The organism is Paenibacillus sp. D51F (assembly GCF_053345695.1).
This window is the reverse complement of record NZ_JBKFAO010000002.1, coordinates 563,819-621,489: the sequence shown is the minus strand read 5'-3', so window position 1 is coordinate 621,489 and position 57,671 is coordinate 563,819. Positions and strand designations below refer to the sequence as shown.

Sequence of the window (57,671 nt, the reverse complement as noted above, 5' to 3'; positions counted from 1 at the left end):
TTCAGTGGCGATTCCGATCGTAGCGTTGAACTTCGTGGCTTTGGCCTTGGCCTCGGCGGACTGGCTGAGAATGCCTTCCTTCGGAAAATAAAGCTTGCGTCCCAGGCCTGACAACATGGCGTACACATGGGCATTGCCTTTTTCCAGCGCGGTATTCAACTGCTGGGCAAGTGGGTTCATGATTCCGATTCCGTCCTTCCGGGGGTCGATGTGTCCGGGCCGCTTGAGGGTCCCGGCGGGCTGATGCATCAACTGCTCGCTGCCTGCATGACCGTCCCCGTTGCCGTCCTGAAGGGCCGCGAGTGGAATGCCGGTCATGCGCATGCTTTCTTCGGGTGCTATTATATCATTATTTGCGCATCGGAGGGAGGGTTCGGACATTTTTTATGAAGCTTGCGCGCCCCCTCCATGCTGGGGTATGATGGCGAAAAACAAGGCTGATTAGGTTGATCTTCGCCATGGCGGCTGTCTGTCCTTCAATCTAATCTCGCCCAAGAGGAGCATCGGAGGCCGAATGCTGCAAGTACCGCCCTCATCGTTCAAGCTGTTGCCGTCATTCGCCAAGATCGTCTGCGAGCCGGGCTGGAAGTGGCCGCGCCGGGAGAAGCCGATGGCTAATTTCGACCTTTTTTATGTCTGGAGCGGAGAAGGGGAGCTTACGCTTAACGGAGAGCCTTATCCCGTCGGACCGGGAAGCTGCTTTCTGTTCCGCCCCGGAGACTATACGAGCGCCGTCCACAATCCGCAGCGTCCGCTTGTGCTGTCTTATATCCATTTTGCCATAGAAGGAGAACCGCTCGATATACCGGAACGCTACCGCGTGCTGGAGGAGACGGTGGAATTCGAGAATATGCTCTCCCGCTATGTCCGCCTCTTCCTGGTGAGGACCTTTGCCGCCGAGGAGGAAGCGCAGCTCATCCTGAAGCAGATGATGATCCACCTGCTTCGTGCGGACAGGCAGCCGGTCCTGGAGCGCAAGGCGAGCAACCAGCTGACGGAAGCGATCCAGGAAATCGCCAACTTCATCCGCCAGAATCCGGGCATCTCCCATCGGGTGGAGGATCTGGCCGGCCGAGCCGGCTTGTCTCCGCGGTATTTTTCGATCAAGTTCAAGGAGATCATCGGAACCCCGGTCCAGACGTACATGATCCGGACGCGCATCGAGCGGGCCCAGCATCTGCTCATGCACGGAGGGCTCAATGTGACGGAGGTCGCAGACGCGCTCGGTTACCGGGACATCTTTTTCTTCAGCAGGCAGTTCAAGCAGTATACGGGCAGGAGCCCGTCCGAGATCCGGTAGCCGCCGGATCTTTTTTTATTGGGCTGCAGCGGCTCGGGAAGAAGGCAGCGCAGGGGAATCGGAGGAGAAGGTCATAAAATACGGACCCTTTGGGAATATTTAGTTGAGGTGGATAAGCGCATAGCGGAGCGTGCTCCGGCGCGGACAGACTAAGCTAAGCGACCCAGGGGGACTCATGACGACTATGGAATCCTATATACAGGCAGCTAGACAGCTCGCCCTGACTCACGATACGGCTAGAGGAAGAAAGGCGTCCCGGCAGAGGAGGGCGCTTGCTGCCCAGCTCAGGCAGCTGCAGGAATTCGCCGAGGAGCTGCGCTCGGACGAATGCGGCTGCTCGCAGCCTGCCGCCGAATGGCTGCTGGACCATTCGGAATTCATCGAGGAGCAGGGCTATCATGCTTCGATGGAGCTGAGGCACGGAGGGCTTGGCGGCCTTCCTTATTTGAGGCGCTCGGGCCATGCCCGGGTGGAAGCCGTCTGCGACGGGTATTTGGATGTCTCGGGCGGAAGCTACGACCGCAATACGTTTGTCGCCTTCATCCAGGCTTACCAGGAGGTTGCCGTGCTTACGATCGCGGAGACGTGGTCGCTGCCGCTCGCTCTGAAGACATGCCTTTTCAGGCGTCTTGCGGAAGTGTTCAGGGAGGTGCGCCAGCGGCATGATGCCTGCATGGCCGCGGAGCGCATCCTGAAGCAGGCGCTGGCCGGCGGCAGAGGGCCGCAAGCGTCGCCTCTGGCGGAGGCGCTCGACAGAGCCGGAAGGGACATCATGCTCTCGGGGGCGGTCGTGGCCCATCTGACATCGCGCCTGCGGGAATGGGCGGACGATTCCGAGGATGTGCGGCGCTGGCTGCTGCTGCGCCTGGACAACGGAACGGAAAGCCTGTCCAGGCTGAACGCTTATGAAGCGAGGCTTCAAGCCCGGTATCAAAGCGAGGCAGGCCGTCTGATCGGCAGCCTGAGGGCTGCCGAGCGGACTTCCTGGGAGAAAGAACTGGAAGATCTCAGCATAGCCGATGTGATGCTCAAGAGCGAAGCGGCAGGAACTTATCCTCTTATGGATGCGCAGAGCAGAGCGACGCTGCGGACAAGCACGGCGCGGCTGGCAGCGAGGCTGGGGCTGCCGGAGAGCCTGGTCGCGTCCTGCGCGGTCCGGCTCGCGAACACGGAGGCCGGGAAAGCCGGATGGCTTGCGGCGGATGGCGATGGACTGCCTGGAAAAGGCGGCCTGGAAGGCAGCTTTGCTCCTTTATCGGGGAAGGATGCTCCGGGTCCCCGCAGTCTTGAGAAACTCCACAAGAAAGCTGAGGAGCATGCACATCAGGAGCTTCCATTGCTCCCCCGGAGCGCGTATGCGGCTTACTATCTGCTCGAGCCTCAAGGAAGGCAGCTGCTGCGCCGGGAGGCGCTGCGGACAGCGAAAGCCCGGAGACTGCCTGAAAGCGGCTTGCTCCGGCATCGGACAAGCACATACCTCTCGCTGCTGGCGGTCCTGTTCGCTGCTGCTGCCGCCGTCCTCACGATCTGGGCGGGGGCGGCCGGCGGACTTCGAGCCGGCGGCTGGGTTCTGGCCGCCTTGCTGCTTGCGATTCCGGCATCGGAATGGGCTGTCGCCCTGCTGCATGGGCTGATCGGGAAAGTCATGCCGACCAGGCCGCTGCTCCGATACGATTTCTCGACTGGAATTCCCCCTGGAGCGGACACGATGATTGTCGTTCCGGTCATCTGGTCGAGCATTGCCGAGGTGAAGGAGCTCGTCCATCGGCTGGAGCTTCATTATCTGGCCAACCGGGATGCGCGCTTTCACTTTGCCTTGCTAGGCGACTATCCCGATGCGGGGACTCAGCATACAGAGCGGGACGAGGAGCTTGCGGAAGCCGGAGCGGAAGGAATCCGAAGGCTCAACCGGCAATATGGCGCGGACGGAAGCACGTTCCACATGCTCCAGCGGAAGCGGACCTGGAACGAGCGGGAAGGCGTCTGGATGGGCTGGGAGCGCAAGCGCGGCAAGGTCGTCGAGTTCGCGAGGCTGCTGGAGGGCGAAGAGCAGACCGGTTTCTCGCTGAGCGAATCCGATGCTTCCGTGTTTCCGCGGATCGCTTATGTCATTACGCTGGATGCCGACACGCAGCTTCCCATCGGAAGCGCGCAGCGGATGGTCGGCACGATGCATCTTCCGTACAATCGGCCGCGCCTCAACGAGAAGGGCACGAGGGTGGCGGAAGGCTACGCGGTGCTGCAGCCGCGAATCGCGGTCAGCAGGGAATCCGCCGCCAGCTCCCGCCTGGCCGCGCTCTGGGCAGGCAACCCAGGCATCGATCCGTATGCGTTCGCGGTGTCGGATCCATACCAGGACGGTGTCGGCCAAGGTATTTTTACGGGAAAAGGGATATTCGATGCGCGTCTGTTCCGCCGGCTGCTGGCGGACCGGATTCCGGACAATGCCGTTCTCAGCCATGATCTGCTGGAGGGAGGATTCCTGCGGAGCGGCCTGCTTTCCGACATCGAGCTTGTCGACGGGCATCCGAAGACGTTCCGCTCCTGGCAGCTGCGGCTGCACCGCTGGGTCCGGGGAGACTGGCAGCTGCTGTGCTGGCTGAAGCCCAAGGTGCGCGACTGCTCCGGCACGCCGCGGCCAGTCGATCTCAGCGCGATCACCCGCTGGCAGATCGTCGACAACCTCAGGCGGAGCCTGCTTCCCCCTGTGCTCTACCTGCTGCTCGTCATCGGGCTGCTGCTGCCTCCCGGAGCCAGATGGACGCTGCTGGCAGTAGCTTTTCTAACGGCCTGCCTGCCGCTGCTTCAAGCTCTCGCAGCTCCACGCTACCTGGCGCGCCATCCTGGACAGCTGAAAGCCGCCGTCCTGCAAGCCTGCCTGTCGGTGCTGCTGCTGCCCTATCAGGCCGCCATGATGGCCGATGCCGTCTTGCGGACTCTTTATCGGCTGAACGTATCCCGCAAGAGGCTTCTGGAATGGACCAGCGCGGCAGAGACGGACAGGAACAGCGGCGGGAAGCTGATCGCGTTCCGGGTTGCGGGAACGGTGCTGGCCTTGCTGTTGCCCGTTGCCGGCTGGCTGTCCGGCGTTGCGGCCGGGTGGCAGGCTGCCGCCATTCTAGCCGCAGCGGCCTGGCTGGCTGCTCCGCTGCTCGTCATCTGGCTGAACGGCGCTCCGACGGTACGGGGGGAGAGGCTGTCGAATGCGGACCGAGGCAAGCTGCGCAATCTGGCCGCGAACATCTGGGCTTACTACGCGGATCATGTCAAGGCGGAAGACAACTGGCTGCCGCCCGACAACGTTCAGCTCGATCCGGACAAAGGAGCGGCAAGGCGGACCTCGCCGACGAACATCGGCCTGCTGCTCGCCTGCACCGTCACAGCCCGGGATTTCGGATTCATTTCCTTCGATCAGATGGTGGAGCGAATCTCGCTTACGGTCGACACGCTGGAGAAGATGGACCGGTGGCATGGGCATCTCTTCAACTGGTACGACACCGGCACGCTGCAGCCGCTCTATCCCCGGTATGTATCGACGGTCGATTCCGGCAATCTCGTCGCCTACCTGATCGCTGTCAGGCAAGGAGTGCTGGAATGGGCGCAGAGGGAGAGCGGAGCTTGGCCGGACGAACGGGCTCGGTTCAATGCGAATATTCCGGCTGCGTCCGAGACTGATCCTCCCTCTGACTCGACCACTAAGTCTATGCTGGAGCTGGAGTCTGAGTCGGGGACTGGATCGGAATCGGGAGCCGAGCCCGAATCGGGGTCCGAGTCCGGAACATCCTCCTCGCTCGAGAAGGCTGTCCGGCTGGCTGAACGGCTCGAGAAAATGGCTGCCGAGACCGATTTCCGGCCGCTCTACGACAGCGAGGCCCAACTGCTGTCGCTCGGCTACAACGCCGACCAGGACAGACGGGACGACATCCTCTACGATCTGCTGGCATCGGAAGCGAGACAGGCCAGCTTCCTCGCGATCGCGAGCGGCCAGCTTCCCGTATCGCATTGGTTCAGGCTGGGCCGCGGGCTGACCCGGATCGGACGGAATCCGGCTCTGCTGAGCTGGTCCGGCACGATGTTCGAATATTTGATGCCGGCCTTGCTGATGAAAACCTATCGCGGGTCGATATGGGACAGCACGTTCAGGGCTGTAGTCGCCAGGCAGAAGGAATATGCGCGGGAGCGCGGAGTGCCTTACGGCATTTCGGAATCGGGCTACTACGCCTTCGATTACGACATGAACTATCAATACAAAGCATTCGGAGTGCCGGGGCTCGGATTCCAGAGAGGACTTGAAAAGGAACTCGTTCTTGCGCCGTATGCGGCTGTGATGGCGCTGCCTTGGGACATCAAGGACGGAATGGACAATCTTCGGCATTATGAGGAGATCGGAGCTGTCGGTCCATACGGATTCTGCGAAGCGGTGGACATGACTCCGTCCCGATTGCCGGAAGGCGACAAGTACCGCGTCGTCCGCAGCTTCATGGCCCATCATCAGGGGATGAGCCTGCTCACGCTCGGCAATCTGCTGCTGGAGCGTCCCATGACCGAACGATTCCATGCCGATCCGCGCGTAGAGGCGGCTGAGCTTATCCTGCAGGAACGCATCCCGGAAAAGGCGGCTGTCATCGCGCCTCAGGCGCTCAGGCCGGGATCGGCGCGCAGCGCGCCGGCTGAAGACGGCCGTTACATCCGCGAATTCCGCCATCCGGTCACGGACGTGCCGGAAGTGAACGTGCTGTCCAACGGCTCCTTCACGACGATCGTGACGGCGGCAGGCAGCGGCGTCATCCGCAGCGGCGGCGTGAACATGACCCGATGGCGGGAAGATGCCCTCACGGAATCGTACGGACCGGCCGTGTATATCCGGGATCTTACAGGCGGTCTGTTCTGGTCGCCCAGTTTCTATCCCGTCGGTTCGGAAGGGGAGGGAGCCTCCGCCAGCTTCGGCTTGGAGAAGGCGGAGTTTTCCCGCAAGGAAGGCGGTGTCGCCGCCGTCATGGAGGTGTTCGCCGCTCCCGAGCACCCGGCTGAGATCCGGCTGCTGCGGCTGGTGAATGAAAGCCGGGAGCCGCGCCTGCTTGAAATCACGACCTACCTGGAGCTGGCGCTTGCTCCTCCAGCCGTCGACGACGCTCATCCGGCATTCAGCAAGCTGTTCGTCCAGACATCTTATGACGCGGATACCGGCGCGCTGCTCGCCTGCCGGCGGCCTCGCTCGCCCGAAGAGAAGCAGCTATGGGGAGTCCATGCCTTGATCGCCGATGGAGAACAGTCGGCTCCGCTTGAATATGAAACGGACCGGGCGAAGTTCATCGGCCGCGGCCATTCTCTCGCCGCTCCGCAAAGCGCCGGAGAACGGCTGAGCGGAACGACAGGAGCTGTGCTCGATCCCGCCTTCGTGCTGCGCCGCAAGCTGACGCTCCAGCCTGGAGAGCAGGCTGTGCTTCAGGCTGTGAGCGGCATGTCCGGCTCGCGCGGCGAGGCGCTGCAGATGGTGCGCGAGCTGCGCGGCATCCAGCGCATGGACAAGGCGGCCGATCTGGCCTGGACGCTCGCGGGAATCTCGCTGCGGCAGCACAGGCTGCAGCCTGCGGATGCCGCGGCGATGCAGACTGTGGCGGCCAGGCTGCTCTATGTTCCGCCTCTTGGACGCGAGCGGGCGGAAGCCATCCGACGCAACAAGTCCGGCCAGCCGGGATTATGGAGCATGGGCATATCCGGCGATCTCCCGATCATGCTGCTCCGCATCGGCGATCCATCGCAGCTTGGATTCGCGAATCGCATCATTGACGGTCACGGATACTTGCGGCGTCTGGGCATCGCATGCGATCTGGTGCTGCTGAACGAGAGCAGCGAAGGCTATCAGCAGGAGCTTCACCATGCCCTCTCGGCATCCGTGCAGTCCGCGGTGTCCTATCCTCCTTATTCCGTAGGGGGCGGCTTGTATCCGCTGGATGCGGCCAAGCTCTCGGAGGACAGCCTCGACCTGCTGGTCGCGTCCGCTCGGGTCGCCCTTGATGCGGCGGGACCGAGCATCGGAGCCCAGCTTCGCAGCCGTCCGCTGCGGACCGCCGGCGATGATGCGGAGCAAGCTGCCGAGGCAGGGAATGAGGTGAAGGCGGCTGGAACGGGAGGCTGGGACGAGGCTTCGCTGCAGACGCGTAGAAAGGCCTGCGTTGCGGCGATTCCGCTGGCTCCGGAACCCGGAGAGCTTCAGTTTTTCAACGGATGGGGCGGTTTTTCCGCGGATGGCAGCGAGTACGTGATCCGGCTCAAGCCGGGCGAGCCGCTGGCCGTACCGTGGAGCAACGTCATCGCAGGCCCTTGTTTCGGAACGCTCGTGACCGAACGGGGAACGGGCTATACCTGGTGGAGCAACAGCCGCGAATTCAAGCTTTCCCCCTGGTCGAACGATCCTGTTCTTGATCCTCCGGGCGAGCTTGCCTACGTCCGCGACGAGGAGTCGGGCTGTTTTTGGACGGCATTTCCCTCCCCGTCGGATACGCGGGAATTCCGCGTCGCTCACGGACGCGGATACAGCCGTTTCGAGACGGCGATGGAGGGACTGAAACAGTCCATATCCGTCTCGGTCCATCCTTCCGACTCCGTCAAGCTGACCGCAGTCACCTTGACCAATGAGAGTGATCGGAGCCGCCGGCTGTCCGTGACCGGCATGTGCAGCTGGGTGCTTGGAGTGAGCCGGGATTCTTCGGCCTCCTATATCGTTACGGAATGGGACGAGGAATCCGAATCGCTGCTTGCGCGAAATGCCTATCAGGATACGTTCCGGGAGGCTTCGGCTTTCCTGAGGATCAGCTCCGACCGGACGGGGAACCGCGATGAAGACATCAGCTTCACGGCCAACCGCAAGGAGTTCGTCGGAAGCGGCCATACGGTATACTGCCCGGCAGGAATGGGAACCGCGGCCCTGAGCCGGGAAACCGGCGTTTTCGCCGACAGCTGCGGAGCCGTCCGGCTTGCTTTGACGCTGGCGCCGGGAGAGACGCGGACCGTCTATCTCTCCTTGGGGGCAGGCGCAAGCAGGCAGGAAGCGCTGGAGCTGGCGCAGCGCTTCCGCAGCCCGGACAGCTGCTCGGCCGTGGAGCCGGCTTCAGCCGCCTTCTGGAAGGACAAGCTGGAGCAGACGGTCGTGGAGACGCCGGACAAGGAGATGAACCTGCTGATGAACGGCTGGCTGCTGTACCAGGCTCTCAGCTGCCGCGTCTGGGCGCGGACGGCGTTCTTCCAGGCGGGAGGCGCATACGGCTTCCGCGACCAGCTCCAGGATTCGATGTCGCTGCTCCATGCCATGCCGGAATTGACGCGCCGGCAGCTGCTGCTGAACGCCTCCCACCAGTATGAGGAGGGCGATGTCCAGCATTGGTGGCATGAAGAAACGCACAAGGGAATCCGGACGCGCTATACCGACGACCTGCTCTGGCTCCCATATGCATCGGCGCGTTATGCCGTTCATACGGGGGACTGGGATGTTTTCGACGACAAAGCTCCTTTCATCGCAAGCGCCCCGCTCGGTCCCGAGGAGCATGAGCGGTACGAAGCGACCGTTCTCTCCGGCCAGGAGGGAACGCTGTACGAGCACTGCGTCCGGGCCATCGACAAAGGCCTCACTTCAGGCCCTCACGGCATTCCGCTGATGGGAATCGGCGACTGGAACGACGGCATGAACTCGGTCGGCGACGAGGGCCGCGGCGAAAGCGTATGGCTCGGCTGGTTCCTATGCGTCGTGCTGGAGAAATTCGGCGCCGTCTGCGAGCGCCGCGGGGACGAGCTGCGGGCCGCCCACTACCGCAAGGAACGGATTCGGATCGCCGCTGCCATCAATGAGCATGCCTGGGACGGCGAGTGGTTCCGGAGGGCATGCACCGACGAGGGCGCCTGGCTGGGCTCCAGCCGCAGCGCCGAATGCCGCATCGACGCGATCGCGCAGTCCTGGTCGGTCATTTCCGGCGGAGCTCCGCGCGAGCGGGCCTCCATGGCTATGCGGTCGTTCGACCGCGAGCTTGTCGACCGCCATCTGATGCTTGCGCGCCTGCTCGCTCCCGCGTTCGACAAGACGCATCCAAGCCCCGGCTATATTCAAGGCTATCCGCCGGGGCTCAGGGAGAACGGCGCCCAGTATACGCATGGCGTCATCTGGAGCATCGTGGCATGGGCCGAGCTGGGGGAAGGCGACAAAGCGGCGGACTTGTTCCGGCTCTTGAATCCGGTCAACCATGCCAAGTCGCCGGGCGATGTCAGGAGATATGGAGGAGAGCCCTACGTCATGGCCGCGGATGTCTATACGACGGACATTTACGGAGGCAAGGCGGGATGGACCTGGTACACAGGCGCCTCCGGCTGGATGTATCAGGCTGGCCTGGAATGGATTCTCGGTCTGAAGCGCGAAGGAGATGAGCTGATCATCGAGCCATGCCTTCCGGCGGATTGGCCTTCCGTAAGCCTCATATACCGCCATGGCGGATCGTGGACGGAGATCACCGTGCTGAACCCGCATCGCCTGCCCGCCTCGAAGAGCCGGGCGAGAGTCAACGGAGCGTCTCCCGGACCGGATGACGGTCGCGGAGCGCGTATCCAACTGCTCGAGAATTCGGGGGTGCAATGCGTTACCATTATAATGGAACAAAGCGAGAGCGGAGAGGGGGCCGTTTCGGGTCTGAAATGATCTTCAGCTCGCCATAAGCGCGGCGGCAGTACGTCGCGCGGCTGCAGCTTTTTGTCGTTTCGAGCGGCTCTCTGCCGCATGAAGCTCTCTATGCGCGCCAGCGACTTCGTGGAGATCGCGCGAGATTGCGCCTTCCGACGTCCCGAGGACGCAGCGCCGCATTGAACCTTGCAACGTCCTTTGGACGCTGCAAGGTTTTTTGCGCATAGCCGGCACTTGTTTTTTCGACCAGTGATAACGGAATTGTTCCGTTTGAATTTACAAACTGGTTCATGCATGTTTATGCGCTTTCACCTTTCCAAGTGCCCTCATGATATTTTTCTTTACATAACCTTTAGGAATAATTTATGCTTTTTATGATTTTCGTTTTTCTTCGACTGCTATAATGTCGAAGTACGAAACAATAAGGGAGGACTCATATTTCTATGAATTGGAAGCCGAAATGGAACAAGCCGGCCGCTTCCGTGCTGGCAGCCGCCGTGCTGTCCGCGCAGGTACTCGGTGCAGGCGTCCTGACGACGGGCAAGGCTCATGCCGCAGAGGCAGCTGCAGCTCCAGCCGCAGCCGCACCGGTCGATCTCACACTGCTGAGCACGACGGATGTACACACCAACGTGTACGGCTACGACTACTTCAAAAACGCGCCTTCCCTCACGGTAGGTCTTGACCGTACAGCAACGCTCGTCAAGAATGCCCGTGCCGAATTCCCTAACAATCTGCTGCTCGACAACGGAGACCTGATTCAAGGAACTCCACTGGGCACCTACGTAGCGCAGCATTCCGATTTCAAGCCTGTAAATACGACTGATATTCATCCGATGATGGCCGCCCTGAACGCCATGGGTTATGATGCCGCTACCTTCGGCAACCATGAGTTCAACTATGGCCTTGATTTCCTCGAGCGTACGATCGGCCAGTACAACCCAAGCTACGACACCCTCCCGGGTGCAGACTTCCCATACGTAAACGCCAATATCTATATCGACGATCACGACAGCGACGACAGCAACGACCAGAACGCGTTCAAGCCATATGTCGTGCTGGACAAGCAAGTCAAGGACGCGAACGGTCAGGACCAGACGATACGCGTCGCTCTGATCGGCCTCGTGACTCCACAGATCATGGAGTGGGACAAGGTCAGTCTGGAAGGAAAAGTAAAAACGAAGGATATTTCCCAAACGGCTGCGAAGTTCGCCAAGGAAATCCGGGACAACAACGAGGCTGACGTTGTCGTCGCCATGGCCCATACGGGCTTCGATGCGACTTCGACCGAAGGCCAAATGGAGGAGAATGCGGTCAACGCCCTGACGAAAGTCGCGGGCATCGATGCAGTCACGTTCTCCCACACCCATAAGGTCTTCCCGACGACAGGCGCGCTGGATGCGAGCTTCATCGATCCCGATACGAAGCTGCCTTACAACAACTCCAAAGCCGTCGTCGACAACGTCAACGGGCGCATCAACGGCACTCCGGCCGTGGAAGCCGGCTACGGCGGCGCGTACCTCGGCCTGATCAACCTCAAGGTCCTGCCTGCGGGCGACGGCAAATGGGCGGTCGACAAAGCGGCTTCCAAAGCCCAGACCCGCTCCATCTACAAAACCGAGAAGGATGCCGCCGGCAAAACGGTGAACGTTCCTATGGTCGAGCCGGACAAAGCGGTTCAGGACGCCGTCGGAGCCGCTCACCAAGCGACGATCGAATACACCGGCAAGAAGCTCGGAACGACTTCCGCTCCGATGAACAGCTTCTTCGCCATGGTGCAGGATGATCCGACCATCCAAATCGTGACGAACGCCCAGAAGTGGTTCGTCGAAAATGAGCTGGCCAGCAACGCCGACATTTCGGCGGATGTGAAGAATCTGCCGATTCTGAGCGTTGGAGCGCCGTTCAAAGCCGGCCGCAACGGCCCATCCGAATATACGGATATCAGCCAGGGAGACCTGACGATCCGCAGCGCGAGCGACCTGTACCTGTACGACAACACGCTCAAGGCGATCAAGGTCAAAGGCTCCGTCATCAAGGACTGGCTGGACATGAGCGCAGGCGCGTTCAACACGATCAGCCCTCGCAAATCGGCTGCCCAGCCGATCTTGAACTCCAAATTCGCCGTCTACAACTTCGATGTGATCGATGGCGTCAACTACAAATACGACGTGACGAAGCCGGCGAAATACAACCCGGACGGCTCGATCGCCAACGCGAACTCCAGCCGCGTCGTCGACCTGACGTTCGAAGGCAAGCCGGTTGACCCGAACCAGGAATTCATCGTCGTGACGAACAACTACCGCGCAAGCGGCGGCGGCAACTTCCCAGGCGTCAAGGCAGCCGACATGATTCTCGACACCCAAAAAGAGAACCGCGAAGTTCTGATGGAATACATCGAGAAGCAAGGCACGGTGAATCCTTCCGCCGACGGAAACTGGTCCATCCTGCCGATCAAAGGCAACGTGAAGGTTACGTTCACGTCGGCTCCTAAAGCATCCGATGTGCTTCCGCAAGGCGTTTCTTACACGAACACGATGGACGCTTCCAGCTTCGGCATCTTCACGCTGGATCGTCTGAAAGCGGCAGTACCGGCTCCGACAAAAGATGTTGAAGTCCATCTTCTCGGCATCAACGACCTGCACGGACAGCTGGACACCGTCTCCACCGTGAGCAACAAAGCGGCAGGTACGGCGCCGATCCTGGCCACCTACCTGAAGAATGCCCGCGCTAAGTACGAGAACTCCATCCTCTTCCACAACGGCGACTCCGTGGGCGCATCCGCTCCGGTATCCGCTCTCGAGCGCGACAAGCCGACCCTGGAATGGCTCAACATGATGCAGTTCGACGTCGGTTCCCTCGGCAACCACGAGTTCGACCAAGGCATCGATGCGCTGAAAGCCCAGCTGTACGGCGGCAAAGATCCTAAAAACGACAAAATCGTGCACAGCGGCGTCGACTTCGACTACGTGAACGCGAACGTCATCGACAACACGACCAAAAAACCGCTGATCACTCCTTATGTAATCAAAGAAGTAGGCGGCGTGAAAATCGGCTTCATCGGTACGGTAACGAAGGCAACGCCTAGCAAGGTATCCCCATCGGGTACGGCTGGAGTATCCTTCCTTTCCGCTTCCGAAGAAGTTGAAGCTCTGAACAAATATGCTGATGAGCTCAAGACTCAAGGCGTAGAAACCATCATCGTCCTGGCTCATGACCCGGCCAAAACGACGACGACTGCAGGCACGACGACTACAGTCGGCGAAGCCGTGGATCTGGCGAAGGCGCTTCCTGCGAACTCCCCGATCGACGTCATCGTAGCCGGCGACGATCACGCTTATGCCAACCAAGTCATCAACGGCAAGCTGGTCGTACAAGCCTACTCGTATGGTTCCGCATACGAAGACATCAAGCTCGTTATCGACTACAAAACGGGCGACGTCAAAGAAAAATCCGCTGTCGTAACGACAACCTTCCAAGAAGGCGTTACTCCGGATGCCGAGTCGGCCGCTCTGATCAAGAAGTATGTCGACTTGCATCCTGAACTGACGGAATCCGTAGGCACGACGGACGGTACCATCACGAGAACGGATGCCTACAACAGCGAATCCTCGCTGGGCAACCTGATTGCAGACGCTATGCGTAACGCTAAATTCGAAGGATCCAATGGTCCTGCGGACTTCGCGTTCATGAACCCAGGCGGCATCCGCGCCGACCTTCCGAAAGGCTCGATCACTTACGGCGACCTGGCGAAGGTACAGCCTTTCGGAAACATGCTCGTGAAGCTGTCTCTGACTGGCGCCCAAGTCAAAACCCTGCTTCAACAACAATGGGCTTTGAACGCTGATGGAACACCGAACACGAAGACGCTGCAGATTTCCGGCCTGAAATATATCGCCGACTTCGGCCAGCCTGTCGAAAACCGTGTAACCAGCCTGCTTCTGGCAGATGGAACGCAGCTGGACCCGAACAAAACGTATACTGCTGTAGTCAACGACTTCATGGCTGCCGGCGGGGACAACTACAAAGTCCTGACGCAGGCATCGAACAAAGTTGTAGGCGACAGCGACTTGAAAGGCTTCTACGATTACATTCTCAATAAGTTCAAAAAAGGATCGGTAACGGCTTCCATCGAAGGTCGGATTACGAACATCAAGAGTTCGGGAACAACGACGCCTCCGGTAGTTGTACCAACGCCGGCACCATCCGCAACGCCAGCACCATCCGCAACACCTGCACCATCCGCAACGCCGGCACCATCCGCAACGCCAGCACCGAGCGCCACTCCGATTCCGGTTCCTGCATTCACCGACCTCGGCAACGTCGCTTGGGCTAAATCCGCTATCGAAGAACTCGTAGCTAAAGGCATTCTGAAGGGCGTAGACGCAAATAAATTCGCTCCTCTGAAAAACCTGACCCGCGCTGAGTTCATCACGATGCTCGTTCGCGCTTACGGCCTGAACGATGCGGGAACGGTAACGTTCACCGACGTCAAGAAAGACGCTTGGTATACCGAAGCGATCGCAGCGGCTGTCAAAGCCGGCATCGTGAAGGGAACCGGCAACAACAAGTTCGAGCCAAGCCGCGTCATTACGCGTGAAGAAATGGCGATCATGGCTGCAAATGCTCTGAAGCTTCAGCATGAGCTTGCCAAGGTCGACAAAAACGCCGCTCTGTCCAAATTCAAGGACAAAGGAAAAATCGCTTCCTACGCTCAGGAATCGGTTGCCCAGCTTACCGATGCGGGCATTCTGACCGGCGTTGACGCCAGCCAGTTCGCGCCGAAAGGCATCGCCAACCGTGCGCAAGCGGCTGTCATCATCTCCCGCCTGCTGCAAGCTTCCTAAGCTCCATCATTAAAAAAAGTGCGCCTCTGTCATCTCGCGATGGCAGGGGCGCATTTTTTTGTTCTTGGACAAGAACTCTAGTCCTGAAGCTCGTCATTATTTCCCGGGGCATAATGCCGCATCAGCGACGCCGTTTCATGATCGAACGGACAGCCGCGCCGCTCCAGCTGGCCGGCAATATCCTCCCGCTCCTCATCGGCAAGGTTTTGACCGAATTTGAATTTGGCGGACAGGGAAGAGACGGTCAGCTTGACGACGGCAACGCCTTTGAGGCGAGGGATGTAATCAGGATCTTCGGCTGCGATCGTTTTGTAGCCGCCTTCCGGCTGCAGCTTGGCCATCATCGCTTCAAGCGCCTCGGCTTTCTCCTCCAGATCATCCAGCGGAGCCGCCGTCCCGCGTATGAGGACCGATTTGAAATAAGCGGTAGCCGGACAAGCGAGGAGCGGATCCGAGAAATAGGAAGGGATAAGGGCGTATTCCCTGGCCACGCAGAAGCTGACTTCCCCGGAAGCCGCGATGCTCTTCATTTTTTCCCCTGCCCGGCTACCGTGGAAGTACAGATTTCCTTTGTGGTACACGAAATTAAGCGGCGTTATTCCCGGAGTTCCGTCCGGACGGATGCTGGCCATGAAGCCGAATGTCATCTCTTTCAAGAAAGCCTCCAGTTCGATCACATCGCGGCTTTGATCGAATTCTTTCCTTCTCATTCTCTATTCCCCCTCGTGGGTTTGCTTGCTCTAGCTGAACATTACAACTAAAGTGGATACAAGATAAGATCCAATTAGAGGACATTCTAATAGACCACTTGGCAAGGAGAAGGAAGAGGCATGGAGATTCGATTGGCTTTTGAACGCTATTTCCTCCAGTCCGGAAGCAAAAGAGCGGCTCTCTACGATTCGCTGCGCGATGCCGTCCGGAGCGGGCAGTTGAAGGAAGGGGAGCGCCTTCCGTCTTCCCGCTCTCTTGCCGAACTGTACGGAATTTCGAGAGGGACGGTTACTCAGGTCTATGACATGCTGTACGCGGAAGGCTACATTCAGGGAGAGCGGGGCAGCGGCACGTATGTCGCGCAGCGGATCCCTTATCCTTCGGCAAAGCTTGAGCGCGTGGAGCAGCCCTCCGAGCAGATGTCGGCATGGTTCAACAGGCTGGAAGAATTGAAAGCGGACAAAGAAGGCTATCCTCCTGCTGCCCCTGAATCGCGGCAAGCAGTCCGTTCGTTCGGGCAGCAGCTGTTCCAGTCCGGACAGACGGATTTCCGCTTGTTTCCCGTAAAGGAATGGAAGATCGCGCTTCATGCCGCCGTTCGGGAATGCATGCAGGAGAATCTCCCTGACGGTTATAGGGAAATACCCGGCTCCGGTCTATTCCGGCTCAGGGAAGCGGTGTCCGCCATGCTCTATATGGAGAGGGGAATCGCCGCTTCTCCGGAGGAGATTGTCATGACGAGCGGCTCCAAGCAGGGGCTGGCCTTGCTGTTTCAAATTCTGGCCGAGCCGGGTCGGCGCATCGTGCTGGAATATCCATGTTATGGCGGCATCCGGGAAGCGGCCTCCGTGACCGGGGCGGAGCTGATCCAGGCGGCAGTGGATGAATACGGAGCGATTCCAGGCGATTGGGATGCCGCGATAGCGGCTTTGACGCCGAACCGCCAGTTCCCGACCGGGACGGTTCTGTCCGCCGAGAGAAGGAAGCAATGGCTGGCTTGGGCGGAGCGCCGCGGCGCGATCATCATTGAGGACGATTACGACAGCGAGTTCCGCTATTCGGGAAGGCTGGGCGAGCCTCTCAAGGCGATGGATCGCAATGGACGGGTCATCTATCTGGGAAGCTTCTCCCGCACGATGTACAGCGGGCTGAGGATCGGCTACGCTGTCGTTCCGTCTTGGATGGCTCCTCGGCTCGCCCAGGCCAAAGCGTTTTATGAACCCTACGCTTCCGGGCAGCTGGAGCAGATGGCGCTGGCCAATTTCATCGCGGAAGGCTCCTACGCCAAGCATCTGAGGAGGATGAAACGCCAGTACAAACGCAGGCTGGCAGCTCTCCACCGGGGACTCGACGAGCTTGAAGGGAATCCATTCCGCTTCCGTCCGTCCGATGCAGGCCTGCATCAATATGCGGAATGGACGGGCAGCAGAGACGATTACGACCGGCTGCTGCAGGGCTGCCGAAAAAGGGGAGTCGCTTGGCATGACGGGAGCGGCTATTTTGCGGGCGAGTCCGGAGGAAACAAGGACGAACGCTTCGCTCTTTTCGGGTTTGCGCACCTGGAGGAGGAAGAGATCGGCCGCGGCATGCAGGCCATCGCCGAACAGTGGAGCGAGCTTGGCGGGAATGCGGGAGGCAGCCGTCAAGCCTGACCTCGCTTCCGTTCGAACTTGTGTTGATCGGAAGAAAGAAGAGATTGTAAACGACCTCTATCTTTGGTAAAGTATTGAGTAAACATTTACTAAAAATTTTACTAAAAGCGATGTGCGTTTATGGCCACTCTAAAAGAAATTGCCGACGAAGCAAAGGTATCCGCCGCCACCGTATCCCGAGTGCTGAACTACGACGCTACGCTTTCCGTAAGCGAAGAGACGAAGCAGCGCATCTTTGCCGCCGCTGAGAAGCTGCGCTACAAGCCGCGGCAGATGAAGAAGATCCGGGAGGAGTCGACAGCGTCCAGGAAGCGGCTGGGACTGCTGCTGACATTGTCTGCGGATGACGAGCAGCAGGATTCCTATTTCTCGCTCATCCGCAAAGGAATGGAGCTGCGCACGGAGGAGCTGGGCTTGCCGCAGCCTGTCGTCCAGCGTTATACCGGCGGAGAAGAGCCGGATCTATCCGGAGTCGACGGCTGGATCGCGGCAGGCAGCTTCATGCCGGAGGATCTGGAACGCCTCCTTCCTCCAGGAGTTCCGCTGGTCCTCGTCAACAATCACTTCGACGACGGCAGGCATGACAGCGTCCGGCTGAATTTTGAAGGAGCCGTCAATGGCGTGCTGGAGCATCTTCTGGGGCTTGGCCGCGACAGGATCGGCCTGCTGGCGGGAGAAGAGTACCCGGTCCGCATGAGCGCAAGTCCGGAGCCTCCCGTTCTCCATGACTTCCGGAGAGTCCAGTTCGAACGGACGATGAAGGAAAGGGGGCTGCTGCGCCCGGAGTGGATACGGACGGCGGCATGGAGCCCGGCCGGCGGTTATGCGGCGATGCAAAGCCTGCTGGATTCGGGGGAGCGGCCCACAGCCTGCTTTGCGAGCAGCGATCCGATCGCAGTGGGAGCACTTAAGGCTCTGCAGGAACGCGGAATTCGGGTGCCGGAGGAGATGGCGCTCGTCGGCTTCAACGACATGGACATATCGGGGTATCTCCAGCCCCCTCTGACGACCGTCCAGGCCTTCCCGGAAGAGATCGGCCGCTCCGCTGTCCATCTGCTTCTCGATCGTCTCGGAGGCAGGGAGGCTTCCTTGCAGCTTATGCTCAATACCCGCCTCATCATCCGCGAAAGCTGCGGAGCAGCGGCCAAATCAATTCAATAGGGGATGTTCTCATGCCGGCAATCTACCATGAAAAGGAACAAGTCTTTCATTTATACTCCAGCAAAATGAGCTATGTCATTCAAATAGTGAACGGCTATCCTCTCCATCTGTATTGGGGCCGCCGTCTGCGGGACGAAGCGGGATTCGAGAGCATGCTGAGCAGGGTCGAGAGAGCTTCCTTCTCCCCGACTCCGTTCCCGGAGGACCGGACGATTTCCCTGGACGCGCTGCCTCAGGAATATCCCCAGTACGGAACGGGCGACTTCCGCGCTCCGGCCTACCAGGTGCAGCTAGAAGACGGGACCCGGATCACGGAGCTGCGCTACGATTCGTACACGATCTCCAAGGGCAAGCCTGGTTTGGAGGGGCTGCCTGCCGTCTATGCCGAATCGGACGATGAAGCCGATACGCTGGAGCTGGTCTTGCGCGATGACTATTCCGGGCTCAGCGTCATTCTCTCCTACACCGTATTCAAGGATGCCGGCATTCTGGCCCGCTCATCCCGGCTCCAGCTGGATTCGTCCGCCCGTCCGCTCAAGATTCTCCGGGCGCTCAGCGCGAGCGTCGATTTCCATGAGCAGGACTATGAGCTGGTTTACTTGTCCGGCGCGTGGACAAGGGAGCGGCATGTCGTCCGCAGGCCCGTCGCGGCCGGGGCTACGTCCCTGGAAAGCCGCCGCGGGTCGAGCTCCCATCAGCAGAACCCGTTCGCCGCTCTTGTCCGGGCGGATACGGGGGAAGAGCAGGGAGAAGCCTATGGCTTCAGCCTCGTCTACAGCGGCAGCTTCCTGGCGGGAGCGGAAGTGGATCAATTCGGCATGACCCGGGTAAGCATCGGCATCAATCCGTTTGATTTCTCCTGGCGGCTGGAGCCCGGCGAGAGCTTCCAGACGCCTGAAGCGATTATGGTCTATTCCTCCGAAGGACTCGGCGGGATGTCCCGGGCCTACCACCGCCTGTACCGTACCCGTCTCTGCCGCGGCAAGTTCCGCGATCAGCCGCGCCCGATTCTCGTCAACAATTGGGAGGCGACCTACTTCAACTTCAATGCGGAGAAGATCGAGGCGATCGCGAAAGCGGGGAGCGAGCTTGGCATCGAGCTGTTCGTGCTCGACGACGGCTGGTTCGGCAAGCGGGACAGCGACAACAGCTCGCTGGGCGATTGGGTCGTGGACCGCGCCAAGCTCCCGGACGGCCTGAAGGATCTCGTCCGCCGCGTCAACGGCCACGGCATGCAGTTCGGCCTCTGGTTCGAGCCGGAGATGGTGTCCCCGGCCAGCGAGCTGTATAAGGCTCATCCGGACTGGTGCCTTCATGCCGAGGGCCGCAGACGCACGGAAGGTCGTTCCCAGCTCATTCTCGATCTGTCCCGAAAGGATGTGAGGGACTACCTGTTCGATGCCATCAGCGGCATTCTGGGAAGCTGTCCGATCACCTATGTCAAATGGGACATGAACCGCAACATGACGGAGATCGGCTCCGCGCTCATGGAAGCGGAAGGGCAGATGGAAGTCGCCCACCGCTATATGCTCGGCTTGTATGGGCTGCTGGAGCGGATCGTAGCCGCCTTCCCGGACGTTCTGTTCGAGAGCTGCTCCGGAGGAGGAGGCCGCTTCGACCCCGGCATGCTCTATTACATGCCGCAGACGTGGACGAGCGACGATACGGATGCGGTCGAGCGCCTCAAAATCCAGTACGGCACGAGCATGGTCTATCCGGTCAGCTCGATCGGCGCGCATGTATCGGATGTGCCCAACCATCAGGTCGGGAGGATGGCTTCGCTGGAAATGCGCGGCGACGTGGCGATGTCGGGCAACTTCGGCTATGAGCTCGATCTGACCAAATTCGGCGAGCAGGAAAAAGAGATCGTGAAGAGACAGGTTGCCGCTTACAAGGAGCTGCGGAGCCTGATTCAGTCTGGCGACCTTTACCGGCTGAAGAGTCCGTTCCAAGGCAACGAGACGGCCTGGATGATGGTGTCGGAGGACCGGCGCGAAGCGGCCGTATTCTGGTTCCGGACGCTGGCGGAGCCGAATGCTCCGCTGCGCAGGCTGCGGCTGGCCGGACTCGATCCGGAGGCTTCCTACCGGATGGAGGAGCTGAAGACGGCGGGCGCCGAGCCGCCCGCTGCCAAGCTGCCGGGCACGGAGAAGGCATGGGCCGGAGACCGGCTCATGCATTACGGCATTCCGCTTCCCCAGCTGCATGGCGATTTAAAGAGCATGGTCGTGAAGCTCAAGGCCGAATAGAGTCAAAGCAGAGCAAGCCCTGAGCCGGTTTTCCGGATCAGGGCTTTTTGGCGATCAGGCCGTATGACTCCAGACAAGAGCCGTCTGCTTCGAGATCGGTTCGTCATTTCTCCGGCTAAAAAAGCCGCCCCCACGGATAAATTCCGTCTCGGGGCGGCTTGGTGCCGTTCGTTCAGGTTGAAACCAGCTTGCCGAGCTGTTCGCCCATCTTGACCTTGAGGCCGACGGCCAGGTCTGTACGGGGCTCGAACGTGCCGTCCTCGAACAGCAGGACGACGGTGGAGCCGAACTCGAAGTAGGCCAGCTCGTCGCCGCGCCGGACATCGGCGGTCTGAGGCTCGGTGTACCGGATGCTGCTGACGTTGAGCGCGCCGACCTTGACGATGGCGATCTCGCCGCCATTGTGGGTCATGTACGTCACGAGCCGCTCGTTGCGGCTCAGCACGCGGCGCATCCTCGTGAGGCCGAATTCGTTCACCGGATACACGCGTCCAGGCAGATGCTCCCGCTCCACGATGACGCCGTCGGCCGGCACATGGATGCGGTGATAATCGGTCGGGCTCAAATAAAGAACCGCATAATAGCCGTTGCGATAATTCTGGATGCGGGGCGAGCCGTTGAGCAGCTCCTCGACCGTATAGTCCTGCCCCTTGATGCCCAGCATCGTGCCGTCCTGGATCGGACCGGCTCCCGTCACGAGCGCGTCGACCGGGCTTACCGCCATGTCGGCGGTATCGTCCACAGGGCGCATGCCGGGCTTCAGCCTGCGGGTGAAAAACTCATTCAATGTCGCATAGTCTTGGATTGCTCGCTCCGCTTCTTCGGTACGGATGCCGTACGTGCGGGCAAAACGGGGGATAAATCCCCGGCTGGCTCTGGATTTCGCAAAGCTTCCCGTCAGGCGGGAAATCCATTTGCGGGATCCGAGCTCCGTCATATGGCGGAATAACCAGGTCCACATGCCTCCGCTCTTCACGTCCTTTCGCTGTCAGCCATGCGGCGGTCTCAGTCCGCTGCTCTTGCGGACCTATGCCGGCATAGGCCGTCCCGACTAGTGTGCCACATCCGCATGGACAAAGCAATGAAATCGGGCGTATGAGGGAGTTATTTCAACGAATGGAAGCGATATCGGCGGACGGCTTGAAGGACGGCCCACGCCGCGAGGAGAGCGGCAAGAGCCCAGGCCGCCGACGAGACCGCGGCAGGCTGGACGTCCTTCCCGGCGATGCCGATGAAGGCCCATACGAGCACAAGCTCATAATAGGGATCCCGGAAAATCCAGCCGACGGCCAAGCCGAGCGAGGCGGCTGCCCCAAGTCCGATCCGAGCCCAAGCCGCATCTCCCCAGCCGAAGCCGTTCCAATCCAGGCTGTACAGCCAGGTAGAGACGTTGACGATCGTCGCGACGCTGATCCACCCCATGTAGATGCTGAACGGAAGCTGGACCAGCAGCTGCTCGCCTGCCGTCGCACTCGAAGAAGGGCGCTGTGTTTTGGCATAGAGGACGATCAAGGACGCGAGCAGAATCAGCATGATGAGGACGCTGAGCCCGACATGCTCGTAATGCCAGGCGACGATCCAGGCCGAGTTGGCCAGCCCGTTCAGGACGAACCAGAAGCCGATGGACCGCACGCTGCTGCGCGAGCTGCCCTGCGGAGTCCATTGATAAACGATGAACCCGGCCAAGAGCAGGTAGATCAGGCTCCAGATGGTGAAGACATATCCCGGCGGCGTGAGCAGAAGCGGATAGTGGTCGGACAGCTCTTTGGTCGTTTTCCCTCCCAGAGGGAGCAGGACGGCCAGAGAATTCATGACGATAACAAGGATGAAGGCGAGCGGGTCGAGAGCCTTCAATGCTCTGCCTCTTCGGGGCAAGGATGCAGGGGATGCGCTCATGGACTTTCCTCCTTGGCTCAGTTTGATAAACTATAATCTGAATCTGGATTAGGATGACAATATTATACTCGCGGGTATATATTCACCGCATTGAGAACTGCCCAACCATCCCTTGAAAACGATATCAGTCATCCGGTACAGCAGGAAAGCGTTCGGTCTAGGCATTGTAGAGATTTCGTGATGAAGCCTAAAACGGCACGGCTTCTGCCATTGCAGGACGCGTGACCCTTTCGGGTTCGCCATTCGGAGAATATGCTGGAGCAGCAAGCTTTCATGCAGGAAGGGGAGAAGCAAGTTGCAGAAGCTGAAGGTCGCTTTCGTCACTCCGGGTTCCTTCCCCATTCCTTCAGCCGGCAGCAGCTCCGTGGAACGCGTCATCGAGAAGATGGCGCCTCTAGTGGCGGAGCAAGCTGAAGCCCGGATATACGGCCGCTCGGGGGCTGGGCTCGGTGCTGTCGGACAGATCGACGGGGTCCGCTGCGAACGGTTTCCCGCAGGCGACAAATCCGCTTATCTTCGCAGTGTAAGCGGGGCCATCCATAACTTCCGTCCGGATCTCATCGAAGTGGCGAATCGTCCCGGCTATGCGCTCAAGATGAAGCGGAGCCATCCCGATGCGAGAATATGGATCAACCTGCATTCCTCCTCCTTCATTGCACCGAAAGTCATCAGCAGGGATAGGCTGAAGAGGAGCTTTGCGGCTGCGGAAAAAATTATCGTCAACAGCGAATTCCTGCGGGATACGGTGGCAGGCCAGGTTCCCGAGGCCGCGCACAAGCTGAGAGTCGTTCATCTCGGCGTGGACACGGAGCGTTTTCCTTCCCGCTGGGAGCCGGAGGGAGCCGCGCGCAGGGAAGCGCTAAGGCATGAGAGGGGCTGGCAGGACAGGGACGTGCTTCTATTCGTGGGGAGAATTATTCCGCTCAAGGGCGTCCATCATCTGCTGCGCGTCATGCCGGATATCATCGCTCTCCACCCGAATGTGCTGCTCGCTGTCGTCGGAAGCCCTTACTACGGCTCGCATCGGACGACCCGGTACAGCCGTGCGCTGAAGGCGCTCGGCAAGAGGTATCCTCGCCACATCCGGTTCATTCCTTATGTCCCTTATCCGGAAGTGCCGAACTGGTTCCTGGCGGCGGATGCCGCTGTCGTGCCATCGGGAGCGAGGGAATCGTTCGGACTGGTGAACGTCGAGGCGATGTCCTGCGGCCTGCCGGTCGTGGCGACGAAAGCAGGCGGGATGAAGGAAATCATCGTCGACGGCTGCACCGGATTTCTCGTGGAGCCGGACCGGCTAGAGACGGAGCTGAAGGCCCGGCTTCTTCAGCTGCTGCTTGATCCGGGGCTTCGCGAGGAGATGGGACGCCGGGGGCGCGAGCGGGTCATGGCCGAGTTCACCTGGGAGGCGACGGCTGCCCGGTGGGGAGGGTTGCTGGAGGAATAGATTCACAGCCTTGAACGTTAGTTGGCCAAGGCTGTTTTTTGCTGATTAATTAATCTACCAGATTGGAAAGAAAGTTGATATAATGGTTATTATTGGGAATTCAAATAAGGATGACCGGAGAAAGCAGGAACAGAATGAATTCGTTGTCTTTAAATGGCTTGGACAGACAAGCTACGATATCGTGTCCGCGATGTGGTAAAAATGTGCCCTGCGATCAGCAATTCCAGTCGTGGTGCGAATGCGGCTGGAATATAGAACCGCGCACGCCTGATATGAGAGATCGATTTTCACGGTTATACCACAAGCTGGGCGTGAGGCAAGGCGAACAGATGCTTGAAGAGGTCAAATACTCGATCAGCAACGGAGACTGGCGGGACAAGCTTAAAGCGAATCTGCTGTTATATTTGGTTGCGACAATAATTCATCTGGTCTCGCTCTCCATGTTCATAAGCGGAGTTTGGCTTATCGTTGCATACCATTCCAATCATTGGTTTCCTACGGCAATAGGCATGTTGATGGTAGCCATACAGATCATTACCGTTCCTCGCTTGGGTAGCGTCGATAAGAAAGGCCTGATCTCCCGCGAAGACTATCCGACTCTATATAGAGTCGTTGATGCAGTCTCGGATTCATTAGGCACTTCGCGCGTATATGGCGTGCAGATCAATGAAGAATTCAATGCATCCTTTACACAGCTCGGCTGGAGAGGTCGTAAAGTCATTACGCTGGGTCTCCCGTTATTCGCTATCTGCAGCCCTCAAGAAAAAATAGCACTAATTGCGCATGAAACGGCTCATGGAGCCAATCATGATGTCACGCGCAATCGGTATGTTTGGAGTGCCTATATCGCTGCGGAGCAATGGTACTACTTTTTCACTCCGGCTCGGGGAGCGACTCAAGAAGGCTATATGGCCATTTTATATCTTTTATCGGATATTCTGATGAAAGCATTGTCGTTCATACCATGGACGATTGCACGTCTGGTGCTCGTATTGCTGCATCTCAACAAGCAGCGCAGCGAATATTATGCCGACTATCTTGGCGTGAAAGTCAGCGGCGAGCAAGCCATGATTGGGCTGCTGGAAAAATTGCATTACGACAGTCCGTTCGAGAGCTGCTTGCATCGTTTTATTTTCTCTCGGCAGGCCGAAGACTTCATCACGGAGTGGAAAGCTTATGCGGAACAAATTCCTGTACGCGAGCTTGAACGCATCCGCCATGTCGTAAGGGCTGAAGGTTCAAGACTTGATTTTACGCATCCGCCAACCCCGTACCGAATTGACTTTTTGCAGCATTTGAAAGGTTCGTATCCGCTGCTAACATTCTCGAAGTCGGAGCATGAACAATTAGTTCGAGAATTAGAGCAGATGCATGGCTCGGTCTATCGGAATCTGGAGGAGAATTTCAACTCGAGGCTTTACTATTAATGAAATATTTGAGTTATCGAGATAAATCGGGATCCTACCTTCTTGTTCTCAGAATCGACGAGGTTGACAACTTCCACCACCCCGGCTTATAGTCATACCAAGATATCCACTAGGGGCGCCCGCACGGGCTGAGATAAAGCGCAAGCTTTGGTCCCTTCGAACCTGATCTGGGTCATGCCAGCGTAGGAAAGTGGTCGAACATGCCTTTTATTTGGCTTGTGCCTCTTTTCGCCGCTTCCAGACCGGAGGCGGCTTTTTGCCGTCCTCCGGCGGGAGGCGGCGGAGGAATAGGCGCACCCAATCTGCTTGCCGCAATCTGCCGATGAAGGCGGAAGCGGCCAGTAGAGTGTCCCGGACAGCCTGCGTTTTTTGGCGCAGACCATCGGGAACTAAAGGCATGACCGGCATTTCCAAGCGTGCAGCCCCCTGGCGGATATCAAGATCCGTTAAGGGGGCTTTTGATTTTCCATGGCCATACATACCGAGCCGCTGCCGGGCAGCCGCAAAGTCTACATGCAGGGAAGCCGGGAGGATATCCGGGTTCCGATGAGGGAAATCTCGCTCTCGGACAGCGAGGTGGGCGGAGAGTCCATTCCCAATGCGCCTCTGAGAATCTATGACGCAAGCGGTCCTTACACGGACACCGATTACGAGGCGGATGTCTCGAGAGGCTTGCCGCCCATGCGAAGAGGCTGGATCGCAGAGAGGGCAGACACGGAGGCCTATCAGGGCCGGATCGTCCAGCCCGAGGACAACGGATTCTCCGACGCCGGCAAAGCCGCCGAGAGGGGAGCGGATATTTTCCCGCCATCCGGCAGGCTGCCGCTGAGAGCTCTCGCAGGGGGCAACATCACCCAGCTGCATTACGCAAGGCAGGGCATCGTAACCCCCGAGATGGAGTTCATCGCCCTGAGGGAGGGGATGGAAGCGGAATTCGTACGCTCCGAAGTCGCGGCGGGAAGAGCGGTCATTCCGGCCAACGTCAACCATCCCGAGAGCGAGCCGATGATCATCGGGCGGCATTTCCACGTGAAGATCAACGCCAACATCGGCAACTCCGCCGTGACCTCCTCGATCGAGGAGGAGGTGGAGAAGATGACGTGGGCGACCCGCTGGGGAGCCGATACGATCATGGATCTGTCCACCGGCAAGAACATCCATACGACGAGAGAATGGATCATCCGCAACTCTCCGGTTCCGGTCGGGACCGTGCCGATCTATCAGGCGCTGGAAAAGGTGAACGGCAAAGCGGAGGACCTCAGCTGGGAGGTGTTCCGCGATACGCTGATCGAGCAGGCCGAGCAGGGGGTCGATTATTTCACCATCCATGCCGGCGTGCTGCTCCGATATGTGCCGCTGACAGCGAAGCGCGTTACGGGCATCGTCAGCCGGGGAGGGTCCATCATGGCGGCCTGGTGCCTCGCCCATCATAGGGAGAACTTCCTGTATACGCATTTCGAGGATATATGCGAAATCATGAAAGCCTACGACGTGACCTTCTCGCTCGGCGACGGGCTGAGGCCGGGGTCGATCGCGGACGCCAACGACGAGGCGCAGTTCGCGGAGCTGGACACGCTCGGCGAGCTGACGAAAATCGCCTGGAAGCATGACGTGCAGGTCATGATCGAAGGTCCCGGCCATGTTCCGATGCATCTGATCAAGGAAAATATGGACCGCCAGCTCGCCGTCTGCGACGAGGCTCCCTTTTACACGCTCGGTCCGCTCACGACGGACATCGCGCCGGGCTATGACCATATTACGAGCGCGATCGGCGCGGCTATGATCGGCTGGTTCGGCACGGCGATGCTCTGTTATGTGACACCCAAGGAGCATCTGGGACTGCCGAACCGGGAGGACGTGAAGGAAGGCGTCATCACGTACAAGATCGCCGCGCACGCCGCCGATCTCGCCAAGGGCCATCCGCAGGCCCGAAAGCGCGACGACGCTCTGTCCAAGGCCAGATTCGAATTCCGCTGGCGCGATCAGTTCCATCTGTCGCTGGATCCCGAGCGGGCGATGAGCTACCACGACGAGACGCTCCCCGCGGAAGGCGCCAAGAGCGCGCATTTCTGCTCCATGTGCGGGCCGAAGTTCTGCAGCATGAGGATCACGCAGGACATTCGGGATTACGCGGAGAGGGAAGGGCTGGACACGGCGGAGGCGATCGAGGCGGGCATGAAGGAGCAGGCGGAGGCGTTCAAGGCCGGAGGCGGCAGCATCTATGCTTGATCCGGCGGCAACAAGCCGATTCGAGGCGCAAGACGCCATTCAGGAACGATATTCCCGGCAAATTCGCTTCGCTCCCATCGGTTGGATAGGGCAGCGGCGGATCGGCCAGGCCGTCGTGCTTGTCGCCGGTACCGGCTCGCTCGGAGCTTCGCTGGCGCAGCATATGGCTCGTGCCGGGGTAGGCGAGCTGCGGCTCGCCGACCGCGACTACGTGGAATTCAGCAATCTGCAGCGGCAGATGCTGTTCGACGAAGAGGATGCGCGGCTGGCGCTTCCCAAGGCGGAGGCCGCTGCGCGGAAGCTGAGAGTGATCAACGGCATGGTGGAAGTCAAGGCGTTTGCCGCCGACTTCACGGCTCCCGGCGTGCTGGAGAAGATCGCGGTCGGCTCCGATCTGGTGCTCGACGGTACGGACAATGCCGCGGCCAGGCTCGTGCTGAGCGATTACTGCTTCCGTGTAGGCATTCCTTTCCTGTACGGCGGCGTCGCCGGGGCGGCCGGGATGAGCGCTCCGCTCATTCCCGGCGCGACCTGCTGCCTGCGCTGCCTGATCGGCGGCGAGGAAGAGCAGGAAAGCGGCCATACATGCGAAACGGCGGGCATGATCTCGCCGGCTGTGGAGATGGTCGCCGCGCTGCAGGCGGCTGAAGCGCTCAAATGGCTGGCAGGCGGCCGGGATGAGATGCGCCGCACGCTCGCAAGCGTCTCCTTGTGGCCGTACAGCATGCGTGAAACGAAGCTTCCCGATCCTTCGGCTAGCTGTCGGCATTGCGGCAGCGCGAAGGCTTCGGGGGGAACCGGCACGCGAGCGGAGCTGGATTCCAGCATGGACGTCCTGGCGAAGGAAACAAATCCCTCGATTGCAAACGTCCGGTCGAAGATATCCAGGCGCTCTCCTGCAAGCGGAAGGGCCATCCTTCCGGAAGGATGGCCGGAAAAAGCAGCCTCGGAAGCTGCCGGCAACCTCCGCCGCCAAAATACGGCCGTTCTGTGCGGCCGCGATACATTCCAGCTGCAGCTGGAGCCTGCCGAACCCGGAAGGTACGAGAAGAGGCTGGAGAGGCTGGGCTGCCGGCTGACGCTCAATCCTTATCTGCTGCGGGCAGTGCTCCCGGACAACGGGAAGCTCGTCGTGTTCCCGGACGGCAGAGTGCTTGCGCAAGGCGCAGCGGACGCTGACACGGCTTGGGAATGGTGTCTTCATTATTTGGGTGCGGAAGCGCCGGAGAGAGAGGCCAAGGATGAAGAAGCTTGAGTTCAGCCTGTACGTCATTACGGGCGAGGGCTGCCATCCCGGAAGAAGGCTGGAGGATGTCATGCGGGAGACGCTTGAGGGAGGAGCGGATATCCTGCAGCTGCGGGACAAAAAAGCTTCGCTGCGGGAGCTGGGAGAAAAAGCGGGGATGCTGCGCAGGCTGACGAGGGAGTACGGAGTGCCGTTCATCGTGAACGACCATCCGGTGCTCGCGCTTGAAGCCGAGGCCGACGGCGTCCATCTCGGGCAGGACGATATGTCCATCGCCGATGCGAGGGAGCTGCTCGGTGCGGAACGGATCGTCGGCGTCAGCACCCATAGCCTGGAGCAGGCCATGAAGGCCGAGGCAGCCGGCGCCGACTATATCGGAGTCGGGCCGGTGTACCCGACGGCGACCAAGCCGGGCCGGGCGGCGGTCACGCTGGATTACGTCCGCCAGGCGGCCCGTCATGTGCGCATCCCATGGACAGCCATCGGCGGCATCCATCCCGGCAACGCAGGCGAGGTGCTCGCCGCAGGGGCCAGGAGGCTGTGCGCCGTCTCCGCGGTTGTCGGCAGCTCCGATCCCGCAGCTGTCTGCCACGAGCTGCGGAGCCTGATCGCAGCCGCAAGCATGGCTGCAGCCGGTCTGACCGACTCATATGGAGCTGCTTCCCGACCGGGCAATCCGCTTCGGCTCACATTGAACGGCAAGGAAATCCTTACGCATTCATCAACGCTTCAGGAGCTGGTCGAGTCGCACAGCCTATCCGGCCAGAGGATTGTCGCCGAAGCGGACGGAATCATCCTGGCGCGCGGGGATTGGAGCCGCCATCGGCTGGCGGATGGAATGAAGATCGAGCTGGTCCACTTTGTAGGGGGAGGCTGAATGATGGAAGATCAAATGGGGGCTCGAGCAGGGTCTCGGACAGGGTCTCGGACAGAGTCTCGGACAGATACTCGAACAGAGGCTCAGACAGAGTCCCGTACCGAATATCGAACCGAGTATCGAACCGAAGCTCAAACCGATTATCCAGCCGCTGTCCAAACCGCTGGCCATGCGAAGCTTCAGCCGGGGCGGGAGCTGGGCCGAGATGCCTGGAAAGTAGGCGAGACTTGGCTTTCCTCGCGATTTTTCCTCGGAACGGGCCGCTTCCCGAGCCCGGCCGTCATGCAGCAGGCGCTGCGGGCAAGCGGTGCGGAGGTCATTACGTTCGCCGTCCGCCGCGTCAATCTGGAGCAGCCTGAGGACGATTCGATCCTGCAGCATCTGCCCGAAGAAAAGCTGATCTACCTTCCCAATACGTCGGGCGCAGGCAATGCGGACGAGGCGGTGAGGATCGCGCGCCTGGCCAGAGCGGCCGGGCTTGGCAGCTGGATCAAGGTGGAGATCAGCGCGGATCCGCGCACGCTGCTGCCCGATCCTCTGGAGACGCTGAGAGCGACGGATAGGCTTGCGGCCGAAGGCTTCACGGTGCTGCCTTACATTTCGGACGATCCCGTCCTTTGCCGTCGGCTGGCCGAAGCCGGAGCGGCGGCCGTCATGCCGGGGGGAGCCCCGATCGGGACCGGACTCGGCATCCTGAACCCGTACAACCTCGGGCTGATCGCGGAGGAATCGCCGGTCCCCGTCATCGTGGACGCCGGACTCGGCTCGGCGAAGGACGCCGCTCTGGCGATGGAGCTCGGGGCATCCGCCGTGCTGGCCAATTCGCCGGTGGCGCGGGCGGCAGATCCCGTGGCGATGGCCGAAGCGATGGCGCTCGCGATCCGCGCCGGCCGGTTGGCCAGGCTCGCCGGCCGCATCCCCGCGCTTCCCTATGCCTCCGCGAGCAGCACGGAAGCCGGCGCCCTGTACCCGCGCCAAGCCGATCGCTCGGGAGCGTGGAGGCAGTGAGGGAAAGGGTGCTCATCCTCGGAGGCGGCATCATCGGGCTGAGCTGCGCTTACGAGGCGGCAAGAGACGGAAGCCGCGAGGTGACGATCATCGACAAGGGCGCCTTCGGCGGGCAGGCAACGGGAGCGGCGGCGGGCATGCTGGCACCGTACTCGGAAAATGCCGAGCAGCCGGATGCTTTCTTCCAGCTGTGCGCCGACAGCCTGCTCCGTTATCCGGATTGGGCGGCAGACATCGAGGAAGCCAGCGGCATGAAGGTCGGGCTCAAGCGCACCGGCAGCGTCGGCGTCGCTTATCATGAAGCGGATCTGCTCCCGCTGCGCTCGAGGCTGGACTGGCAGCGGGCGGCCGGCAGCGGAGCCGAGCTGCTGAGCGCCGCCGAGCTGGCCAGTCTGGAGCCGCTGCTCGCGCGGGGAGCGGCGGGCGGCATCTACACGCCGTCCGAAGCCCACGTCGAGGCGCCCCGCCTCGCTGCGGCGCTGTCGGAGGCTTGCAGGCTGGCCGGAATCAGGATGATAAGCGGAGCCGGCAGCCTGCGGGAGCTTGCCTTGAGGACAACCGGTTCCGGGGAGCGGTCCGTCGCTCTCGCGACAGATTATTCCGGAGAACACGAGGCTGACAAGCTGCTGATCTGCACGGGCGCCTGGTCCGGGGAATTCGAGCGGATGTTCGGCTTGCCGGAGTCCATCCATCCGATTCGCGGTCAGATCTGTGCCTTCGACGTGCCTGACGGAGCGGTCAGGCATATGGTGTTTTCGAGTCAGGCCTACTGGGTCGGCAAGTCGGGGAACGCCCTCGTATGCGGCGCTTCTGAGGATGTCGCCGGATTCGACGCTTCGGTCACGGAGAAGGGAATCGGGCGGCTGGAGCGGTGGAGCAGCCGGATCTTCCCTTTCCTTGAAGGCGCCCGTCCCAAGCTGCGCTGGGCCGGGCTGAGGCCGGCCACCCGCGACGGGCGTCCGCTGATCGGCGCCTTGAGCGGCCATCCTCAGGTCATCGTGGCGGCCGGCCATTACCGCAACGGCATTCTGCTTGCTCCTGCGACCGCTGCGGCCGTAACGGAGCTGCTGGATGGAACGAAGCCGGAGCGGATCGCCTCCTTCTCCCCGGAACGTTTCGCCGCTGCGGCCAGGGGCGGTGCGGAGGCGGGCCGAAGCATTTCTGTCAGGGAGGAATTCCTTTGCTAGAGACTGCTATCGGGCAAGGCAGCGGGCTGCGGGGAGGCCGAATCCGGAAAGTACTGACGATAGCAGGCTCGGATTCCGGAGGAGGCGCTGGCATTCAAGCGGATCTGAAGACGTTCCAGGAGCTCGGCACATTCGGCATGAGCGTCATAACCGCGGTGACGGCGCAGAATACGGTCGGCGTGCACGGAGTCTACCCCCTTTCGGTTGAAGCGGTAGAGGCTCAGCTCGACGCCGTCATGGGCGATATCGGAGCCGACGCCGTCAAGACGGGCATGCTGTTCTCGCCGGACATCATCCATGCGGCAGCTTCCAGGCTGGAGAAGGTCGCGGCCCTCAAGCTCGTGGTGGATCCCGTCATGATCTCCAAGCATGGCTCCCGGCTGCTGCGGGAGGATGCGGCTGAGGCGCTTCGTCTGCGGCTGCTGCCTCTGGCGGAGGTCGTTACGCCCAATATTCCGGAAGCCTGCGCCTTGCTCGGTCTGAAGGAGAGGGAGATAGGAAGCCTCGAGGCGATGAAGGACGCTTCCAAGGAAATGCTGAAATTCGGGTGCAGGCATGTCTTTCTGAAAGGAGGCCATCTGGCCGGGGCGGAAGCGGCCGCCGACGTTCTCCTGTCAGCCTCTCTTCCGAATCACCCGGTCGTGCTGACAGCTTCGCGCATTCCGACTATGCATACGCATGGCACCGGCTGCACGATCGCCTCCGCGCTTGCCGCTCTGCTCGCAAGAGGCCTGGACATGGAGGCGGCGGCGAGGGAGGCCAAGGCATTCACGCTTGCGGCGATTGCATCGGGCGGACCGCTCGGAGCGGGCACGGGCGCGCTCTGGCATGCAGCTTGGCGCAGCGGGGACAGCTGAGTTTGCGGACTGCTTGCAACGTCATGGTATCCGTCTGCCGGGCAGCCGCATAGGATAACAGTACTATGCTTTGGTGGAGGAGCTTGACGATGAAGACGAACGGTAGGCCCGCAAAGGGCAGCAAACCTTATGTACCCGGCGGGGCGCCGCTCGCGCCGAAAGCCAGGAGTCAGCAGGGAGGCAAAGGCAAGCAATCTTCGAGGCCTTTATACCACTATGACAATCCGAACATATCGGAAATCGACTGGCTGGACAACATTCCCGCCCCTGTCCGCGTCCCGTTGGAGGCCAAGGAAGGCGGCGTCCCCAAAGTCAAGCTTCACACCGTTGCTCCGGAGAGCGTCTCGAACACTCTACTCTGGGACGGAAAGGAACCGGAAGCTGAATTCAAGCCATCGGCGCCATCAGAGGCAGACGCCGCACTGTCGAGTTGCGGGGATAAGCCGGAGGAGCTTGCCGGATATGACGTGAGCGAGATCCGATACAGCTCGGCGCTGTCCGTCCGCGCTCCAGGCACAGCGCGGCTGCTGCCGCGGCAGTCGTTAGCCGCAGACGTTGGGCCAGCCTCCCGCGATGACGGAGCAGGGGAGTCCATGAAGGGAGCTGGCGTGCAGCATGGAACGATCCCGTTCGCTTTCCGGGACCGCGCCAGGATCGACCTGATCATTCCGCTGCAGACTCCGTTCATGGACAGCGGGTATTCGTTCGTCTGCTCCCTCGACGTTCCCCATTGCCACGCTGTCGTGCGCGCCAAGCTGACGGCAGAGGCGGTAGTCACCCTCATCCGTACCCAGGAAGAGGGCAATGCCCGGGGCCGAATCGATTGGATCGCAGCCGGCAGGCTGCCGGAAGGGATCTGAATGCGGTCGGACGGAGCCGTCCCAGCTGCCCGCTAATCGGATAGAGAGGCAGAGGCAATCGAGATGGGGCCGGGAACCGTAGGAATAGAACGAAGGATTAAACCGAAGGATTAAACCGAAGGATAGAACGAAGGATTAAACCCAAGGAATGGAACGACGGATTAAACCGAAGGATTAGAACGAAGGATAGAACAAAGAAATTGAAACAAGAGGAATGGATCGAATCGATAGATTTCAAAGGGATATATTGCATGAATCAATGAATCAATGAATCAATGAATCAATGAATCCATGAATCATTGGAACGATGGATTTATGGATCTATGAATGGATAAATGGATAGATGGACGAATTGACGGATGGATAAAGGGATGGATCAATTGAACCATAAATCAATAAAAGAATAAGATAGGCTGCTGGCAGAGCTGCGCGGGTGTCATCTCGGGATGACACGGCGCAGCTCTTTTTTTCCATTCTTCCCCGGTTATCCCGCCTGTACAAATGCCGTGCCATCGTTCCTGCTCTCTCATAAGCTGGCAAGTAGTGAGGTGAAAAGATGAGATACGCACGCTCGAGAAGCAAAGGCGGACGTCGGGAGGGGGCAGGAGCCCCGCGAGGGAACGAAGGTGGTGCCGGGAGATCTGGCAGCTTCGCTGCTAAGGTCCGGGCTGCCGGTACGGGCAAGGGCAGAAATGGACGCCGATCGGCAGGCAAGCTTCCAGCCTCCGGCCCGACTTCCGCATTCGAAGCAGAAGCCCGCGATTCAGACGGCGTACCGCCGTTCTTGTCGGTCATTATTCCGGTCATGAATGAACGGCGCACGATTGTCGCCGTGTTGAAGCAGGCTGCGAGAATCCATCCGCACACCGAGTTGATCGTCGTCGCCAACGGTTCCACCGACGGATCCGCGGAAGCGGCCGAACGCTGCGGAGCCAAGGTGATCCGATACCTAAGTCCTCTCGGACATGATGTCGGACGCGCCATAGGCGCCCGTGCCGCCCAAGGGGAGGTCCTCCTTTTCTTGGACGGGGATATGGTATTGTCCGCCGCCAGGCTGCGGCCGTTCGTCGATGTCATTGCCCGCGGCGGAGCGGATGTCGCCTTGAACGATTACTCCGGTCCTGTCGATACATCCCAGGTTCATCCCGTCGTGCTTGCGAAGCATGCCCTCAACGAGATGCTTGGCCGGCCGGATCTTAAAGGAACCTCGCTCACCGCCGTTCCCCACGCGATGTCGAGGCGCGCATTGTCGGTTATCGGATCGAAATCGCTGCTCGTTCCGCCTCTTGCCCACGCCAAGGCGGCAGCGGCGGGACTGAGGATCGTCCTGCCGATCCGGGTCGATGTCGGCCGCCGCAACCGGCGGCGCCGCGAGCGCGAGCGGCTGAGGCCGCTTCACCGTCTTATAGTCGGGGATCATCTCGAAGCGATCGCCTGGCTGTCGAGGCAGGCTGCGGCCGAAGAAGCAGCTCCTGTCCTTCCTGAGCCCGACGGTGCGGAGAATACCGAACATGGAGGAGGGACGGAATGATGCAGGGCGGCAGGACCGTCCGCTCAGGGGCGGGAGAACAGGACGGCAGAGGGACCGGACAAGGAAGGACCGGCAGGGCAAAGGCAGCCGGCAACGGCAGGAGCAGAAGCCAGAAGGGAAAAGGCTATCGCAGCAGCAGCAAAGCCAATCTAACCAGTTATCGCAGCAGCAGCAAAGCCAATCGAACCAGCTATCGCAGCAGCAGCAAAAGCGCGGTCTTTCCCGGCTGGAAGCCGTTCTCCGCCGCTGCGGTCGTGGCCGGGAGCGACGCCGGGCAGCTGGCTGAAGCTGCGGAGATCATGCGGCAGAGAGGGTTCAGCCCGGTCATCGAGATGCTCTACGGAGCAGGCAGCCGAGTTGGCGGATCCATGGCGGCTGAAGCTTCGGACCGATCCGACGATGCCGTACGCCATCTCCATCCCGATGCCCGTCATGTCCACGAAGCGCTGGCGGCAGGTTCCGTCCATGCTGCCGCCTCGGAGACGGATGCCGTCCTGTATGCGGATGCCGGACTCGGAGCCGACACGCTTGCCCGGCTTCCGGTGCACGCTCTGGTTGCGAAAGCCGCTTCCTCCCTCCGGCCTTGCGCTGCGGTTCCGTCAAGCACAAGCGGCGCTATCCCGTTCTCGCGCTGGAGCCGGTCCATGGTTCTGAGCGCCTTCATGCACTGGTCGCTCGGAGGAGAGTCGCGCAGCTTCGCGTCGATGGAGCGGGCCGTATTCGCCCTGAACCGCAAAGCCTTGGCGCTGCTTGAAGGAGATGCTCTTGCCGATCCGGCCGAAGCTTTGGCGACGCTGCTGGCGGCCGGGGGGACGGCTGCCTCGGTAACGGCGCCAGCAGCCGCTGCGGGAGGCGCGCGCGAATGGACGCCGCTTCCGGACGAGGGCGCCCGCTACGCCCAAGCCGTTCTACGGATTCTGGAAGCGAAAGGCGAGCCAAGATCAGCCTTCCCGGATTACGACCGCCGCCGCGATGTCGCGGAGAGAGAATCTGATTAGCTCATTTGCTTGAAAGAAGAGAAGGAGTGAACGTCTGTTGAAAGCCATTCTGCTTGCAGGGGGAAACGGCACCCGGCTGATGCCGCTGACGGGACTGATGAACAAACACTTGCTCCCGGTATACAACTATCCGATGATCCACTACGCGGTGCAGACGCTCGCGGCGGCGGGAGCGGATGAAATTCTCCTCGTTACGGGACGCAGCTCGGCGGGAATGTTCATCGAGTATTTCGGCAGCGGCCGCGGTCACGGGGCATCGATAACCTATCTCATCCAGGAGGAGGCCGGGGGCATTGCCCAGGCTCTTGAACTGGCGAAGCCTTATGTCGGCAAGGAAGAGAAGTTCCTGATGCTGCTTGGCGACAATCTGGCCGACGACTCCCTCGCGCCTTACGTGGAGGCTTACAGGAATGAGCCTGCCGGAAGCGCGATGGTTCTGCTCAAGGAAGTTCCCGATCCGGAAAGGTACGGGGTGCCGGTATTCGATGAAGGCGGAAAGATACTCCGGATCGAGGAGAAGCCGGCTGCTCCCGCTTGCAGCTACGGCGTGACCGGCATTTATCTCTACGACGGGAGCGTCTTTGATGTCGTCTCCGCGATCGCTCCTTCTGGAAGAGGGGAGCTTGAAATCACCGACGTCAACAATGTCTATGCGGCCGCGGGCAAGCTGACGCATGCGATGCTGCAGGGCTGGTGGGCGGATGCCGGAACGTTCGACTCTCTCCTTGAGGCAGCCCTGCACAAGAAGGATGGAGAGGGACAGGAATGAGGGCCATTTCCCGGAGCGTCTTCCCGAACGGGGCCAAGGAGGCCGCAGCTCCATGAGCGTGCGGCGCCGCGCTTCGAGAGCCGCTCCTTCAGCCGCATCGGATGCGATGAAAATGGTCCCGGCAATAGCGGCAAATGCGGCGGATGCGCCAGAGGCGCCAGAGGCGGCGCCGCAGCCGCGCGCTCCCGGATGGCAGGAAGGCTACGAGCGCGGCTTCGAGGCCGGGAAGGCAGCCTTGGGACAGCCATGGCCGGGCACGAGCATCATCATTCCGACCTACAACAAGCGGGACTACCTGGTCCGCTGCCTGAACAGCATCCTGAGGCATACGCCGGAGTCATACGAAATCATTGTCGTGGACAATGCCTCGGCGGACGGGACGGCTGCCATGCTGGAGAAATATTCGCTGATGCTAGGCGCGGGCAAGCTCCGCTTCCGGGTCATGGACCGCAATCTCGGCTTTGCGGGAGCGGTCAACCGCGGCCTCATGATGGCCAGAGGCGACAGGCTGCTGCTGCTCAACAACGACACGCTTGTGACGGAGCGCTGGCTGGATAACCTGACGGCCTGCCTGGAACGAAGTCCCTCCGCCGGCATCGTCGGTCCCGTCACCAACTTCATCAGCGGCAGCCAGCTCGTGAAGGTTCCCTATCGTTCGATCAGGGGGATGGATGCCTGGGCGCGAGGCCGCAACAAGCCGGATCCGCGGCGCTGGAAAGAGACGGAGAGACTGACCGGATTCTGCATGCTGATGCGCCGCTCATTATTGGAGGCGGTCGGGTACTTCGACGAGGGCTATCAGATCGGGAACTACGAGGACGATGATTTCTGCCTTCGCGCGAGGCTGCTGAACCTGCGGCTGTACATTGCGGGAGACTGCTTCATCCATCATTTCGGCAGTATAACGGTGCGCGAGGAAGCCCGCATGACGGCCCTGACCGACCGCAACCGGCTCTTTTACAAAACCAAATGGGAGGATCCGGCGGGCGTTCTTCCGGCGTCGTCGGCGAAGGACATGGAGCAGGCGAAGCCGGCGGGAGAGGCGTCCTTCTATCCCGGCGGAGTCGCTGCGGAAGGAGCCGACGGAACGGTCTGGTGGCTGGAAAGGGGAGCTCGCTGGAAGATCGAGGGTGGCTGGGAGCTGCCTTCCGTCCGCTTGGGAAGGCCGGTGCTGAGCCGATACCGCCTGGCTGCGGCATCGATCGCTTCCAGCATCGCGGCTTCACGCTGGAGAAACGAGAAGTCTGCTCCGTCTCTGCCGCTGGACGAGGAGGCTGCAAGCAGCGATTTTCCACCCCCCTATGCGGCATTGCTGAATGGCTCGCTTGCTTATGTGGAAGAGGGGCGGTGCAGGACCGTTCTCAACCCGGCGGCCGCGGAGCGCTGGGGGCTTTATCTTAAGCCCCGGCTGCCTGATGCGGACGCCGCTGCGGCGCTGCTTCCTGCCGGGCGGCCTATTATTGCTCCCCCTCTGCTGTACCAGCGTCTATGAAATGAGCCAGCCCGGCAAGGACTCGCAAGGATTCAAAGGAGGATATTCCATGAAGTCAAAAAGCAGCGCCGTGAGAAAACGGCTTCCGTCCGCAACACTCGGGCTGCGAAAAAAAGCAGCCGGAGCGAAAAAAGGAAAGTCCGGACCAAGGAAGAAGGCTCGTCCCGTCAGTCGCTCGGCGGCAAAACGGCCTCGCCGCCGGAAGGCGGCAGCGCGGCGCCGAGCCGTCCATTCGTTCGCGGATCCGACGATTATGGAGGGAAGCCCCGCTTTCAAGGCCGGATTCCAGCAGACGTACACAGAGGGGTATCAGGCTGGCTTCGGCATGGGCTATGAAGAGGGATTGCAATTCGCCTATGAAACCCAGCCCAGCTGACCCGAAAGCTTCAAAGCCGCCGTCCGGCGGCTTTTTTTTTCGGCCATCGACTCGCTTCAAGCGGCTCCCGTCCGACAATTCGGGCATTCATCCGTTGAGGCAGCCGATTGAAGGGGATGCAGCCCGCTTTGACTCCGCCGGCATTCATTCTGCTAATCTTAGTCATCCGCCATTTTTGGCGGCGCGAGGACAAGAGACCAAGTAGACAGCGGCCTCCGGACATATAGTAGGAACAGAGCAAGGTCAAGAAGGGGGCATTCGGCATGCCAAGCCATGTACCGCAGACGGTTGAAGCGGGAAGGCAGGAGGGACATCGGATCGGATTGGAAGAAGGCCGCCGGGACGGCGCCTGCCAGGCTGCAGCATCCGCCGCGCGGGTATGGACGCCCGGGGCGAGGAGAACCATGAGCGTCATGTACGTCCCGCAAGGGTTTCCGGCGATCGACCAAGGGGTGCAGGAAGCGCTGGCGATGCACGCCGGCTCGGTTGCTGTAAGCAGTCCCGGCACCATGTTCGTAGACGCCGAGAGGCTCAGGCCGGATCTGGTGCTCGTCATGAACGGCTTGCACGTTTTTCCGGCCGACCAGCCTTCGCAGATCGCCGCGATCCGGAATCTAGGCATACCGGCCGCCATCTGGTTCGCGGACGATCCCTATTTTACGAGGGAAACGAGCAGCCTGGCGTTCTGCTACGACCACGTCTTCACACACGACCTCGAGGCGGTCGATTTCTATCGCCGTCTGGGACATCCGCAAGTTCATTACGCGCCTCTCGGCGTGAATACGGGAGTGTATCATGCCAAGCCGGTCCCGCGGAATTACCGCAGCGACGTATGCTTCATCGGCCAAGGCTTCTGGAACCGCATCAGGCTGCTGGATCGGGTGCTGCCGCAGCTGCAAGGGCTTAGAGTCGTCATCGCAGGCGGAGAGTGGGAGCGTCTGAGCACAAGAGCGCGCAGAAGCTGCCAGCTGATTCCCGGCTGGATGCCGATCGAGGAGACGGTGAACTACTACAACGGCGCCCGGATCGTCCTGAACATCCACCGGACGACGGAACCGGGGGTCGACAACCACAATGACCACGGTCTGCGCGGCGCCTCCATCAATCCAAGGACGTATGAAATTTCCGCCTGCGGAACGCTGCAGATGACCGATATCCGCGACGACCTCGGCCGTTATTACGTGCCGGGACAGGAGCTGGACACCTTTGGCGACGGAGGCGAGCTGGTCGGCAAAATACGGCATTATCTTCTTCATGAAGACCTGCGCAGAGCCGTCTCCGTGAAAGGGATGCTGCGCACGCTTCAGGAACACACTTTCGCCCGCCGCGTCGGAGATCTTCTGGATCTGCTCCCCCTGGGCTGACGGCCGGAGAGCTGCTATCAAAAGAGGAGGACTAAAGTTGGCAGTTAAATCCCTGCGCAAGGGCAGGCGCGCAGCCAAACATGCGCCTTCCCGCGCAAGCAAGAAGCGCGTCCTGCAACCTATTGCCCCGTTGCTCCCGAATCCGGAGCTGGAAAGGGGCAGGGCAGCAGGCTTCGCGACGGGACAGAAGCATGGCCGCTGGTTCGGCAAATGCGAGGCCGGCCTATCCCTGGTGAGCTACTCACCCCCCATATTCCCGGTTCATATCATGTTCATCGCTACCGCAAAAGGATATCCGTATTCTCCCCTGGACGCCTCCATTGCCAAATCGCTCCGTTCGATGACGTCCAGGCTCAGCATGAGCGATGCGCTTCAAAATTACGTTCAGCAGGCCGAATCGCTGAGGCCCGACGCGGTCATCTTCCTTGACGGCCTGCACGTTCCGGTCGAGAAGGTCGACGCCGTCCGGGCGCTTGGCATCCGGACGGCCGTCTGGTTCACGGATGACCCCTATTACTCCGACATCACCCGCAATCTCGCCCTGCATTACGACTTCGTCTTCACGCTGGAGAAAAACTGCGTCGAGTTCTATCGCAGGCTTGGATGCCCCAACGTCCATTACCTTCCTCTGGGCGTCAATCCCGACGAATTCCGTCCCCGCAATCCCGATCTGTCCCTGCGCAGGGAAATCAGCTTCGTCGGTTCCGCTTATCACAATCGCGTCGATTTCTTCGATCAGATCACTCCTTACCTCGCCACTCGCGATACCACCATCTCTGGTCTCTGGTGGGAGCGGCTGCGCGATTATCCGCTTCTCTCCTCCCGCATTTGGGCGGGCCACTGGATGGGGCCGCTGAAGACAGCGGCGACGTACAACGGAGCCAAGATCGTCATCAACATGCACCGTGCCCATGACGACGAAACGTTCAACAGCAACAGCGAGATGATCACCGCGGTTTCCCCCAATCCCCGCACGTTCGAAATATCCGCCTGCGGCACCCTGCAGCTGACGGACGTCCGGGAAGACCTGCCCAGCTTCTATACGCCGGGAGTGGATATCGCCACCTATTCCTCGCCGCAGGAAATGATCGAGAAGATCGATTATTACCTCCAGCATGAGCAAGAGAGGCAGGACATCGCGCTGCGCTCCATGCACCGGACGATGAAGGAGCATACCTACTCGCACCGGCTGAATTACATGCTGTCGACGATGTTTCCATCCTGATGCGCCGGCTTCCGACCGAAGGGGGTGAAGGAATTGATTTCGAACCCGGCCATCCTGGAGGAAGTCTCCGGAGGCGTCCATAGCTCCGGCATGGAGGGCGGCTCTCGGCTGGAGCGCGGACATCTTTTTGGAGCAGTCCTGCGCGGATACGCTGGAGGAGGCGCGCCGCGGGCTGAGGAGATGAAGATCCGACCAGCGAGATTCTCCTTCGCCTGCTGGGAAGCCGAACGAATCAAACGGGATGAAGCCTAGCAGAAATCGGCTTCATCCCGTTTTTTTTTGTTTTTTTCGTCCCGTCGGATCCTGAAATAAAAAAATCGGAATCAGTCGGAGACCAGCTACCGAAAGGAGGGTTGATCCTATATAATCGGAGTTATATGTCCTGTCTTGTCGAAATGTAGATCCGTTATGCCTTATGTCGGAAAGCGAGGGGCCCCATGGATTTTCCCATCAATATCCTGCTCGTAGACGATCACCCGGAAAACCTGATGGCCATCGAGGCGGTTCTCGGCGGAGAGCCCTATCGTCTGGTTCGGGCCTATTCCGGCACGGAAGCTTTGCGATGTCTGCTGGAAGAGGAGTTTGCCGTCATCGTGATGGATGTGCAGATGCCGGGAATGGACGGAGTCGAGACGGCCAGCCTCATCCGGATGCGGGAGAAGACCAAATACGTGCCGATCATCTTCATGACGGCTGCGAGCAACAGGATGGAGCATGTCTTCGCCGGTCATTCCGTAGGTGCGATGGATTTTATGACGAAGCCTTTCATTCCGCAGATCTTCAAGTCCAAAATCGAGGGCTACGTGAGCATGTATGAAGCGAACAAGACCCTGCAGATCCAGAGCGAAACGCTGAAAAATCAGGCTAGGGAGCTGGAGAAAGCCAATCTGGCGCTCAGCCAGGCCAAGGAGACGGCGGAGCTCGCCTCACGCGTGAAATCGGAATTCCTGGCCATGATGAGCCATGAGATCCGGACTCCGCTCAACGGGATCATCGGCATGTCCGATCTGCTTCTCGCCTCCGATTTGCCGGAGGAATACTCCGAGATGGCGGGCATCATCCACACGAGCGGACATGCCTTGCTCTCGGTAATCAACCATATTCTCGAATTCTCAAAAATCGAGTCCGGTAAGATGGAACTGGAGGAAGAGCCGTTTTCCCTCCAGCACTGCTTGATGGAGACGATGGATCTGTTCACGGCCAAGACCAGGGAGCGGAATCTGGAAGTAACGGTCTTCATCGATCCGTCCCTGCCTCCATATCTGAAGGGGGATGCGAACCGTCTCCGGCAGGTGCTGAACAATCTGGTCGGCAATGCCGTCAAGTTCACGCATGAAGGCAGCGTATGCATACGGGTCGGCAAGCTGGAGGCGACGGTGGATTCCCTCATGCTTGAATTCAGGATCAAGGATACCGGAATCGGAATCCCTCCGGACAAGGTCGACGAGCTGTTTCAACCGTTCTCCCAGCTGGATGCCTCGACGACCCGTAAGTTCGGCGGCACGGGCCTCGGGTTGTCGATCAGCAAATCCCTTGTCGAGCTCATGGGCGGCACGATCCGGGTGGAACCGTCGCACGGACCCGGCGCGACGTTCATTTTTACGATAGCCGCCAAACCGCTCCTGCATGGCGACGATCATCCTCCGGAGAATGCATCCGACGAAATGATGCCGCGCAGCAGGTTGGCGGGCATGGATGATCTCATCGTCGAGCCGGACCGATTGGACGTTAGGAAACCGATCATTCAAAACTATGACAGTCAAAAGGGGCTGGGTTGAGGACATGAGCGAGCAAAACTTGAGCAACGGATCCAGTGACGACCGAATTGACGGCGGCGAACTGCTCAATGCCTTGATGGCGATGAAGAAGGGCGACTTCTCCTACCGGATGCCATATGACCGCACCGGCGTAGCCGGCAAGGTGGCGGATACGTTCAATGAGATCATGGATATCCATGAAGGCCTGGTGTCTGAAGTCCAGACTGTAGCCAAGGTGGTCGGAAAGGAAGGAAACCTCTCGAAAAGGTTCGTGCAGAAAAATCTGGGCGGATCCTGGGAAACGATTACCGATTCGCTGAACGGTCTCGTCATCGACTTGATCCAGCCGACGAGCGAGATGGTCCGGGTCATCAACGCCGTTGCCAAAGGCGACCTGTCCCAGAAGGTGGAGCTGGAAATCGAGGGACGGCCGCTTACCGGCGAATTCCAGAGAACGGCGAGCAACATCAATATGATGGTGAATCAGCTCAGCACCTTCGCCTCCGAGGTGACCCGCGTGGCGCGCGAGGTAGGCACGGAAGGAATCCTGGGCGGCCAGGCGGATGTCAAAGGCGTGTCGGGCACCTGGAAAGATCTGACCGACAGCGTGAATTACATGGCGACCAACCTGACGGATCAAGTGCGCAATATCGCGGCGGTCACCACTGCCGTCGCGAACGGGGATCTGTCGAAGCAGATCACGGTCAGCGCGCGGGGAGAGATCCTGGAGCTCAAGAATACGATCAATACGATGGTGGACCAACTCTCCATGTTCTCCTCCGAGGTGACCCGCGTGGCGCGCGAGGTCGGCACGGAGGGCAAGCTCGGAGGGCAGGCGGACGTCAAGGGAGTATCCGGAACCTGGCGGGATCTGACCGAAAGCGTCAACTACATGGCCTCCAACCTGACCAACCAGGTGCGCAATATCGCAGTCGTCACCACGGCGGTAGCAAACGGCGACCTGTCGAAGAAGATCACTGCGGATGTGCAGGGCGAAATCCTGGAATTGAAGAACACGATCAACACGATGGTGGATCAGCTGTCGACGTTCGCTTCCGAGGTGACCCGGATGGCGCGTGAGGTCGGCACGGAAGGGATTCTCGGCGGGCAGGCGGATGTCAAAGGCGTATCCGGAACCTGGCGGGATCTGACCGAAAGCGTCAACTACATGGCTTCGAACTTGACCAACCAGGTGCGCAATATCGCTGAGGTGACGACCGCAGTCGCGAAGGGCGACTTGTCGAAGACGATCACCGTCGATGCGAAAGGCGAGATCCTCCAGCTGAAGAGCACGATCAACATCATGGTGGATCAGCTCAGCAACTTCGCCTCCGAGGTGACGCGCGTGGCGCGAGAGGTATCGACGGAAGGAATCCTCGGCGGGCAGGCGGACGTCAAAGGGGTTTCCGGCACCTGGAAGGATCTGACCGACAGCGTCAACTTCATGGCCGGAACGCTGACCGATCAGGTGCGCAATATCGCCGAGGTGACGACGGCGGTCGCGAAGGGCGATCTATCGAAGCAGATCACGGTCAATGCGAAAGGCGAGATCCTGGAGCTCAAGAATACAATCAACACGATGGTGGAGCAGCTCTCCACCTTCGCTTCCGAAGTGACGCGGGTGGCGCGGGAGGTCGGTACCGAGGGCATGCTGGGCGGACAAGCCCAGGTCAAGGGCGTCGCCGGCACCTGGCGCGATCTGACCGAGAGCGTCAACTATATGGCTTCGAACCTGACCAACCAGGTGCGCAATATCGCAGTCGTGACGACGGCGGTCGCGAACGGCGATCTGTCCAAGAAAATCACGGCGGATGTGCAAGGAGAGATTCTGGAGCTCAAGATCACAATTAACACGATGGTTGACCAGCTCTCGATGTTCTCCTCCGAGGTGACGCGGGTGGCGCGAGAGGTCGGCACGGACGGCAAGCTGGGCGGACAAGCTCAGGTCAAAGGGGTCGGCGGCACTTGGAAGGATCTGACCGAAAGCGTCAACAACATGGCCCGGAATCTGACGGATCAGGTGCGGAACATCGCCGATGTCACGACAGCGGTCGCGAAGGGCGATCTGTCCAAGAAGATCACCGTCGACGTCAAAGGCGAGATTCTGGAGCTGAAGAACACGATCAATACGATGGTGGACCAGCTCTCGACCTTCGCCTCCGAGGTAACGCGCGTCGCGCGCGAGGTCGGCACGGACGGCAAGCTCGGCGCGCAGGCGGAAGTGAAGGATGTGTCCGGCACGTGGAAGGATCTGACCGATACGGTCAACTACATGGCCAGCAACCTGACGGTCCAGATGCGCAATATCGCCGGCGTCACGACAGCCGTCGCGAACGGCGATCTGTCCAAGAAAATCACCGTCGACGTCAAAGGCGAGCTGCTGGAGCTGAAGAACACGATCAACACGATGGTGGACCAGCTCAATTCGTTCGCCTCCGAGGTTACGAGGGTGGCGCGGGAGGTCGGCACGGACGGCAAGCTGGGCGGACAAGCCCAGGTGCGCGGCGTTGGCGGAATCTGGAAGGACCTCACCGACAACGTCAATATCATGGCGACGAACCTGACGGATCAGGTGCGCGGAATCGCCAAGGTCGTGACCGCGGTGGCGAACGGCAACCTGAAGCAGAAGCTGACCGTGGAGGCCAAAGGCGAAATCGCCGAGCTGACGGATACGATCAACAACATGATCGAGACGCTCGCCACCTTCGCCGACCAGGTGACCACCGTGGCGCGTGAAGTAGGCGCCGAAGGAAAGCTGGGCGGCCAGGCGAGCGTGCCGGGCGCTGCAGGAACATGGCGCGATCTCACCGACAACGTCAACTACATGGCGAGCACGCTGACCACTCAGGTGCGCGCCATCACCAACGTCGCGACCGCGGTAACCAACGGCGATCTGTCGCGCGCCATCGACGTGTCCGCATCCGGGGAAGTCGCGACGCTGAAGGACAACATCAATGAAATGATCCGGAACCTGAAGGAGACGACCCGGATCAATACGGAGCAGGACTGGCTCAAGACCAACCTCGCCAAGTTCTCGCGGCTGCTGCAGGGGCAGAGGGATCTGTATGCCGTCAGCCGCATGATCCTATCGGAGCTGGCTCCGCTCGTGTCGATGCAGCATGGAGTCTTCTACATCAACGAACCGATCGGCGGCGAGCCGGTGCTGAAGCTGTTCGCGAGCTACGCTTACCAGACCCGCAAGCATCTGGCGAACGAATTCCGGGAAGGGCAGGGGCTGGTCGGCCAGTGCCTGATCGAGAAGCAGCGGATCCTGCTGACCAATGTGCCTGGAGACTATGTCGTGATCTCGTCCGCTCTGGGAGAGGCTACGCCTCTCAATATCGTCCTGCTGCCGATTATCTTCGAGGATCAGGTGCTCGCGATTCTGGAGCTTGCCTCCTTCCGACTCTATAGCGATATCGATATCGCCTTCCTGGACCAGCTGACGGAATCCATCGGCATCGTGATCAACACGATGCAGGCGAACCAGCGTACGGAGGAGCTGCTCATCCAGTCGCAGTCTCTCACCGAAGAGCTCCAGAAGCAGCAGATGGAGCTGCGCAATACGAACGACGAGCTCGAGGACAAAGCGAAGCTGCTCGTGCTGCAAAAGGCGGAAGTGGAGAGCAAGAACCATGAGGTCGAAGTGGCCAAGCGGTACCTGGAGGAGAAGGCGGAGCAGCTGGCCCTCACATCCAAGTACAAATCCGAGTTCCTGGCCAACATGTCGCATGAGCTCCGCACCCCTCTGAACTCCCTGCTGCTGCTGGCCGAGCAGCTGGCTGAGAATCCGGATGAGAATCTTCACGATATGCAGGTGAAGTTCGCGAAGACGATCCAGGACTCCGGACTCGAGCTGCTCAATCTCATCAACGACATCCTGGATCTGTCCAAGATCGAATCCGGCACCATTACGCCGGATTACAGCGAAGTGTCCCTGGCGGAGCTGACAGACGGGCTTGACCGCACCTTCCGCCACATGGCGGACGCCAAGAAGCTGGACTACCGGATCAAGATCGATTCCGGCGTGCCGGCGAGCGTCCTCACGGACTTCAAGCGGCTTCAGCAGATTTTGAAGAATCTGCTTTCCAACGCGTTTAAATTCACGGAGCAAGGACAGATCATGCTCCAGATCAAGAAAGCGAGCGGGGGCTGGAACCTGGAAAACGACTCGCTGAACCATGCCAAGACGGTCATCTGCTTCTGCGTCAGCGATACCGGAATCGGCATTCCTCCCGAGAAGCAGCAGATCATTTTCGAAGCCTTCCAGCAGGCTGACGGAAGCACGAACCGGGAGTATGGGGGGACGGGACTGGGTCTTGCCATTTCCCGCGAGATTGCCGAGATGCTGGGGGGGGAAATCACCCTGTTCAGCGAAGTGAACCAGGGAAGCGTATTTAATCTGTACCTCCCTACGGAAGCGGAATTCACGGAGCCGGAGCCACGGAAGCTGCATGCTCCCGAGGTGATTGACATCACTCCGCCCAAACGCAGGAGCAGCCTGAACCGGCCGGCGGATGATTCCTTGATGGACGACCGGAACCGCATCGAGCCTGGAGACCGCGTGTTCCTGATTGTCGAGGATGACCAGAAGTTCAACGAGATCATTCTCGATCTCCTCCGCAAGAAAGGAATCAAGGCGGTCATTTCGTCCGGCGGCCTGGACGCCCTGGAGCTCGTTCATAAGTACAAGCCGATCGCGATCACGCTGGACCTGCATCTGAGGGACACAGACGGCTGGCTGGTGCTTGAGCAGCTGAAGAACGATATCCAGGTGCGGCATATTCCGATCTGCGTCATGACCGTCGACGAGGACGAAGTGCTCCTCCTGCAGAGGGGAGTGTTCGATTATCTCCGCAAGCCGGTGACGAACGAAGAGCTGGAGAATGCGCTGGATCGCTTGAGCCAGTTTGCAGACAAGAAGGCCCGCAGCCTGCTGGTGGTCGTTCAAGACGAGCAGGAGCGCAAGGGGATCGTCGAGCTGCTGGCCGGCCATGATATCAAGATCACGGCCGTGGATACGGGACGTAAAGGATTGAACCAGCTGGGCGCCAAAGCTTTTGACGGCGTGGTGCTGGAGAACGGCTTGAAAGATATGAATCTCATCCGGTTCGTCCGCGAGATGCACAAGAACGCCAAGAACAAAAGGGTTCCCATCCTGGCCCGCCTGAGCAAGAAGCTGGAGCCGGCGGAAGAAAGCGAATGGGATGAGCTGGTCAAGCTGGCGGTTCTCAAAGAGGTCAAATCGAATGCCCAGCTGATCGATGAGACGACCCTCTTCCTGCACCGCAAGGAAGTGAACCTGCCGGCCGGCTCCAGGGACAAGCTGGTCAAGCTGCATCATTCGAATGAAATGATCGAGTACAAGAAAGTGCTCGTGGTCGATGACGATATCCGGAACATTTTTGCGCTCACCTCCATTCTGGAGCGTCATCATATGAAAGTCATTCCGGCTGAGACCGGCCAGACGGCCCTCCACATCCTGGAACATACGCCGGATATCGAGATCGTGCTGATGGATATCATGATGCCGGGAATGGACGGATACGAGACCACCCGCGCCATCCGGCAGAAGGCCGAGTTCAAGGATCTTCCCATTCTTGCGCTCACGGCGAAGGCGATGAAGGGAGATCGGGAGCTGTGCCTCGAGGCCGGATGCTCGGATTACATCACGAAACCGGTCAACAGCGCGCATTTGCTGTCCATGATGCGTACATGGCTGGACAAATGATTCCTGTATTCCATGAGAAAGGGGCTGTCCCAAAAGCCATTCGGCTTTTAGGGGCAGCCCCTTCATGGTTTCATAAGGCGGCTGCCGCATTCGCAGCCGCGCCGTTCATCTGTGCTTCGAATCGTGGCCCAGGATCTAAGCCGGCTGCCGGGCTTTGCCCCGGCTTCCGCCGCTGTCGCCGCCGCTGCCCGCCTTCGGCTTGGACGCGAACCAGCCGACGACGGCGATCAGGATGAGCACCGTCCAGAAGATGCCCTTCCACAAGCCGCTTTTCGGGAAGCTCGAGCTGATGAGGGCGACATCCGAGTGGCCGACCGTATAGATCGCGAGCTTGATGCCGACCCAGCCGACGATGGCGAAGGCGGCCGTCTCCAGTCCGGGCCGCTCCACCAGCAGCTTGCCGAAATAAGCAGCGGCGAACCTCATGATGACCAGCCCTACGATGCCTCCCGTCAGGATGAGGATGAATTGGGCGCCGTCGAGGCCGCCGATCCGGGGCAGAGTTGTCGCCGGCAGCGTGATCGCCAGCGCGACAGCCGCGAGAATGGCATCGACCGCGAAGGCGATGTCGGCCAGCTCGACCTTGAGCACCGTCACCCAGAAGTTTTCGGGCTTTTTCTCCGCTTCCTTCTTGAGCTTGTCCTGCTTGACGAACAGCCGCTTGACCATATGGCTGATCGCAATGTACAGCAGATAAGCGGCCCCGAGCGCCTGCACGTACCAGACATGGGCGAGGAAGGAGATGATGAACAGGGAAGCGAACCGGAAGACGAAAGCTCCTCCGAGCCCGTAGAACAGAGCTTTTTTCCGCTCCTTTTCCGGGAGATGCTTGACCATGATGGATATGACCAGCGCGTTGTCCGCAGCCAGTATTCCTTCCAGGCCGATCAGCACCAGAAGCACCCAAGCGTATTCCAAAAGGACCGAGGTTGTCAGGCTTCATCACTCCTTTGAACTCTTTCGTTGAGGCGTCATGGATAACAGGAGTAGTATGCTCTGCTTTTATTTTCCTTAGTCCAGGCCAAAAAAACATTGAATTCCCATGCCGTTCGTCCCATAATCGGGAATACCGACTTACTCCGGAGGCATGGACGATGAACAATCCCCTTACCAGGCTCAGCGTGAAAATGCAGATGATCCTGCTGTTTTTGATGATGGCCATTCCGATTCTCGGGCTTTTCGTCTACGGCAATATGAAAGCGGAAAGCATTTTGAAGCGGAACATTACGAACGCCTATGCCGAGCTGAACAAGCAGAATCTGGTCATCATCGACAAGGATATGGACAATATCAACCGGATTACGACGACGATCATCCAGAATCCCGCGACGCAGGCCATCGTGCCCGGCAGCCTGGAGCCTGTGCTGGACCGGGTCAAGAAATACGCGGCGATGGACAAGCTGCTGCGGGTTTATTCGACCGGCACGGATGGAGAAAATCCGATCTACTATTCCCTTTATGTGTACGATCCCTCCAGCGAGTTCTATTTCGCCCCCTCCATCCAGATGACGCAGAACGGTGTCTACTTCCTCGATTCCGACAACAAGCCGGCCTGGTACGACAAGGCGGTCGAGAACAAAGGACTCGGCTTCATGCAGGTCATCGACAACAACACCGCCTTCAGCAAGGAGAAGACGCTCGCCTACATCCGCGCGGTCAACAACATAGGCGAAGGAAACGTCATCGGCGTCCTGGTCGCGTACAAGATGGACAGCAAGATCGTCGATTCGCTACGCTCGGTCAATCTGCCCGACGGCGAGATGTTCCTGACGGACAGCCAGGGCACGATCATGTCCTCCACCGTCCAGGGCAAGCTCGGCACTAAGGTCGAGCTGCCGGAAGAGGTCGTCCGAGCGGCCAGATCCGCCAGAAGCGACATGCCGTACCATGCGGTGAACAGCGACGACATCTATGTCGTCAGCGCAGCCAATGCGCTGAACCTGCGCCTCGTCTACGAGATCCCGGTCCAATCGCTGCTCCAGCAGCAAAAGGAGCTCAAGAATGTCATCCTCTTCATCTCGATCGCTTATACGCTGCTCGGCTGCATCGTCATGATCTACTTCTGGCGCTCGCTCATGACGCCGCTGCAGCGGCTCTCGACGTTCGTACGCCGCTACGAGCCCGGCAAGCGGGTGCCGGAAACGCCCGGTCAATCGCGCAGCGACGAGGTCGGCGTCCTCATCTCCGCCGTATACGGGATGGCGAGAAGGCTCAACAGCCTCATCCATGACCGCTATCAGATGGAGATCCGGCAGAAGGAGGCGCAGCTTCAGATCCTGTACCATCAGATCAATCCGCATCTGCTCTACAACACGCTGGAGAGCATCTATTGGAAAAGCTCGCTCGAGGGCAATTCCGAATCGGCCGAGATGATCAAGGACTTGTCGAAGCTGATGAAGATCAGCCTCAGCCGGGGCCGCGAGATCATCTCGCTGGCGGAGGAGCGCGAGCATGCCGCCGCCTATGTCGCCCTTCAGCGGCGGAGATATGAAGCCGATTTCAAGATGGAATGGGACTTTCCGGAGGAGATCGGGGGCATCGGCATCCCCAAGATCACTTTGCAGCCGCTGATCGAGAACGCCATCATCCACGGAATCAAGCATATGGGAGAGGACGGGCTCATCCGGGTCGCAGCCGTCCGGGACGAAGAGGGAAGGATCCGCGTGACGGTAGAGGACAACGGCTACAAGGCCGTTGATTACGCCGCGATCGAGCGCTGGCTCGGGGAGCTGGACAGCTCTCCGGCGATCGGATACGGAATTCGCAACATCGACCAGAGGATCCGTCTGCGGTACGGCTATCCGTATGGACTGGCTATCGGGCCGAGGCCTGGCGGAGGCACGACGGTAAGCATCCTGCTGCCGGATCAGCAAGAACAATCAAGCGAGGCAGGCATCGAATCAGACGGGGAGGACAATTGACATGCACCGAATATTGATCGTGGACGACGAGCCGCTTATCTGCAAAGGGCTGGCCAGCCTTCTGGCGGGAGCGGGACTTGGCATCACCGACATCCATACGGCGAGCAACGGCTATGAGGCGCTGGATTATCTGCGCATGGAGGAAGTCGATCTCATGATCACCGACATCCAGATGCCGGGAATGAACGGAATCGACCTCATGCATCAGGCGAAGCTGCTCAAGCCTTGGGTGCAGACGATCGTCGTCTCCGCCCATGAGACGTTCCAGTATGCGCAGATGGCGATCCGGCTGGGAGCGAGGGATTATCTGATCAAGCCGCTGAACAGCAGCCAGCTGCTGGATTCGGTCCGCAACGCGCTGCTCAATACCGAGAAGCCCGTATCCGGGGATCAGGATTATCTGGCGAAGGCCAGCTCGCAGTTCCGCCTGCGCGCGCCCGACAGCGGCCAGAGCGCCGCCCTGCTGAAGCTGCTCGTCGCGCCGCCGGCTGGACCCGCGCAAGGGCTTGCGCTGATGGAGCAGGCCGGCATCGCTTCATCGGGACCTTACTTCGCCATGATCCGGATCCGCGCGGATTTCAGCGGAGGCGATTATACCGCAAGGGACAAGGACCTGCTGACATACGCGATGATGAATATTTCCTGCGAGCTGCTGGAGCAGGAATGGGAGCCGATCCCATGCCTGCTTCCCGGCTGGGAGGTCGGCGCCTTGATCGGCTGGAGCGAGGCCAAGTACGACGACACGACGGTAAGCAAGGTGAACCAGCTCGACATGATCGGCCGCAGCCTGCATCATAATCTCGACAGCTGCCTCCATCTGCCGGTCACGCTCGGCATCAGCCAGATCGCCCGGGGGGCCGAATTCCTGTCGATGCTGAGCGCCCAGGCGGCGCGCGCGCTGGAATGGAGCGGCAAGCATCCGGACCAGAAGGTGTTCTATTACGGCGACTTCAGCTGGAGCGACCCGCAGCAGGAGGCCAGCGACGAGGAGCTGTCCGCGCAGAGCAATCTGATCGTGGAGCGTTCCAAGCGCTATATCGAGGAGCACTACGCGCAGAAAGGCCTGACCTTGCACGAGGTTTCGCAGCGCAACCACGTCAGTCCCAATTACCTCAGCTACCTGTTCAAGAAAATAACCGGGAACAACCTGTGGGAATACGTCATCAAGCTGCGCATGGAAGAGGGGCGCCGGCTGCTGATGACGACCGACCTGAGGCGCTACGAGGTCGCGGAGCGCGTCGGGTACGAATCTCCCGAGCATTTCAGCAAAATATTCAAAAAGTACTATGGGCACAGCCCGAGCGAGTTGAAAAAATAGAAGTAAGATTCGCTACGATATGCATAGATACGCACATGTTCTCCCTTTCTCCTGGAATCTAAAATGAATAGATAAAGATAAGAACAGGGGAAAGCGGGGAAAAACATGAGTCAAGACATCGTTGCGGCCACCGGGCCGCAGGCGCAGGCGGGCAGGGGCAAAGCCCGGACCCTGCTCCGCAAATACGGGTGGGGACTGGCATTCCTATTTCCGGCAGCCGTCATCTTCATCCTCTTTTTGTGGCTGCCGATCATCAAGGGATTCTTCTACAGCTTCTACCATATCGACTTCGTCAAGGGCGACGAATTCATCGGATTGGACAATTATCGGACGGTCTTCAGCGATCCCGACGTCTGGACCGCCGTCAAAAATACGCTCTATTATATGGCGCTATGCCTCGTCATGGGCTTCTGGGTGCCGATCGTGTTCGCCATCGGAATCTCCGAGATCAAGCGGCTCCAGGGCGTGTTCCGCGTCGCGGCCTACCTGCCGAACGTCATCCCGGTCGTCGTCCTGTACGGGCTCTGGAGATGGATGTACGATCCTGTCGGTCCGATCAACGCCGGCATCACGAGCCTGTTCGGAGGAGAGGGCGTCAGCTTCCTGACCGATACGAAGTGGTCGATGATCTCCCTCGTCTTCATGGAGACATGGCAGCAATTCGGCTCCGCCATGCTCCTGTATCTGGCCGCCGTGCTCAGCATACCGCGCGACTGGTACGAAGCGGCGGAGATCGACGGAGCGGGCATCTGGCAGAGGATCTGGCATATTACGCTGCCTTCCCTGCGCAGCCTGATCCTGCTCATGCTCGTGCTGCAGATCATCGGCACTTCCCAGGCTTACCAGTCGCAGCTGGCGCTTCTGGACGGCGGTCCGGTCAAGGCTACGCTGACCTATGCGCTGCTTATCGTCAAGTATGCGACCACGCGTCTCGATATGGGCGTCGCTTCCGCGATGGGCGTGCTCATGTTCATCGTCCTGGGCGCTCTGGCGATCGTTCAATACCGCCTGGACCGGAAAGGGGACCGATAGCATGAGCAGCATGGACAGAGGCATCCTCTCGGAATTCGATCTCAAGCGCAAAGGAACCCGCACAGGGTATATCATCATGCTCGTCGTCATATTCCTGATGGCGGCATCCATGGTGTATCCGGTTCTTACAACGGCATTCAACGGACTGAAGGACAACGCGGAGGTCAATTCGTTCCCGCCGCATTTCCTTCCGCAGACATGGGAATGGGGCAACTTCGACGAGGCGTGGAATTATGTCGCGCTTCCGACCTTCCTCCGCAATACGCTGCTCATATTCGGCGGCAACATGATCGTATCGGTGCTGGTGCTCGGAACGGCTTCCTTCAGCCTCTCGCGCCTCAATGTGCCCAAGCGCCGCAGCATCGAAATGTTCTTCATGATCACGCTATTCATTCCGCCGACGACCTATCTGATCCCGAACTTCCTCAACCTGAAGGATCTCGGGCTGCTGGATTCGTTCTTCGCCTTCTGGCTGCCGGCCGGAGCCAACGCGTTCTTCCTGCTGCTGCTCAAAAATTTCTTCGACGGCATCAGCATGGAAATCTTCGAGGCGGCAAGGATCGACGGAGCTTCCGAGCTCAGCTGCTTCATCCGCATCGCCGTGCCGCTGTCGCTGCCGATCTTCGCGACGCTGGCCATCTTCGTCTTCTCGACCGCATGGAACGACTGGTTCTGGCCGTCGCTCATCATGCACAAGGACAGCCATTATCCGCTGTCGACGGCGATCTACAAATACGTCATCCAGGCGAAGATGCTCAACCTCAACATCAAATTCGCCATTCTGACGCTCGTCATGCTGCCGCCGATCGCCGTCTTCCTCGTCTTCCAGCGGTTCATCATCCGCGGCCTGCATCTGGGCGGAGTGAAAGGCTAGCTTCATCGTAACGACACACATAATGACCATAGAATCGCACATCGTACAATGAATGCGCATCCATTATGATGGTTTTGCAAGCTGTTCCAGATGAACGACATTTTATCCATGTTCAAGAAAAGGGGAGTTACACGTGCGCAAATCGACAGCGATCCTGAGCTGCCTGGTGGCGACCAGCGTTCTGCTTGGAGCCTGCGGCAACGGCAACAACAGCAACAGCGGCAGCAGCAACACGAATACCGGGGGAGCATCGAGCCCGTCGCCCGCAGTCAGCGAGCCGGCCAACAACACCGCCTCCAATGACGGAGCGGCCGCGCCGGCCGAAGAAGACATCAAGGACAAGAAAATCACGATCAGCATCTATTATCCGCTTCCCGACCAGGCGGAGAAGCGCAAGTCCGAGGACGACAAGATCGCCCGCTTCCAGAAAGAATACCCGAACGTCACGATCGTCAAATCGGATTGGCATTACAATGTCGACGAGATCGGCGTGAAGATGGCGGCCAACGAAGCTCCGACGTTCTTCAACACGTTCGCTACGGAAGCAGGCTTCCTCGTCCAGCGCGGCTGGGCGGCAGACATTACGGATCTGTGGAACAAATATCAATTCAAGGACGACATCAATCCGACGCTGCAGAACCAGTTCGTCAAGGACGGCAAAGTATTCGGAATCGTCCAGAACGGCTACTCGACCTCTACCGTCGTCAACAAAAAGCTTCTTGAGGCTAAAAGCGTAGCGGCCCCGTCCTACGACTGGACTTGGGACGACATGCTGAACACGGCCAAAGCAGTCGCGGATCCGAAAAAAGGCGTCGCCGGCATCGCTCCGATGGGCAAAGGCAACGAATCGGGATGGAACTGGACCAACTTCCTGTTTGAAGCAGGCGGCCAGATCCAGACGACGGATGGCGGCAAGGTAACGGCTGCCTTCAACTCCGACGCAGCCGTCAAAGCGTTGCAGTTCTACCAGAAGCTGCGCTGGGAAGCCAACGCCATTCCGAAGGACTGGGCGCTCGGCTGGGGAGACGCGGTCGGCGCGTTCGCCCAAGGACGTACGGCCATGGTCATCGCCGGCGCGGAAGGCGTGCTGGATCAAGCGCTCAACCAAGGCGGCATGAAGCCTGAAGACGTGGCCACCTACCCGATGCCTGCGGCTGAAGCCGGCGGCAAGCATTCTGGGATTCTGGGCGGCGACTATCTCGTCATCAACCCGAACGCTTCGAAGGATGAGCAAGAGATGGCGTTCCGCTACATCACGTTCGACTACTTCTCCGACAGCTACCTGAGCGCGGTCGAAAAGGATATCCAATCCCGCCAAGCGGACAAAAAGTACTATATCCCGCCGCAAATGAGCTACTACAAAGAGGATTCGGAATACGGCAAAAAGCTTCAAGCGATCTACGACAAGTACACCAACGTGTACAAATACGATGCCGAGTCCAACAAGCTGCTCGACGGCAACCCGGAAGCCCAGTACAACACGCAGGAATACTACGCCGAGATGACCAACATCATCCAGGAAGTATTCTCCAAGAAGGATGTCGACTTCAAAGCGAAGCTGGATGCGGCTGCCAAGACGATGCAATCCAAGTATTACGACTCGATCAAAGTCCAGTAATGCGGTCCATTATAATGTAGGAAAAAGCCGGATCTGCCTCGCGCAGATCCGGCTTTTTCCTATCGGACCGGAACGGAGGAGCTGCCGGCCTCGCTCTTTGAAATCAAGGAGACATGCACATGAAATCTTCATTTGCGACTTTCTAAAGATAAATATATACTAAACACAAATCTTTAGAAAATAACGACTAAGGAAGAGGTTTTTGCCATGATTACTCATTATTCGAATGTGCAGCTTCATACGGTGTCTCTGGAGGGCGCCAGGCAATTCTACGGGGAGCTTCTGCAGTTTCCGGTTGTCTACCGGTCGGAGAGCGAGATCTCTTTCCAGATCGCCGATCGAAGCGTCCTTTCCTTTGTGGAGACGTTCGAGCCGATCTCTCCCGCCCATCTTGCTTTCGCGATTCCCTATTCCCGGTTCGAGCGGGTAATCGCTTGGGCAGAGTCCCGTCATCTGACCTTTTTGAAATGGGAGGATGGCCGCGCCATCGATGAATACGAGACGGGCAAGAACATCTACTTCCGTGACGGCGACGGCCATCTGCTGGAAATCATCACCGACAGGGACGGGGATGAAGGCTCTGCCGAGCCTCTTCCCGGGGAGTTTCCGGTTCTTTTCATCCGGGAGGTCGGGTTTCCGGTCGAGTCTGTCCCCGAGTTTCGGCAGAAGCTGGTGCATCTCATGGGTTTCGAGCTCCGGGGTCAGCCCTCCGACACGTTCACCTTTGCGGCAGGCGGTACGGCCTACGCCGTCGTCGTCTCGAAGAAGCGCCGCTGGGTTCCGATCGGCATGATCGCACTTCCTCCGCACGTGAGCGTGACGCTCGGCTTCAACCGCGCCTCCGACTGGAGCGGGATCACTTCCAGGCTGTATGCCTCCGGCATTCCTTACAAGGAGAACGGAAAGGGCGGCGGAAGCTTCATGCTGGAGGGCTACCGATTCCATCTGGTTTACGAGGGAGCAAGCTAAGCCTGAGAGAGCCTGTCATGCGGGGAGGCTGAGCTGGAGATTGGATTCGTTTCTTTCATAGATTCAAGTCTAGTTGAGAA

36 protein-coding genes and 1 riboswitch (1 of these 37 cut by a window edge) are annotated in these 57,671 nt (G+C 59.7%); of the genes, 31 read left to right on the top strand and 5 right to left on the bottom strand.

From position 1 onward, the window contains the following. On the bottom strand, positions 1–180 hold the 5' end (the start) of the coding sequence (locus ACLBWT_RS06410; RefSeq protein WP_447662267.1) for an aminotransferase class I/II-fold pyridoxal phosphate-dependent enzyme. 1,128 nt of this gene lie to the left of the window's left edge; the window shows 180 of its 1,308 coding nt (coding positions 1–180); the start codon lies at positions 178–180; the stop codon falls past the left edge of the window. A 334-nt stretch (positions 181–514) separates the two neighbouring features. Here ACLBWT_RS06410 and ACLBWT_RS06405 point away from each other — a divergent pair, with 334 nt between their 5' ends. From ACLBWT_RS06405 to ACLBWT_RS06395, 3 genes are all read left to right on the top strand, one after another. After that, positions 515–1,300 carry a helix-turn-helix domain-containing protein gene (locus tag ACLBWT_RS06405; RefSeq protein ID WP_447662195.1) on the top strand — a complete coding sequence of 262 codons (786 nt, stop codon included), beginning with the start codon at positions 515–517 and terminating at the stop codon, positions 1,298–1,300. Between the two features lie 184 nt (positions 1,301–1,484). After that, a complete protein-coding gene (locus ACLBWT_RS06400; protein WP_447662194.1) occupies positions 1,485–9,983 on the top strand; it encodes a GH36-type glycosyl hydrolase domain-containing protein in 8,499 nt (2,832 codons plus the stop codon). A gap of 425 nt (positions 9,984–10,408) precedes the next feature. Then, a complete protein-coding gene (locus ACLBWT_RS06395; protein WP_447662193.1) occupies positions 10,409–14,812 on the top strand; it encodes a bifunctional 2',3'-cyclic-nucleotide 2'-phosphodiesterase/3'-nucleotidase in 4,404 nt (1,467 codons plus the stop codon). A 77-nt stretch (positions 14,813–14,889) separates the two neighbouring features. Here the strand turns inward: ACLBWT_RS06395 and ACLBWT_RS06390 are convergent, their stop codons facing one another. Then, positions 14,890–15,522 (bottom strand): pyridoxamine 5'-phosphate oxidase family protein, encoded by a 633-nt coding sequence (locus tag ACLBWT_RS06390; protein ID WP_447662192.1) that lies wholly within the window; start codon positions 15,520–15,522, stop codon positions 14,890–14,892. A 120-nt stretch (positions 15,523–15,642) separates the two neighbouring features. Here ACLBWT_RS06390 and pdxR point away from each other — a divergent pair, with 120 nt between their 5' ends. The 3 genes from pdxR to ACLBWT_RS06375 all read left to right on the top strand — a co-directional run bounded on the left by pdxR (position 15,643) and on the right by ACLBWT_RS06375 (position 20,585). Beyond that, positions 15,643–17,175 carry a MocR-like pyridoxine biosynthesis transcription factor PdxR gene (pdxR, locus tag ACLBWT_RS06385; protein WP_447662191.1) on the top strand — a complete coding sequence of 511 codons (1,533 nt, stop codon included), beginning with the start codon at positions 15,643–15,645 and terminating at the stop codon, positions 17,173–17,175. Between the two features lie 120 nt (positions 17,176–17,295). Beyond that, the gene (locus ACLBWT_RS06380) at positions 17,296–18,336 is read left to right on the top strand and encodes a LacI family DNA-binding transcriptional regulator (protein ID WP_447662190.1); all 1,041 of its coding nucleotides are present in this window, start codon (positions 17,296–17,298) and stop codon (positions 18,334–18,336) included. A gap of 11 nt (positions 18,337–18,347) precedes the next feature. Then, positions 18,348–20,585, top strand: coding sequence for an alpha-galactosidase (locus ACLBWT_RS06375; RefSeq protein WP_447662189.1), 2,238 nt, complete (start codon positions 18,348–18,350; stop codon positions 20,583–20,585). 172 nt (positions 20,586–20,757) lie between these two features. Here ACLBWT_RS06375 and asd read toward each other — a convergent pair whose 3' ends face one another. Together asd and ACLBWT_RS06365 are read right to left on the bottom strand one after the other, a co-directional pair. After that, positions 20,758–21,546: an archaetidylserine decarboxylase gene (gene asd, locus ACLBWT_RS06370; RefSeq protein WP_447662188.1), complete on the bottom strand. Its 789-nt coding sequence runs from the start codon at positions 21,544–21,546 to the stop codon at positions 20,758–20,760. 143 nt (positions 21,547–21,689) lie between these two features. Next, complete coding sequence (locus tag ACLBWT_RS06365) at positions 21,690–22,481, bottom strand: tryptophan-rich sensory protein (protein WP_447662187.1); 792 nt, start codon at positions 22,479–22,481, stop codon at positions 21,690–21,692. Positions 22,482–22,776: 295 nt separating this feature from the next. Between ACLBWT_RS06365 and ACLBWT_RS06360 the strand changes: the two genes are divergently transcribed. The 19 genes from ACLBWT_RS06360 (at position 22,777) to ACLBWT_RS06270 (ending at position 48,859) form a co-directional block, all read left to right on the top strand. After that, positions 22,777–23,925: a glycosyltransferase family 4 protein gene (locus ACLBWT_RS06360; RefSeq protein ID WP_447662186.1), complete on the top strand. Its 1,149-nt coding sequence runs from the start codon at positions 22,777–22,779 to the stop codon at positions 23,923–23,925. 134 nt (positions 23,926–24,059) lie between these two features. Next, positions 24,060–25,352: a M48 family metallopeptidase gene (locus tag ACLBWT_RS06355; RefSeq protein WP_447662185.1), complete on the top strand. Its 1,293-nt coding sequence runs from the start codon at positions 24,060–24,062 to the stop codon at positions 25,350–25,352. 101 nt (positions 25,353–25,453) lie between these two features. Beyond that, positions 25,454–25,558: riboswitch (TPP riboswitch) on the top strand. 262 nt (positions 25,559–25,820) lie between these two features. Continuing rightward, entirely contained in the window at positions 25,821–27,581 is a 1,761-nt protein-coding gene (gene thiC / locus ACLBWT_RS06350) for a phosphomethylpyrimidine synthase ThiC (protein ID WP_447662184.1), read from the top strand. After that, positions 27,574–28,836, top strand: a complete 1,263-nt coding sequence (locus ACLBWT_RS06345; RefSeq protein WP_447662183.1) for a ThiF family adenylyltransferase — start codon at positions 27,574–27,576, stop codon at positions 28,834–28,836. The genes thiC and ACLBWT_RS06345 overlap by 8 nt, the downstream gene beginning before the upstream one ends. Beyond that, entirely contained in the window at positions 28,823–29,704 is an 882-nt protein-coding gene (thiE, locus tag ACLBWT_RS06340) for a thiamine phosphate synthase (protein WP_447662182.1), read from the top strand. The genes ACLBWT_RS06345 and thiE overlap by 14 nt, the downstream gene beginning before the upstream one ends. Before the next feature lie 15 nt (positions 29,705–29,719). Beyond that, positions 29,720–30,712: a thiazole synthase gene (locus ACLBWT_RS06335; RefSeq protein WP_447662266.1), complete on the top strand. Its 993-nt coding sequence runs from the start codon at positions 29,720–29,722 to the stop codon at positions 30,710–30,712. After that, positions 30,709–31,899: a glycine oxidase ThiO gene (thiO, locus tag ACLBWT_RS06330; RefSeq protein ID WP_447662181.1), complete on the top strand. Its 1,191-nt coding sequence runs from the start codon at positions 30,709–30,711 to the stop codon at positions 31,897–31,899. Before ACLBWT_RS06335 ends, thiO begins: the two co-directional genes overlap by 4 nt. Continuing rightward, positions 31,893–32,756 (top strand): bifunctional hydroxymethylpyrimidine kinase/phosphomethylpyrimidine kinase, encoded by an 864-nt coding sequence (gene thiD / locus ACLBWT_RS06325; protein WP_447662180.1) that lies wholly within the window; start codon positions 31,893–31,895, stop codon positions 32,754–32,756. The genes thiO and thiD overlap by 7 nt, the downstream gene beginning before the upstream one ends. 89 nt (positions 32,757–32,845) lie before the next feature. Then, positions 32,846–33,616, top strand: a complete 771-nt coding sequence (locus ACLBWT_RS06320; RefSeq protein ID WP_447662179.1) for a WIAG-tail domain — start codon at positions 32,846–32,848, stop codon at positions 33,614–33,616. A gap of 556 nt (positions 33,617–34,172) precedes the next feature. Continuing rightward, positions 34,173–35,147: a glycosyltransferase family 2 protein gene (locus ACLBWT_RS06315; RefSeq protein WP_447662178.1), complete on the top strand. Its 975-nt coding sequence runs from the start codon at positions 34,173–34,175 to the stop codon at positions 35,145–35,147. After that, positions 35,144–36,145: a hypothetical protein gene (locus tag ACLBWT_RS06310; RefSeq protein WP_447662177.1), complete on the top strand. Its 1,002-nt coding sequence runs from the start codon at positions 35,144–35,146 to the stop codon at positions 36,143–36,145. Before ACLBWT_RS06315 ends, ACLBWT_RS06310 begins: the two co-directional genes overlap by 4 nt. A gap of 37 nt (positions 36,146–36,182) precedes the next feature. Beyond that, positions 36,183–36,914 carry a sugar phosphate nucleotidyltransferase gene (locus tag ACLBWT_RS06305; RefSeq protein WP_447662176.1) on the top strand — a complete coding sequence of 244 codons (732 nt, stop codon included), beginning with the start codon at positions 36,183–36,185 and terminating at the stop codon, positions 36,912–36,914. A gap of 52 nt (positions 36,915–36,966) precedes the next feature. Beyond that, the gene (locus ACLBWT_RS06300; protein WP_447662175.1) at positions 36,967–38,406 is read left to right on the top strand and encodes a glycosyltransferase family 2 protein; all 1,440 of its coding nucleotides are present in this window, start codon (positions 36,967–36,969) and stop codon (positions 38,404–38,406) included. Between the two features lie 49 nt (positions 38,407–38,455). Continuing rightward, complete coding sequence (locus tag ACLBWT_RS06295) at positions 38,456–38,782, top strand: hypothetical protein (protein ID WP_447662174.1); 327 nt, start codon at positions 38,456–38,458, stop codon at positions 38,780–38,782. Positions 38,783–39,045: 263 nt separating this feature from the next. After that, a complete protein-coding gene (locus tag ACLBWT_RS06290) occupies positions 39,046–40,146 on the top strand; it encodes a CgeB family protein (protein ID WP_447662173.1) in 1,101 nt (366 codons plus the stop codon). Between the two features lie 37 nt (positions 40,147–40,183). Then, positions 40,184–41,371, top strand: a complete 1,188-nt coding sequence (locus tag ACLBWT_RS06285) for a CgeB family protein (RefSeq protein WP_447662172.1) — start codon at positions 40,184–40,186, stop codon at positions 41,369–41,371. Positions 41,372–41,404: 33 nt separating this feature from the next. Beyond that, entirely contained in the window at positions 41,405–41,623 is a 219-nt protein-coding gene (locus tag ACLBWT_RS06280) for a hypothetical protein (RefSeq protein ID WP_447662171.1), read from the top strand. Between the two features lie 185 nt (positions 41,624–41,808). Continuing rightward, positions 41,809–43,149, top strand: coding sequence for an ATP-binding protein (locus ACLBWT_RS06275; RefSeq protein ID WP_447662170.1), 1,341 nt, complete (start codon positions 41,809–41,811; stop codon positions 43,147–43,149). A gap of 4 nt (positions 43,150–43,153) precedes the next feature. Beyond that, the gene (locus ACLBWT_RS06270) at positions 43,154–48,859 is read left to right on the top strand and encodes a HAMP domain-containing protein (RefSeq protein ID WP_447662169.1); all 5,706 of its coding nucleotides are present in this window, start codon (positions 43,154–43,156) and stop codon (positions 48,857–48,859) included. A 135-nt stretch (positions 48,860–48,994) separates the two neighbouring features. Here the strand turns inward: ACLBWT_RS06270 and ACLBWT_RS06265 are convergent, their stop codons facing one another. Next, on the bottom strand, positions 48,995–49,795 hold the full coding sequence (locus ACLBWT_RS06265) for a TerC family protein (RefSeq protein WP_447662265.1): 801 nt from the start codon (positions 49,793–49,795) through the stop codon (positions 48,995–48,997). A gap of 158 nt (positions 49,796–49,953) precedes the next feature. Between ACLBWT_RS06265 and ACLBWT_RS06260 the strand changes: the two genes are divergently transcribed. From ACLBWT_RS06260 to ACLBWT_RS06235, 6 genes are all read left to right on the top strand, one after another. Further along, a complete protein-coding gene (locus tag ACLBWT_RS06260; RefSeq protein WP_447662168.1) occupies positions 49,954–51,780 on the top strand; it encodes a cache domain-containing sensor histidine kinase in 1,827 nt (608 codons plus the stop codon). A 1-nt stretch (position 51,781) separates the two neighbouring features. Further along, on the top strand, positions 51,782–53,098 hold the full coding sequence (locus ACLBWT_RS06255) for a response regulator (RefSeq protein WP_447662167.1): 1,317 nt from the start codon (positions 51,782–51,784) through the stop codon (positions 53,096–53,098). Positions 53,099–53,203: 105 nt separating this feature from the next. Next, positions 53,204–54,130: a carbohydrate ABC transporter permease gene (locus tag ACLBWT_RS06250; RefSeq protein WP_447662166.1), complete on the top strand. Its 927-nt coding sequence runs from the start codon at positions 53,204–53,206 to the stop codon at positions 54,128–54,130. Between the two features lies 1 nt (position 54,131). Beyond that, positions 54,132–55,004: a carbohydrate ABC transporter permease gene (locus tag ACLBWT_RS06245; protein WP_447662165.1), complete on the top strand. Its 873-nt coding sequence runs from the start codon at positions 54,132–54,134 to the stop codon at positions 55,002–55,004. 133 nt (positions 55,005–55,137) lie between these two features. Next, positions 55,138–56,622 carry an ABC transporter substrate-binding protein gene (locus ACLBWT_RS06240; RefSeq protein ID WP_447662164.1) on the top strand — a complete coding sequence of 495 codons (1,485 nt, stop codon included), beginning with the start codon at positions 55,138–55,140 and terminating at the stop codon, positions 56,620–56,622. Positions 56,623–56,829: 207 nt separating this feature from the next. Further along, entirely contained in the window at positions 56,830–57,591 is a 762-nt protein-coding gene (locus tag ACLBWT_RS06235; RefSeq protein WP_447662163.1) for a VOC family protein, read from the top strand. Positions 57,592–57,671 lie beyond the last annotated feature (80 nt).

Coding starts and splice junctions, on each gene's coding strand:
- ACLBWT_RS06300 (WP_447662175.1), top strand. CDS start 36,967: ATGAGCGTGCGGCGCCGCGCTTCGAGAGCCGCTCCTTCAGCCGCATCG.
- ACLBWT_RS06235 (WP_447662163.1), top strand. CDS start 56,830: ATGATTACTCATTATTCGAATGTGCAGCTTCATACGGTGTCTCTGGAG.
- ACLBWT_RS06245 (WP_447662165.1), top strand. CDS start 54,132: ATGAGCAGCATGGACAGAGGCATCCTCTCGGAATTCGATCTCAAGCGC.
- ACLBWT_RS06255 (WP_447662167.1), top strand. CDS start 51,782: ATGCACCGAATATTGATCGTGGACGACGAGCCGCTTATCTGCAAAGGG.
- ACLBWT_RS06320 (WP_447662179.1), top strand. CDS start 32,846: ATGAAGACGAACGGTAGGCCCGCAAAGGGCAGCAAACCTTATGTACCC.
- ACLBWT_RS06315 (WP_447662178.1), top strand. CDS start 34,173: ATGAGATACGCACGCTCGAGAAGCAAAGGCGGACGTCGGGAGGGGGCA.
- ACLBWT_RS06355 (WP_447662185.1), top strand. CDS start 24,060: ATGAATTCGTTGTCTTTAAATGGCTTGGACAGACAAGCTACGATATCG.
- ACLBWT_RS06260 (WP_447662168.1), top strand. CDS start 49,954: ATGAACAATCCCCTTACCAGGCTCAGCGTGAAAATGCAGATGATCCTG.
- pdxR (WP_447662191.1), top strand. CDS start 15,643: ATGGAGATTCGATTGGCTTTTGAACGCTATTTCCTCCAGTCCGGAAGC.
- ACLBWT_RS06395 (WP_447662193.1), top strand. CDS start 10,409: ATGAATTGGAAGCCGAAATGGAACAAGCCGGCCGCTTCCGTGCTGGCA.
- ACLBWT_RS06290 (WP_447662173.1), top strand. CDS start 39,046: ATGCCAAGCCATGTACCGCAGACGGTTGAAGCGGGAAGGCAGGAGGGA.
- ACLBWT_RS06400 (WP_447662194.1), top strand. CDS start 1,485: ATGGAATCCTATATACAGGCAGCTAGACAGCTCGCCCTGACTCACGAT.
- ACLBWT_RS06310 (WP_447662177.1), top strand. CDS start 35,144: ATGATGCAGGGCGGCAGGACCGTCCGCTCAGGGGCGGGAGAACAGGAC.
- ACLBWT_RS06380 (WP_447662190.1), top strand. CDS start 17,296: ATGGCCACTCTAAAAGAAATTGCCGACGAAGCAAAGGTATCCGCCGCC.
- ACLBWT_RS06405 (WP_447662195.1), top strand. CDS start 515: ATGCTGCAAGTACCGCCCTCATCGTTCAAGCTGTTGCCGTCATTCGCC.
- ACLBWT_RS06295 (WP_447662174.1), top strand. CDS start 38,456: ATGAAGTCAAAAAGCAGCGCCGTGAGAAAACGGCTTCCGTCCGCAACA.
- thiE (WP_447662182.1), top strand. CDS start 28,823: ATGAAGAAGCTTGAGTTCAGCCTGTACGTCATTACGGGCGAGGGCTGC.
- asd (WP_447662188.1), bottom strand. CDS start 21,546: ATGTGGACCTGGTTATTCCGCCATATGACGGAGCTCGGATCCCGCAAA.
- thiC (WP_447662184.1), top strand. CDS start 25,821: ATGGCCATACATACCGAGCCGCTGCCGGGCAGCCGCAAAGTCTACATG.
- ACLBWT_RS06390 (WP_447662192.1), bottom strand. CDS start 15,522: ATGAGAAGGAAAGAATTCGATCAAAGCCGCGATGTGATCGAACTGGAG.
- ACLBWT_RS06345 (WP_447662183.1), top strand. CDS start 27,574: ATGCTTGATCCGGCGGCAACAAGCCGATTCGAGGCGCAAGACGCCATT.
- ACLBWT_RS06270 (WP_447662169.1), top strand. CDS start 43,154: ATGAGCGAGCAAAACTTGAGCAACGGATCCAGTGACGACCGAATTGAC.
- ACLBWT_RS06275 (WP_447662170.1), top strand. CDS start 41,809: ATGGATTTTCCCATCAATATCCTGCTCGTAGACGATCACCCGGAAAAC.
- ACLBWT_RS06250 (WP_447662166.1), top strand. CDS start 53,204: ATGAGTCAAGACATCGTTGCGGCCACCGGGCCGCAGGCGCAGGCGGGC.
- ACLBWT_RS06375 (WP_447662189.1), top strand. CDS start 18,348: ATGCCGGCAATCTACCATGAAAAGGAACAAGTCTTTCATTTATACTCC.
- ACLBWT_RS06365 (WP_447662187.1), bottom strand. CDS start 22,481: ATGAGCGCATCCCCTGCATCCTTGCCCCGAAGAGGCAGAGCATTGAAG.
- ACLBWT_RS06335 (WP_447662266.1), top strand. CDS start 29,720: ATGGGGGCTCGAGCAGGGTCTCGGACAGGGTCTCGGACAGAGTCTCGG.